This is a genomic window from Alistipes sp. An66 (genome assembly GCF_002161445.1).
In the GTDB taxonomy this organism is placed as follows: domain Bacteria; phylum Bacteroidota; class Bacteroidia; order Bacteroidales; family Rikenellaceae; genus Alistipes; species Alistipes cottocaccae.
In genome coordinates this window covers 1-54,129 of sequence record NZ_NFHT01000019.1, presented here as the reverse complement: position 1 = coordinate 54,129, position 54,129 = coordinate 1, and the positions used below count along the sequence as shown (strand labels likewise).

The window sequence follows — 54,129 nt, the reverse complement described above, 5'->3', positions numbered from 1 at the left end:
GGGGTTGCGGGGTTACAGGCGTTTATTTTCAGCGGTAACCCCGCGAGGGCTTCGCCCTTCGAATCCCTCACTTTCCGCCAGCGCGCAATACATGGGCGCGGGATGACAAACGACGGATCCGAAGATCCGTCGTTTGTCTTACCCCCCCCCACGGTCCCCCGAAATGAATCCCTCCCTAAAAACCTCGGACGGAGCGGAATATGATGCGGTGCGTCGACGGAGCGTTGCACATCAAAACGTCGGTCCGACTCCCTTCGGATCCTGCCCTCTCCGTCCTGAAAACTCAAACGAATGCTGCGGAGTCCTGGCAACGCTCCGCTGCCCCTCTTTGAAAGGTAAAAACCGGATGCCCGAGAATCGGATATAATTTGGTGTGCCAAAAAAAAATTAAACAAATTGTCGTTTTTATTACTGATTATTGAAAAAAATGCGTATATTTGGTTGCGTTCTTTAATTAGAAATCCGGATTTGGTATTTTTTTGAAAATCGACGGCTCCCGATTGATGATATGAAATGCGAACGGCTGTTTGTTTTTTTCATCCGTGATGCGTATCTTTGGGCGTCATTTCGGTGGTTGTACAGATTGATTTTTGCAGGATGGTCGAATATTTCGGATGGTGTGAAGGACTGTTCCCCGCTTCTTCGAGCCGGGATCGTGTATACACCACATCTCAATATATGAAGCCTCTGGCAAGATCAAATCCCTACAATACCTTATATATATAAGATGTTGAATTTTTAATAAATGGATGAATGAATTTCGAGGCGCGGGACTGATGCCCCCGGACCTTCGCCCGGACACCGGATCAGAGTTTACGGAATTTCGCGACAAACCGGATTTATTAAACATACTTTTTATGAATATGAAGAAAATCTACTTTTTGCTTTTGGGTAGTCTTTTGATGTGCGGCGGAGCAATGACCTCCTGCACATCGGACGAATCGGGTGGCGGTTCCACCAGTTTGCCTGAAAACACCTTCTCTGTCGGTGATGCCCAGCACAGCATCGCCTCCGTTGTCTATACGGTCGACAAAGACACGAAGGTCTACACGTTCTACTTCTCGCCGACCGGCGGTCTGATGGATCTGGATGCCATGCTGGTGGCTGACGACTACATCAAAATCGTAACCAAGTCTCCTGCCGGCGATTTGGCCGCCTACGACAAGAACGGCTCCGTCAGCTACAAAGGCGCCGAGGTTTCGGTTTCCGAACTGACCGGATCGTCGAGCCTCTATGTTCTCATGGGGTCGGTTTCGACGGTCAAAATGGATCTCAATGTAACCCTTCCTTCCGGAGAACCGCTCGTCGGAAACTACTACGGCTACTGCGTCTATCACTCCGAGGGCGGCGACAGCGGTGAGGTTGAGCAAATCCTCACCCTCACCACGCAGATCTTCGCCCGTTATAAGGGTACGGCTAAGAATGCCGGAACCAACAACTACTTCGTGGCCGTAACGAATACCACCTTCACCCTCGGTTCGACTGCTGATTCGTTCACCCTGACCGACGAAGGTTATGCCCTGGTTCTCGACTTCTACGGTCCGCAGAGTGATAATTGGAAGGATTTCCCGGTCGGAACCTTCACCGAAAGCGATAAGAAGGGTGACCATACCTGGTACTTCGATTACAGCTATGTCCTTCACCGTGACGCGCAGGGCACCGAAACGAGACTGGCGCTGTGCGATGACGTGACGATCCAGCGCGACGGCTCCTCCGACCAGGTGACGATCACTACCAGGTGCCTCGATGCCGAGTATAATAAGGAGTATGATATTAGCTTTACGGGAGATCTGCGTATGGCTAACGGCACGATCGAATCCTACTTGCCCATGTACGAAGACAATATCGAATTCGAAGGCTATTCTTGCGTGTATGCTTATTATATGGGCGATATCTATTCTACGGGCAGCGGTCTGGTGTCGCTTACGTTCAATGACTTCAAGTGGGATAATCGGGAAAACGGCGGTTACTCTGCCACGATACTCCTTTGCGGCCGGAAATTCAATGACAAGAGAGAAGTTACAATTGTGGAGGGACCCTATACAGCTTCCAGTACTTACTCCCAGCAGGGAACCTGGCGGACGGGATATGACGATTTTAGTCTTAGCTGGTTCGGTTTAGTAATCCCCGGCGGTACCTATGTCTCTTATCGCCCCGATGCGGCGAACAACCAGCATGACCGCTACGCCTATGGCGCATCCGGTGAGATTAATGTTTCCAAAGTTGAAAAGGGGTACCGGATCGAATTCGATCTGATCTCGGCCCCCGGATTCAGCGTCAAGGGATTCTACGAAGGTCCTATCGATCTTGATGACATATCGCAGGACGAACGGGACGACGGCTCGTCGACGCTGGAATCCGACCTGGATCTGAATTTGGAGAAGTTCGATCGTGCTTACTGCTATCCGCAGACCGAAATCTACTTCGGAGACGCAGGTTATAAGACGCTTGACTATATCACGTCGGCAAATCCGGGCGGTGAAGAGAGCGGATTCCAAATTATCGAGATCGGCAATTCCGGCATGTTCCGTCGTTCGAAGCCGGGAACAATTCCCGAGACCGATGTCTTCCAGATTGAACTCCTCGTCAAACCGGGAACCGACGGCCAAATTACGCCGGGAGTTTATCCCATCACCGAAAACCGTTACCCCGTCCGCTTCAAACCGGGTGTCAGCCCGCGCGGATACATGCATACGAACGGTGCATTGGGTACCCGCTGGGAGAAAGTCGTCGAGGCGATCGGAAACCGGTGGGACGACGAAAATAACAATGGGATACAGGATCCCGGTGAAGTTAAGGAAAATGTACCTGTCGGAGAGCCGACGCTCGGAGGATACGCCTGCGTCTATGCCGGCACCGTGACGGTGGAGAAGGTCGAAGGCAAGGGCGACAATTACTTCAAATTCACAATCGACGGCGAGGATGTCTTGCATCACAAGATCCGGGGCTCGTGGGAAGGCCCGGTTTACCAAAAGGTTGATTCGGGTCAAGTCGGTGAAGACGGTAAGCCCATCTATAATGAAGTACCCGTCGTTTCGTCCGGCTATGAGTTCCCTGCCACCACTACGAGTTCGGCTGCCGGACGCCTGTCGGCCCGAAAACTGACGCCCGAACGCCTGTCGGCCATGTCGTCGGCCGAAAGGGATCAGGTCCTTTCGACCCTCGGGGCTCGGCGTATTGACAATGCTTCATTCAGATAATCCAAATCTGTAAATCGTATGGAAAGGCGCGGGGTACATCCCCGTATCCCGCGCCTTTTGTATCTCAATCCAATCATAAAAAACATCACCATGAAACAATTCTATTCTACAGGTCTCCGTCTCTTGTCGTGGACGGCTCTGTGTGCAGGCGTGATTACTTCATCCTGCAAGAAGGACGACAGCAACAATGGCGGTGGCGGTGGCGAACCTACCCCTCCTCCCGTAACGCTGAATGACCAGATTGAATACAATGGAGGCGATCTGATCGACATCAAATCGGCCGTTTATGCGGTCGATGAGGAGAATGCCAACCTCTTCACCTTCTATCTCTCGCCGACCGAAGGCATCAAGACAGTCAAGGAGATGGAGGCTGCCGACGACTATCTGAAAGTCATGGTCGAAGAGCCCGCCGGAACGGTGGATACCAAAAACCAGCTCTTCTCGATCGACTATGAGGATATCTCCGTGTCGAAGACCAGCATGGTCGGCTATGCCAATGTCAACCTTTCGGTCAATCTGCTGGAACAAACCTCGCATCTGGTGCTCTACGTCGATGTGAAGACCGAAAGCGGCAAGACGCTGCTGGCCCGTTACAACAACACCTGCACGCTCTACAAACTGCCGACGCTCAACAACCAGTACGGTATCGACGATCAGGCTACGAAGATCGGCAGCGTGGTGGAATATGTCGATTTCGCAGCCGGAACCACAACCTACTATGTCTATGAGAAGGAGGGTGTGACGGCTCCGTCGGAGGAAACTCCCGCCGGTCTGACGATTCGGCTCGCCTCGGATTTCGATCCCAAGCAGATTGTCAACGGACGTCTCGTTGCCGATTCGAAACTGGAAATCGACTTCTCGACGGACGACATGCAGAAGGTTTCGGTTCAGAGCGGTACGTTCCAGAGCGCACCCGGGATGGCTGGTATGCTCACGTTGCAGAAGGATCGTACCGATATCTCGAAACTCAACGTGAAACTCGATATCAAGGGTGCCGACCAGCGCCTGCGCGCCAACTATAACTATGGCTCGATCAGTGCCGGTTACAAGAGTTCGGACCACCTGAAAGTTTCCGTTACAGATGACGCTGTCATGGACGGAGACTTGACGGAACTTTTCAACTACTTCCAGGGCGGTGTTCACCAGTTTGCATTCGGTATTCCTGCCACCGATCCCGAGGAGCCCAAGGAGGGTGTTGCCGCACTGACGACCGGCCGCTATGCCGTGCAGATCAATGTGGCTGAAGCCAATCTGGGCAAGACGTTCGATCTGGCAACCAATAAGGATCAGCTCGGTCTGTTTGTCTATGATTATGAGACTTATAAAACCTATGATGCTTCGAAGATGGATGTTACGGGTACGGTTCGTGTAATCGATGCCGGATCGAATAACTATTATTTGAGTGTCGACGCCGTATTCCAGGATGGCCCGACGGTCAAGGCCGAGTGGTTCGGTTCCGTGACGGCGGAAAATTCTGCCTTCGCCGAGATTCTTACTCCGGTTGAGCCGTTCCGTCCGAAGATTCAGGTTTGCCGGCCTGATGGCTCGACGATTATAGATTGGACTATTGCTAATGTGCAGGTTCGTCACGAACCTAACTATTCTATTGGAGGAGGTGAGAAGACTTCGGCTTATTTTTTCTATTTTGTCAAAGAAGGTGTGTCTTCTGTTGACTCTCCTATACTTACTCCATTCTTGGCTGTTAATGATGATAATCTGTTGTGTGACATTGCAAATATGAAGGACAAGGCAGATTTGAAGTGGCAGTTTAAGTTTACTTATCAGAGTGGCGAGAAGCTTCTTTATGCAGGAGAATATGGGCATCCAGCACCTTATACGGCGAGAACACCAGATGAAAGTAGTCTTTCGATTCAGAAGGATGGTACGCAGTGGAAGATCACTTTCCAGATGAAGGATTGGGGCGTTTTGCAATATGGTTCTCCGAATCCGACAGGAACGAATAATACATTAGTCATTCAGTGGGAAGGTCCTCTGACCAAGTATTCGGGGTACAAGACGAATGACCTTGAAGACTCCTTCTACGGAAACTGATGCTCTGTCAAGATTTTGAAAATTAAAGATTGATACCCTCCCTGAACCGGGCCCGGATCCTGGAACGATCCGGGCCCGAGTTGGGAGAAAACCCCTTTGCCGTGTAATGCGAGCCTCGACGTGAGGACGCCGGCAATCTACATTTCCGAGCCAAAACTCAAATTTATTGTATGTTGAAAAAATTCCTCTTTACGCTATCGGTCGCTTTGGGACTTTGTCTGGCGGTACTCGCCCAGCAAATCCAGGTGACCGGAACGGTCAAGGACCCTGCCGGAAATCCGGTAGCCGGTGCCACCATCCTGATCGAAGGCACAACTTCCGGTACCACGACCAATGCAGACGGCGGTTATTCCATCTCGGCTTCTCCGAATGCCACGCTCCTCGTCTCATTCATCGGATTCCAATCCCAACAAATCGCCGTCGCCGGGAAAACCCGTATCGACATCTCTCTCAAAGAAGATTCGCAAGCCATCGACGATGTGATCGTCGTCGCCTTCGGTACCGCCAAGAAAGAGGCTTTTACCGGCTCGGCTACCGTCATCAAATCCGATGACATCGCCAAATCACAACAGTCCAACGTCGCACAGGCCCTTGCCGGTAAGGTCGCCGGTGTGCAGTTGACCAATACCTCCGGTCAGCCCGGACAAAGCCCCGATATCCGCATCCGCGGTTTCAGCTCGCTCAACGCCGGCAACGGCCCGCTGTGGATCGTCGACGGCATGCCTTACTCGGGCGACCTGAACAACTTAAACCCCAACGATATAGAGTCCATGACCGTCCTCAAGGACGCCGCGTCGAACGCCTTGTACGGCGCCCGCGGTGCCAACGGAGTCGTCATGATCACCACCAAAAAGGCCAAATCGAAGGATGCCGTCATCTCGTTCGATGCCAAATGGGGTGTCAACTCCCGCGCCGTCAAGGACTACGAATACATCAAGAACCCCGCACACTTCTATGAAGTGCACTACGGCGCCCTGAAACGCTATTACCTCGACTCGGGTATGAGCGAAATCCAGGCCCACTCGCTCGCCAATCAGAACCTCGCCGCCTCGGCCAACGAAGGGGGGCTCGGATATATGATCTACACCCTCCCGGAAGGTCAGGAGTTCATCGGTATCAACGGAAAGGTCAATCCCCTGGCTACCCTCGGACGTCGCGTCGTCTATGAAGGCCAGGAGTATTACATCCAGCCCGACGACTGGACCGATGCCGCGTTCAGACACTCCCTGCGTCAGGAGTACAACATCAGCATCTCCGGATCGACGGAAAAGGCGTCGGTCTACGCTTCGGTGGGCTACCTCGACAACGAAGGTATCGCCTACAACTCCGACATGCAGCGTTTCACCTCCCGTCTGAAAGTCGACTATCAGGCCAAAAAATGGCTGAAAGTCGGTGCCAACGTCAACTACGCCCGGTTCAACTACAACCAGATCGACGACGGCGGTGCCAGCAACAGCTCCGGCAACGTCTTCGCTTACACGACGACCGTCGGCCCGATCTATCCCCTCTATATCCGTGACGGCGAAGGCAACATCCGATATACGGAGGACGGAATCATGATGTACGACTACGGAAGCGGCGATAACGCCGGTCAGGAGCGTTCGGTCTTCACCGACAGCAACGCCCTCTCGGATTCGCGCCTCAATACCTCGCAGGCCGAAGGAAACGCCTTCAACGGTACGGGATTCTTCGACATCACCTTCCTCAAGGATTTCAAGTTCACGTTCAATGCCGGCGTCACGCTCGACGAAACCCGCTCCACGAGCATTCTCAACCCCTATTTCGGCCAGTACAAGGGCGAAGAGGGTCTGATCTCGAAGGGGCATGCCCGTCAGTTCGAGTACAATACGCAGCAGATCCTCAACTATACCAAGCAGATCGGCAACCACAACGTCAACGTCATGGTGGGTCATGAGTACTACAACGCCCGCAGCTATTCGATCTCGGGCAGCAAGAGCCACATGCTTACGCCCGACAACGACGAGCTCTCCGGTGCCATCATCGACAAACAGAGCGCAGGATCGTCGCGCGGCGAGTACAACAACGAAGGTTACTTCGCCCGCGCCATGTACGACTACCAAAGCAAGTACTTCTTCTCCGCGTCGTTCCGTCGCGACGCCTCTTCGCGCTTCCATCCCGACCACCGCTGGGGTAACTTCTGGTCCCTCGGCGGCGCCTGGATCCTGACCCGCGAGAACTTCCTCGCCGGAACCCAGAACTGGCTCGACAACCTCAAATTGAAGGCCTCCATCGGTTCCCAGGGTAACGACAACATCGGAAATTTCCGGTACACGAATACTTATACCATCGAAAACGCGAACGGTGAAGTTTCGACCGTCTTCAACTCGAAGGGCGCCGAAAACATCACCTGGGAGACCAACTCCAACTTCAATGCCGGTGTGGAATTCAGCATCTTCCGCGGCATGCTCTCCGGCGGCGTCGAGTACTTCCTCCGGAAAACCACCGACATGCTGCTCTCGTTCCCCGTACCGCCCTCGCAGGGTTACTCGTCCTACTATGCCAACGTCGGCGACATGCGCAACAGCGGTATCGAAATCGAGCTGAACTACACGCCCATCCGCACCGACAACATCATCTGGGACATCAACCTCAACATGACCCACCTGCGCAACAAGATCACCATGCTGCCCCAGGAGCGCCGCAACAAGGTCGTCGAAGGGTATCAGGGTTATGTCAGCGGTACGACCTTCTTCGGCGAAGGACTCCCGATGTACACCTTCTATTTGAAGAAGTACGCCGGCGTATCGGACGAGGGTAAATCCATGTGGTACATGGACGAGCTCGACGAAAACAACCAGCCCACCGGCCGCCGCGTCACCACGACCGAATATGCCAAGGCTTCGGACTACCTCTGCGGCAACCCGATCCCCGACCTCTACGGCGGTTTCGGCACCTCGCTGAACTTCTACGGCTTCGATCTGAGCGTGGCCTTCACCTATCAGATCGGCGGTCTGGCCTACGACTCCGGTTACGCCGCAGCCATGTACTCCCCGGCCAACAAGTCCACCGGTATGAACTGGCACAAGGATATTCTCAACGCCTGGACGCCCGAAAACTCCTCGTCGAATATCCCCCGATTGCAGTACGAGGATCAGGATCAGAACGCACAGTCCGATCGTTTCCTGCTCGACGCCAGCTACCTGAACTTGCAGAACATCAACTTCGGATATACCGTTCCGTCGAAAATCACCCAGAAGTTCGGCATCGGCAAACTCCGTATTTATCTCGCCTGCGAAAACGTTTATTACTGGTCCAAACGACAGGGCTTCGATCCCCGTTATTCCTACACGGGAGCTACCTCCCAGGCCAACTACTCCCCCGTGCGCACGATCTCGGGCGGTATCAATATCCAGTTCTAAACGCTTAAATATGAACATACTATGAAAAATATCTTGAAAATATCGATCGCAAGCCTTGCCGCGGGTCTTTTCGCTACCGGCTGCATCAAGGATGCGGTTCCTACGGATGTCGCCATCGAAAGCCAGGTGTCGCTCGAAACGACGATCCGGGGAATCCCTGCCGCACTGGTCAAGGCCGGATCGGCCGGGTATGCCGACCAAGGTGCAGCCTGGGACTTCTCGCTGCCGGCCATCCACCTCGCTACGGAATCCATGACCGGCGACCTCGTCGTGACGGGTAATATCAGCTACGACTGGTTCTCGCAGTGGGGAACCAATACCGCTCTCGGCTCCGATTATGCCGTCGGCGCCCTCACCTGGGACAACTACTACACGTGGATCATGATGGCCAACAGCGTGATCAGCCTTATTGATGCCACGGACTTCTCCGCGCTCGATGCGTCGAAACGCTCCTATCTGGGCTTCGCTTACGCCTACCGTGCCATGTTCTACTTCGATCTGGTGCGTCTCTATGAGTTCAAGGAGAATACGGTGACCAAGGCTCCGGAGCTGCTCGGTCTCGGCGTGCCCATCGTCTTGCCCGAAACCACCGAGGCACAGGCCAAGAACAACCCCCGCGCCAAGGTGGACGACATCTACGATCAGATCATCTTCCCCGACCTGGAAAAGGCCGAAACGCTGCTCTCGACCTATACGGCTCCCGACAAGTATTCGCTCAGCCTGGCATTCGTCTACGGTATGAAGGCCCGTGCCTATCTCGAACGCGGTACGGCCAAGAACGATGCCGGAGACACCGGGGCTGCTGCCGAGGCTTACAAGTCCGCAGCGGAGTATGCCCGCAAGGCCATCACCGCGAGCGGTTGCACGCCGCTGACCCAGGAGCAGTGGGAGGATCCCGTCAACGGATTCAACAACGCCGAGTCGAACAATGCCTGGATCTGGGGTCTCGCTCTTCCGAGCGAAAGCGTCTCGCCGCTCTTCTGCTTCACGGCGCACATGAGCTGCGAGAACGACTGGTCCGACTACCAGGCCGGCCGCGGTATCAACCGGAACCTCTACAACAGCATCTATCTTCGGGATTTCCGCCGCCATTCGTGGCTTGATCCCGACCGGAACAGCTATGCCTACAAGAGTGCGCGTCCCGACAGCAAGAAGTATTTCGCCGACGCTCTGGCCGATTACGCCAACATCAAGTTCCGTCCGGCACAGGGCGCCTACAAGGATTACAACGTAGGTGGTGCCGCCGACCATTGCTGCATGCGCGTCGAGGAGATGTACTTCATCGAAGCGGAGGCTACGGCCCAGGCCGGCAACTTGCAGGAGGGTATTCGTCTGTTGAACGACTTCATGACCACCTACCGCATGACCGACGGTGCGAAGTATGACTGCTCGGTTAAGGTGGGGTCGTCGCTCGAAAACTTCGTCAACGAACTCATGCTCCAAAAACGAATCGAGTTCTGGGGCGAAGGTATCGTGATGTTCGACATGAAACGCCTCGACATGTCCAGCAAACGCGGATATGTCGGCACGAACGCTCCCTCGTCGTACCGGATCAACGTCGACGGACGGGCTCCCTACTGGAATATCGTGATCACCCGCGGTGAAACGCAGAACAACCCCGTCATCGCCACGCAGAACAATCCCGACCCCTCGGGTCTGATCGAGTTGTGGAAGTAATAGCCGGACCGATCTACGAATCGCTTATTACCTCTTAATCATAAATTCAGCGAACAGTGAAGACTCTTAAATATCTTTTGTGGACGTTCCTGGCAGCGGCTTTTGCAACCGCCTGCACGGATGATCCGACCTATACCTCCGGCGCCGAAGAGGACCCGAATACCTACGGGGTTTATTTCCCGACGCAGACTTCACCCACGGAGGTGGAAGTCTCCTCGACTCAGACTCCGGAGATCACCTACAAGGTGTGCCGGACCCGGGCTCTCGAAGCCATTTCGGTTCCCATTGTCGTTTCGACGAGCGAGGAGGGCATCTTCGAACTCGATGACCACATCTTCTTCGGTCCCGGCGAAACGGAAACCGAGTTTACCGTCTCCTTTCCCAATGCCGAGAAGGGTGTGGAGTATACGTGCGACATCCGGATCGAGGATCCGCACTATATCTACGTCTACGGGCCCAAAGCCACGTCGCTCTCCTTCTCGGTCATACGGGCCGACTGGGTGCTCGTGACCAGCGAGGACGGTACGGCTACCAAGGGCAAGTGGCGCGATGACCTTATCAGCAACATTTATAGTACGACAGGCTCCGGTTTCAATCCCAACCCGGAGGTCGAGGTGGAGATCTACGAGCGCGACGACAAACCGGGCCTCTATCGCATGAAGGTCTACAATGCAGCCTTCATGACGGCCCTGTCCGGTTCCTCGAACCTCTCCTATCAGTGCCGTGACCTTTATACGACGATCGACGCCACCAACCCGCAGAAGGTCTACATTCCCTACCAGTCCACGGGACTCGGGCTGTTGACCGCCGACGGCGAGATCCGTATCGCCTCGAACGTTTCGGAAAACTTCTCGATGGACGAATCCACGAGCCAGTATGGAACGATGGAGGATGGAGTCATAACGTTCCCGGTTCAGAGCATCATGCTCGAATTGGAGAAACAGGCCGGAGCCTTCTTCTATGGGAATATTTCGGGTCTGTTGCGCATTCAGATGCCGGGAATCAAGGCCCCCGATTACACGGTGAAACTCACGAAGCATGAGCCTGAAAACGGGGTGGTCGACATCGATGCCGAATTCGTTGCGGATGCCAAAGTGATGAAGTACGCCCTTTACGAAGGAGTTGTCGACGACGGCCAGGCCAGCCTGTATGCCCAGGATCTGGATGCCCAGCGGGACAAGCCCGATACCTTCGACGACTCCATCTCGGCAACGGGGACCATCAAGATTGAAGGTCTCAAAACCGGCAAGTATACACTCGTGGGATGCGTTTATGACGATGAGAAGGAAGGCATGAAGTCCTATGCGTTCGTTTCGTTCGGCTATGTCGCTCCGGGTGAGGAGAAAAAGATCGATCTGAACTGGGGACTTGAAAAAACCAATGAATACGCCGGCATGGGCATCTCCTCGGAGAATGCAGCGAGGTTCTATGCCTACGGTTCGGAGATCGAATCCCTGGTCTTCGGAATCTTCCGCTCCGACCGGTTCGACAGCTCGCTGATCGACGATATGCTCAAAGCCCAGGGCGACGCCTTGTCGGCCGAGGAGCTCGCAAATATCAACGACGGCTATTTCAGCATCATGCTTACCGGCCTGAACGGCGGTACCGAGTACACTTTTGTGATGCAGGTCAACAACGGGTACTATACCGAAACGAAGACTGCGAAGTACACGACGGAGGGTACCTTCAATCCGGGCTTGGAGTACTATCTGTATGAGGATTTCTATGAAAACAGCCAGCAGCCGACGGTCGAAGAGCTGACCGGTACGACGTGGAACTATTACGCCACCAACTTGATGGATGATAATGCAAAACGTCGGAAGATCGGCCAGGTTACGATGACCCTGGATCCGGAATTGAGCACCGAATCGGGATCCGTAATGCGGATCAAGGGCCTCTCGGGCATCGAATTCTGGGAAGGCGGCGATCTGCTGGGAACCTACATTCCCCAAAACTCGACCTATTCGGGATATACCGGAGCATTGAGCCTCAGCGCCAACGACACTTATTCGGAGGGCGTTTACAACGGCCAGACGGTTTACCCGGCCTTCCTGCCTTCGGACAATTCGGGTGTCTACTTCGGAGAATGCATGTTCATCGGAGCTGTCGCCGACGGGTATCTCTACTGCATCCCGTCGCCCCGGGCCCAGGATCTGGGGGGCAAGTCGTTCACCTATCTGTTCACGGGTTCGACTTACGATCTTTTCAGCCTGATGACCGAAATGATGCTCGTGGATCCCGAGAAGGATCTCGGCGGAATTTCCGAAACGGCACAGAAGAATATCGCCGCCATGCGCGAAAAGGTGATGAACGGACTCCAACCGCGGAACTTCGTCGAACTGCCCGAATTCGCTGCACAGCCCGCCCTTTCGCAGCGGGAACGGCCGCTGCCGCTCAATGCCGCGACCGGACGCTTCCCGGTTCCGGCTCCGGCTGCAAAGCGTGCGCAGGCGAAATTCTCGACAGGAGCGATCTCGTCTCCTGCTGCCGGTCCGGAAATGACCTTCACAAGAATCGGAAAGAAAGTAGAATAAGAACGGCGAGCTCCGGAACGAGACCGGGATCCCGCATCCGGGCGTCCGGTCCCGTTCCGCCGAGCGAACCTCAACACGACAAATTCATATGCAGAACAGAAAAAAAGTATTGATTCTTGCTTCGATCCTCCTGGCCGCATGCGCTACGGATCCCATTCAAGAAAGTACCGATACGGTCGTAACCCCGGAGGAGACTGTCGCAGCCAAAATCTGCAATACGTCGCAGTCCGCCATCAAGGGAATGATCATCGCCAAGTTCAACGATGAGGTGATTCCCGTCCTCGAACAGGCTGTCGCTCAACAGGCCGCGACCCGCTCGCAGGTGACCCGTTCGGGCATCGAGAGTGTCGACGACATCTTCCAGAATCTGGACGTGACATCGTTCGAGCGCGTGTTCCCCGAGGCCGGGGAGCGTGAGCCCCAGACCCGGGCCGCAGGGCTGCACAAATGGTATGTGATCTATTTCGATGAGGAGCAGGATCTCGACGAGGCGGCCGAGCAGCTGGCTTCGGTGGCCGAGATCTCCCAGATTCAGTTCAGCGCTACCCGCTGCAAGATGTACGACGGCAAGTCCTATCCCTTCACGGGCGGCACCCCCGGTCGGACGCGGGCGCTGGTCACGTCGGATTTCAACGACCCGAACCTCTTCTGGCAGTGGCACTACATCAACAATGCCGATGAGGCCGTCGCCAAGACGGCCCGGGTAGGAGCCGACATCAATGCTGCCGAAGCCTGGAAAATGACGGCCGGATCCCCCGAGGTCATCGTGGCCGTCGTCGACGAGGGCATCAAGTATACCCATCCGGATCTGGCTGCCAATATGTGGACCAATCCCGAACCCTCGCCGGAATACAACAAAGAGGATATCCACGGCTATAATTTCGTGGACGGCGGACCCATTACGTGGGACAAGCGAGAGACTGCGATCAACGGCGAAGAGGTGGGCGATTCGGGCCACGGAACGCACGTTGCGGGTACGGTCGCTGCGGTGAACAACAACGGTATCGGAGTGGCGGGAGTCGCCGGCGGTACGGGGAAAAACGACGGCGTGCGTCTGATGTCGTGCCAGATCTTCTCCGGAAAGAATAGCGCCAACGACGTGATTGTCAGCCGTGCCATCAAGTATGCCGCCGATCACGGAGCCTCGATCCTGCAATGCTCCTACGGATATGAGAATACCGATGTTTCGAACGACCGTATGTATGCGTCGCGTTCGCCGCTGGAATACGAGGCGCTGCGCTTCTTCATGTCGACGAGCAACTGTGCTGCGCTCGACGGAGGTCTGGTCTTCTTCTCGGCCGGCAACGAAGGACTTTCCATGGCAAGCTATCCCGGTGCCTATCGGGAGTGCATCTCGGTGACGTCGATTGCTCCGGACTATCTGCCGGCCTACTACACCTGCTACGGCTACGGCTGCAACGTGGCTGCTCCGGGCGGCGAGACCGTCGGTTTGAGCGGTGGTGAGAAAGCCGGAATTCTTTCGACACTCTGCTCCGAGATCTCCGGAGAGGATTACGGATACATGCAGGGAACCTCAATGTCCTGCCCCCATGCTTCGGGTGTGGCGGCTCTGGGTCTTTCCTATGCGTTGGCCAAAGGCAAACACTACACGCGCGAGGAGTTCATTTCGATGTACCTCACCTCGGTCAACGATTTGGAGTCCTATCTTGAAGGGACGAAGGTCACCGGCGCCAGCCTCAATCTGGAAGATTATCGCGGCAAGATGGGTACCGGTCTGATCGATGCCTACCAGCTGCTGATGCAGATCGAAGGCACGCCTTGCCTGAAAGTCCCGACCGGAGAACTGCAACTCATCACCCTGACGAAGTATTTCGGAGGTTCGGCGCAGAATCTTACCTATCAGGGAGTCGAGATCTCGAAGGAGGATCAGGAGAAACTCGGAATGACAGCCGCGCCGAAGATGTACAACGGCCAGCTCATGATCAAATGCTCGAAACCCGGTGTAGCCCATATCACGGTCAAGGCCGTCGGCGGCGGCACCCGCCCCGGCTCCGAGACTATCGTGGGCGGAATCGAGATTTCCAAGAAATTCGCCATCATCGCCCGGGATTCGGGCGCTCAAAACGGAGGTTGGCTTTAACATGAAATTGCACTGAAACACATGAAAAAATACATCTATTTTCTCATTGCTGTATCGGCATGTCTGTTCGTCGGTTGTTCGGACGATGACGACAATACGGTTACCATTGATTCGAGAGTGGTCGGCGAATGGCAGCTGATCAACTGGAACGGCGACAAGGCGGAGGATTTCGACGTCTATCTCGAACTCCTGTCCGACGGTTCGTTCAACCTCTACCAGCGTGTGGAGTACTCGTATTACGAACATTTCGCAGGGACCTTCTCGGTTGGCGAAAACCTTCTGCAAGGTCGTTACAGCGACGGTAAACCGTGGGCTGGGGAATACGATTATGCCCTTTCCGACGGCGGCTATACGTTGACGCTGACCGATCGGAAGAGCAACGAAGTGAACATATACACCCGTATGCAGCAGATCCCCGAAGATGTGCGGAAGACGAGTGTGACTCGATCCGCTTCGGGACGTAGCCGGTTCCTCTGACGGCTCGCTCCGCAACGAACGACGGATGGCTCCTTATGGGCCATCCGTCTCTTTTTTGAAGAGGCGACGTGCGGAAGAACGGCGTGATGACCTTGTTTTGCGGGTCCGCCCTGCCGCGTTTCAAGTCCGGTGTCGGTGTCGTTAGTGGGTGATTGAACGCCGATTGAAAAAAAAGTGTTATATTTGCCCGAATTTTTAAACCAAAATACGATGGGAAACTTATTGAAAGGAAAGAAGGGTCTGATCTTCGGAGCCCTGAACGAGCAATCCATTGCCTGGAAAGTGGCGGAACGCGCCGTGGAAGAGGGAGCCGAGATCGTACTCACCAATACCGCCGTATCGATCCGCATGGGAACCATCAGCCAGCTGGCTGAAAAATGCAATACGATCGTCGTCCCGGCCGATGCCACCAGCGTCGAGGACCTCGAAAACCTCATCGACAAGACCATGGAGCACTTCGGCGGCAAGTTCGACTTCATGCTCCACTCGATCGGCATGTCGCCCAACGTCCGCAAGGGCCGCACGTACGACGACCTCGACTACGACTACCTGGCCAAGACGCTCGACATCTCGGCCATCTCGTTCCACAAGGCCATCCAGGTGGCCCGCAAGAAGGACGCCATCAACGAGTGGGGTTCGATCGTGGCGCTGTCGTACATCGCCGCACAGCGTACGCTCTACGGCTACAACGACATGGCCGATGCCAAGGCCCTGCTGGAATCCATCGCCCGCAGCTTCGGATACATCTACGGACGCGAGAAGCACGTGCGCATCAACACCGTCTCGCAGTCGCCGACGCAGACCACGGCCGGCAGCGGCGTGCTCGGATTGGGCGACCTGATGGCATTCGCCGAGAGCATGTCGCCGCTGGGCAACGCCACGGCCGAGGATTGCGCCGACTATGTGCTGACGCTCTTCTCCGACTACACGCGCAAGGTCACGATGCAGAACCTCTACCACGACGGCGGATTCTCGTCGATGGGTATGTCGCGCCGCGCGATGCGCACCTACGAGAAGGGCATGCGTTTCGACGACGTACACGAGCATCAGTACCCCTTCGGCGGCGGACCTGCCGAGGAGACGAAATAGCCGGTCGGGCCTTTGCCCGGTATGTTGCGGGAGCGGTGATTTCGGTCGCCGCTCTTTTTTGCTTCTCCGCCGTGCGGGACGCTTCCGCCCGCGGCCCTTTGGGCGATCGTCGGGATGCCGGGCTCGTTTTTCGGCCTCCGCTCTTTTTTGCACCTTCCGGGAGAGCGGCGAGTGGGACATGGATGGAACGAATGGCGAATGCGGAAAGAACGGTGGAGGGCGGAGACCGTCTGGCGGACCTCTTTCGGCTTGAAACGCGGGTTTCCCTGAAAAATTTGCTACTTTTGCACCCGGAAAGGTTGGAATGTTTTTGAGATGAATATGGAAACGAATCCCCGGAAGCGGCCCTCGCCCTGGGTCTCGGCCATCCCGCTGGCCGTCCTGACGCTGCTGCTCTATGCGGTCATCCGCGCCTTCGGCGGAGACGCCATCAACGGCGGCAGCCAGATCGCCCTGCTGTCGGCCACATCGGTCTGCGTGATGCTCTCGATCGGCATCTACCGCTGCCGCTGGGAGGTGCTCGAAGAGGCCATCATCGACAACATCCGCGCTTCGGCATCGGCCATTCTGATCCTGCTGCTCATCGGCGCCATCGCCGGTACGTGGATGGTTTCGGGGGTCGTCCCCACGTTGATCTACTACGGCTTGCAGGTCCTCCATCCGTCGTTTTTCCTCGTTGCGTCGTGTGTCATCTGCGCCGTCGTGTCGCTCATGACCGGCAGTTCGTGGACCACCATCGCCACCATCGGCGTCGCGCTGATGGGTATCGGCCGCGCCATGGGGTTCCCCGAAGGGTGGGTCGCCGGCGCCATCATCTCGGGTGCCTACTTCGGCGACAAGCTCTCGCTGTTGTCCGACACCACGGTCCTCGCCTCGTCGACCGTCGGCGTCAACGTCTTCTCCCACATCCGTTACATGCTCTATACGACCGTGCCGTCGATGCTCATCGCCCTCGGGGTCTTCACCGTCGTCGGACTGACTCTCGACCACGGCTCCGCCACCCACGCCGAAGGCTATGCCGCAGCGTTGGCCGCGACGTTCCGCATCTCGCCCTGGCTGCTCCTGGTGCCGCTGGCCACGGGCGTGTTGATCGCCCGCAAGCTCCCGGCCATCGTGACCCTCTTCTGTGCCGTAGTCTTCGCCTGCGTGGCGATGCTCGCGGCACAACCCGGGCTGGTGGTGCAGGTCGCCGGAGGTGCGGAACTCGATGCCATGACCGCCTTCCGCGGCGTGCTTGCGACCTGCTTCGGCCCCACGGCGATCCCCACCGGAACGCCCCAGTTGGACGAACTCGTCGCCACGCGCGGCATGGCCGGCATGCTCAACACCGTGTGGCTGATCATCTGCGCCATGTGCTTCGGCGGTGTGATGACCGGAAGCGGCATGCTGCGTTCGCTGACCGAGATCTTCCTGCGCTGGGTCCGCCGGACCTTCTCGGCCGTGGCCTCGACCGTCGGGGCCGGGATCTTCTTCAACCTCTGCACCGCCGACCAGTATATCTCGATCATCCTCTCGGGCCGTCTGTTCCGCGATCTCTACGCCGAACGCGGGCTGGAACCGCGCCTGTTGAGCCGCTCGGTCGAGGATTCGGCCACGGTCAGTTCGGTGCTCGTTCCGTGGAACTCCTGCGGCATGACCCAGGCCACGGTCCTCGGTGTCTCGACCTTCGTCTACATGCCTTACTGCATTTTCAATATCGTTTCGCCGCTGATGTCGCTCCTGGTGGCGGCCATCGGCTGGAAGATCAAAAAGGGAAAATGAATACCGAACTCGTCATCTTCGACCTCGACGGCACGCTGCTCGACACGATCGGCGACCTGGCCGTCGCCTGCAACGCCGTGCTGGCCGTGCGGGGGCTCCCGCAGCACTCCTACGAGGAGTATTGCCGCTTCGTCGGGAACGGCATCATGCGTCTCGTCGAACGGGCGCTGCCCGAGCCGCTGCGCACGCCGGAGAACGTCGCCCTCGTGCGGGCCGACTTCGTGGCGTACTACACCGCACACATCGACCGCCATACGAAACCCTATGCGGGGATTCCGGAGGTGGTGGCCGAACTCGCGCGCCGGGGGGTGCGGATGGCCGTGGCCTCGAACAAGTTCCAGGCCGGGACCGAAAAACTCATCCGCCTGTTTTTCCCGGACGCGGCGTTTGCGGCGGTCTTCGGGCAGCGTCCGGGCGTGCCGCTGAAACCCGATCCGGCGGTCGTGGAGGAGATTCTCGCCCGGACCGGGACGCCGAAGGAGCGCGTGCTCTATGTCGGCGACTCGGGCGTGGACATGCAGACGGCCGCCGCGGCCGGAGTCCGCTCCGCGGGGGTTACGTGGGGGTTTCGTGATCGGACCGAACTCGTAGAGTCCGGGGCCCGGCATATCGTCGACCGGCCCGAAGAGCTCCTCGGGCTGTTGTAGGGCGGGGGCGGAGGACCTCCGGCGTTCCTTTCTCCGAACCTGTTCCGCGGCTGGTTCCGCGGCCGTGTCTGCGGCGGATTTCCGCGGCGGGGCATCGGAATCTCTCCGCTCAACAGTAATTCTTTACGTCCTCGGCCGTGATCTCCTCGCCGGAGAGGATCAGCAGCCGCTCGACGACGTTCCGCAACTCGCGGATGTTGCCCGTCCACGGCATCCCCTGCAACAGCGCCATCGCCTCCGGACGGATCGGTTTCGGTTCCCGCCCGTATTCTCCGGCGATCGTGCGGATGAAGTGCTCCACGAGATCCGGAATGTCGTCCGGATGCTCGCGCAGCGTCGGAACCCGTACGACGATCACCGCCAGCCGGTGGTAGAGGTCTTCACGGAAATTCCCGCGGCGGATCTCCTCGCGCAGATCCTTGTTCGTGGCCGCCAGCACCCGCACGTCGACTTCGATCTCCTTGTCGCCGCCCACGCGGCTGATGCGGCTCTCCTGCAACGCCCGCAGCACCTTGGCCTGCGCCGCGAGCGACATGTCGCCGATCTCGTCCATGAAGAGCGTGCCGCCGTCGGCCTGTTCGAATTTCCCCTTGCGCTGCTTCACCGCCGAGGTGAAGGCCCCGCGCTCGTGTCCGAAGAGCTCGCTCTCGATCAGCTCCGAAGGAATCGCCGCACAGTTCACCTCGACGAACGGCCCGCCGGCCCGCCCGCTCTTCGCATGCAGCCAGCGTGCCACGAGCTCCTTGCCCGTGCCGTTCTCCCCGGTGATCAGCACCCGGGCCTCGCACGGCGCCACCTTGTCGATGAGCTGCCGCACGTGTTCGATCTCGGGCGAGAAGCCGATGATCCGCTCCGCCTGCACGGGGTGCGCACGGCGGCTCCGGTGTGCGGAGGAGGGGGCCGTCGGCGACGACTCCTGTGCGGGGGGCTCCAACACCCGGTGCAGGGTCTGCAACAGCCGGTTCATGTCCACCGGTTTGGTCAGGAAATCCTGTGCTCCGTTGCGTACCGCCTCGACCGCCGTGTCGATCGACCGGTCGGACGAAAGCACGATGAAGGGGATCTCCGGATCGGGAATCCGGCACTCCGTGTCGGAGATGATCACGTCGAAGGGAATCTTCCCGCACAGGGTCCCCGCCTCCGTCTCGTCCCCGGCGGTCTCGGCGGAGAATCCTTCGTACTCCAACCGCTCCCGCAACACGTTTCGCACGCTTTTTGATCGGTCCAGAATTAAAACTTTTGCCATAACTTGTTTTTCCTGAAATTTTACTACTTTTGCCGAAGATAAAAACCCCGGATCAGAACCCCGTTTCGTACGGCTTCCGGTCCAAAGGTAGAACTTTCTGCCGCGTAAAACCAATTCCGGAGCGACGCGCCGACAGGCCCGGACTCCGCATGAAAACGTCTTGAATCGGTCCATCGCAAAAAACCGCACGGACGCTCCCGATGCCGGTTTGCTGCATGAGGCGGGACCCCGCACACAATATGAAAAAGAACTATAACTACACACGACGCAAGTTGTATCTGCCCGAATACGGGCGTCATATTCAGGAGATGATCGACTCCCTGTCGCAGATCGAGGACCGTCGCGAACGCAACCGGCAGGCCCGGGCCGTGATCGCCGTCATGGGCAACCTCAACCCGTTGCTGCGCGATACGGCGGATTTTACCCACAAGCTCTGGGACCATCTCTTCATCATGTCTGATTTCCAGCTCGATGTCGACTCGCCCTATCCGCGCCCGACGCGTCAGGAGCTGACCGTGACGCCGAACCGCATGCCCTATACCCAGGGTCGCATCACCTTCAAGCACTACGGCAAGTACGTCGAGCGCATGATCGGCAGTTTGGCGACGGTGGAGAACCCGCGTGCCGTGGCGTCGGCCGTCGACAACCTGGCCCGCTACATGCGTACGAAAAGCTACGAGTACAACCAGGAACACCCCAACAACGAGGTGATCGTAAAGGATATCAAACGCATGTCCGGGGGGAGCATCCAGATCGACGAAGAGGCCCTGAATAATCTCCGAAGCGACTATAAACAGCCCTTTTCGGCGCGTCCCCAGAAGGGCGGCCAGCCGCACCGCACACCCCACCAGCAGCAGCGGCAGCAGAAAAACCGAAACCAGCAGCAACACCGCACCTTCGCAAAAAACAACGGCGCGCATCGCAATTCTTCGAAATAAACGCGGATGTTTGCGGAAAAATCGTTATCTTTATTTTCTCAATTGCGAAAACAATCGCCCATGAACAAGCAAACGCTTTTCGGAATACTCCTCGCTGCGGTGTCGATGTGGGGTTGCCAGTCGTCGAAAGTCAGGATCTCGGGCCGCTTCGTCGGCAACGACGCCCGGGAGGTCTATCTCGAACAACTCGCGCCGCTGGCGCAGACGGTCATCGACTCGACGCGCCTGTCCGAGGACGGCAGTTACCGCTTTCAACTCAAAGACGTCCCCGCGACGCCCGTTCTCTACAACCTCGTCTACAACGGCGAACGCATTCCGCTGCTGCTGGCCGGCGGCGACCGGCTGACGGTGTCGTCCGTGGGCAGCGTCGTGCGCAACTATACGGTCGAGGGCTCCGTCGAGTCGGAGCTGTTGCGGCAGTTCTACCAGGCCTTCGTCAGCGGCGCCCAGCAGCTGGACGACCTTGCGGCCCGCTTTGCCGATCCGGACCTCACGGAGGAGAAACGCCGCACGCTGGCTGCGGAATATACGTCCGAATACTACCGGATCCGCCGCGAACAGCTGCGCTTCATCATCGAGAACAAATCCTCGCTCGCGGCCGTCTATGCACTCTACCAGCGCCTGCCGGGCGACGCCTTCCTCTTCAACGGCGACAGCGACGTGGTCTATTACCGCACGGTGGCCGAGGCCCTCGAAAAGAGTTATCCCGAATCGCCCTACCTGCAATCGCTCCTCGCGGAGATCACCCGCATGGATGCCCGGATGAGTCTCTCGACGCGGATCACCGAGGCGAAATATCCCGATCTGGAACTCATGGACATGTACGGCAAGAAGGTCAGCCTGTCGTCGCTGGCGGGCAAGGTGATCCTGCTGGACTTCTGGTCCGCGGAGCTCGGAACGAGCAATGCGCTGAATGCCGATTTGAAGGAGATCTACCGCAAGTATGCCGACGCACCCGTAGGGTTCGAGGTTTATCAGGTGGCCATCGACACCTCCAAGGCCACGTGGATCACGGCCGTGCAGGAGCAGCAGCTGCCCTGGATCTCGGTGAGCGACCTGCGCGGACGCGGCTCGGCGGCCCTGGGGCTCTACAACGTGCAGAAAATACCCGCCAACTTCCTCATCGACAAGGACGGGGAGATCGTTGCCCGCGACATCCGCGGCAGGGAACTGGATGAAAAACTGCGTGAACTGACCGGATTATGATCTATTTCGCTTCCGACGTGCACCTCGGCGCCGGCGATGAAGCCGCGGCCCGGCGTGTGGAACGACGGTTCGTGGCGTGGCTCGACGCTGCGGCCCGCGATGCGGAGGCGATCTTTCTCGTAGGCGACATCTTCGATTTCTGGTTCGAATACCGGCGGGTGGTCCCCAAAGGGTTTGTCCGCACGCTGGGCAAGCTCGCCGAGCTGACCGACCGCGGCATCCGTGTGGCTTTCTTCACCGGGAACCACGACATGTGGGTCGGCGACTACCTCACCCGGGAGTGCGGGATCGAGGTCTACACCGCGCCGCAGCTGATGACGCTCTCCGGACGTCGGGTCTTCGTGGCCCACGGCGACAACATGAAGATCGACGGCCAGCCGATGCTGAAACTCCTGAACCGCACGTTCCGCTCGCGGACCATGAAACGCCTCTTCTCGTGGGGCGTGCATCCCGATCTGGCGATGAAATTCGGCCACTGGTGGAGCGGAAAATCGCGCAAGAGCCATAACAACAAGGATGAACGGGCCCGCCGGGAGGGTACGGGTGGCGGTTTCGATGCCTCGCTGACCGAACCGCTGATCGAATACGCCCGCGAATATGCGGCGGTGCATGCCGTGGATCACTTTGTTTTCGGACACATGCACTTCGCGCGGGATTTCCGCGAGGGGGCGCTGCATGTGGTGAACCTCGGCTGCTGGGAGAAGAACCCCGCCTACGCCGTGCTGGACGACCGGGGCGAGATGACGTTGAAATACCTGGAACCATGAAACAATACCTCGATCTGCTGCATCGGATCATGACCGAAGGCGTCGTGCGCGGCGACCGCACGGGAACCGGCACCAAAGGGGTCTTCGGGCATCAGATGCGTTTCGACCTGGAAGCCGGATTCCCGCTGCTGACCACCAAACGGGTCTTTCTGAAAGGGGTGATCCATGAGTTGCTGTGGTTTCTGAAAGGCGATACCAACATCCGCTATCTCGTCGAAAACGGCGTCCATATCTGGGACAACGACGCCTTCCGCTACTACAATGAGCTTTGCATCAGGAACGGGGTGCTGCCGCTCGACCGCGAGGCCTTTCTGGCGGCGGCGGGCGAGGAGTCGCCCATCGACGGCTACCGCTTCGGGGATCTGAACCACGTTTACGGTTACCAGTGGCGTTCGTGGCCGCGGCCCGACGGCGGGGTGGTGGACCAGATCGCCGAAGCCGTGGAGCTGATCCGCACGAATCCCGAGTCGCGGCGCATCCTGGTTTCGGCGTGGAACGTCCCGGAGATTGCACAGATGGCCCTGCCGCCGTGCCATGTGCTGTTTCAGTTCTATGTGGCCGAAGGGCGGCTGTCGTGCCAACTCTACCAGCGAAGCGCCGACACGTTCCTCGGCGTGCCGTTCAACATCGCCTCCTATGCGCTGCTCACGATGATGATGGCGCAGACCTGCGGACTGCGGCCCGGAGAGTTCATCCATACGCTGGGCGACACGCACCTCTACCTGAACCATCTGGAACAGGCCGCCGAACAGCTGCGCCGGGAGCCGCGGCCGCTGCCGACGCTGCGGCTGAATCCCGACGTGAAGTCGGTCTTCGACTTCCGCTACGAGGATTTCACGCTCGAAGGCTACGACCCCTGGCCGGCGATCAAGGCCCCGATGTCGTTCTGATCAATGGAGAATTGAGAATTGAAAATTGAGAATTAAGGGGAGTTTCTCGTTCTCTATGGTCATTCTCTGCATGATCGGGGATTCGGAGCACCGGGAATGGCGGCCGGAAGCGATCAAATTATAAACGGACCTATATACGCATTTATGCTTTCGATCATCGTGGCCGTTGCGGAGAACGGCGTCATCGGCGACAGGAACACGCTGCTGTGGCATATCTCCGAGGATCTGAAACACTTCAAGGCTCTGACGACCGGACATCCCGTCGTCATGGGGCGCAAGACCTTCGAATCGCTCGGACGGCCCCTCCCGAACCGCACCAATGTCGTCATCTCGCGGCAGGAGATCGCGCTGCCCGGGTGTCGGGTCGTCCACTCGCTCGACGAGGCGCTGGCGCTCTTTCCCGAGGAAGAGGAGGTCTTCGTCATCGGCGGGGCGCAGATCTATGCCGAAGCCCTGCCCCGTGCCGACCGGTTCTATCTGACGCGCGTCTTCCGCGCCTACGAGGGCGACACGCGCTTCCCGGAGTGGAACGAGAAAGAATGGCGGCTCGTGGAGTCCGAATCCTTCCCCCGCGGGAAGGAGTATCCCTGGCCTTTCGCGTTCGAACGCTGGGAGCGGCGTTAAATTAGGTATTTATACCACCGTGCGGGCCGCGCGGATTGTCTACCTTTGCACTGCAAAGGTTTTTTTGTGTTAGCTGGTATGGGAAAGTATTTCGACATGCTGATGGAGGATGTGCGCATGCGCGAGGGCCTGCACGCCTGCATGAACTGCGGCGTCTGCACGGGCGTCTGCCCCGCGGCCGAGTTCTACAACTACGACCCGCGGCAGATCGTCTCGATCGTCCAGACGCGCGACGACGATGCCATCGAGGCGCTGTTGAAGAGCGATACGATCTGGTATTGCGGCGAGTGCATGTCCTGCCGCCCGCGCTGCCCGCGCGGCAATACGCCGGGATATGTCATCCAGGCGCTGCGCACGCTGTCGCAGAAACTCGGCTTCTTCGTCGAGAGCGAGAAGGGCCGACAGCAGCTCGCCCTGAAACGCATCATCGGCGAGAACATCCTCCGCACGGGCTACTGCATCGTGCCGCGGCTCGTCAAACCCGAGCTGCATCCCGAGCAGGGCACCGTCTGGCAGTGGATCTACGACCATGACAAGGAGGTCTACGGGCAGTTCTCGCCCGTCTACATGCGTCACGGGGCCGGGGCCCTGCGCCGGCTCGACGAGGAGTCGCTCGCCGAGATCAACCGCATCTTCGAGGTGAGCGGCGGCAGCGCGATGTTCGAGACCATCGAGAAACACTCCGACCGCAAGGCCCGCGAAATGGGCTACGAGGAGGGCGCCGATCAGCAGTACATGATGGACGTCTTCTGCAACAACAGCAACGAGCACTATTAGAAAGATGATGAAGCGCAGAAGTTGGCAGGAGTATCAGAAGGAGATCGCCGACGACCGTTTTTACTACGCCCGCAGCTGCATCCGGCAGAACTTCTTCCCGGGCAGCGAGAAGGCCTTTATCGACATTCTGCAAAACGACCTCGGCAAGGACCTGCTCGACGATCCGAAGCATTCGTCCTGCACGGGGATCGGCTACCACTCGGACATCGTGCCGCTGGAAACGATCATGACGGTGGTGGCGCGGCAGTTCTCGCTGATGAACGAGGCGGGCTACGAGAACTTCGTTACCTCGTGCATCACCTCGTTCGGCATCTACTGCGAGATCCTCTCCACCTGGAACGAATTCCCCGAGACCGAGGAGAAGACCCGCGAGAACCTCCTGAAGGCCACGGGCCGCGAGTTCCGCAAACCGGCCAACGTCGCCCATACGTCGGACGTGATGTTCCACTTCCGCGACCAGATCGCCGCACGGGCCAAACACCGGCTGGTCAACGCCGTGACGGGCGAACCCCTGAAAGTCGTCGAGCACATCGGTTGCCACTACGCCAAGATATTCCCGAAATCCGGGATCGGCGGTTCCGAATTCCCCTACGTGCTGGCCGGCATGATCGAGTCGTGGGGCGGCGAGGTGGTCGACTATCCGGAACGGCGCCACTGCTGCGGATTCGGATTCCGCAACTACCTCGTGCAGGCCAACCGCGGCTACTCGATCGCCAACTCGCACAAGAAGCTCGAAAGCATGGCCCCCTACAAGCCGGACTTCATCGTCGCGAACTGCCCGGGGTGCGCGATGTTCCTCGACAAGTGGCAGTACGCCATCGCCGAGATGGAGGGTACGACCTACGGTCAGAACGGCCACGGCATCCCGGTGCTGACCTACGAGGAGATGGCCGGGCTGGTGCTGGGCTACGACCCCTGGGCGCTGGGCATCCAGATGCATCAGGTCGACGTCGAACCGCTGCTGGACAAGATGGGCATCGAATACGATCCCGCGGCCAAGTACCTGGGCCGCAACGGCAAATACATCGGAAAACCCGCGTCGGCGGTGGTCAACTGCTGCCCGACGGACACGATATACGACATCAGAGAGTAATGAAGAAACGCATCATCGTCATAGGCGGCGGCGTGGCGGGCATGCAGACGGCCCTGCGCCTCGCGGAACAGGGCGTCGAGCCCGTGATCGTCGAGAAGGAGCCCGAATTGGGCGGAAAATTGAGGGGTTGGCACGTGCTCTTCCCGTCGTTCACCCCGGCCGAGGAGGTGCTGACGGCCCTGCGCCGGCGCGTCAACGAGAGCGGCATCGAGGTGCTGACCTCTGCGGAGGTTACGGGCGTCGAGCCCCGCAGCGTGCAGCTGGCCGACGGCCGGGTGCTGACGTGCGACTCGGTGGTCGTCTCGACGGGCTTCACGCTCTTCGACGCTTCGATCAAGGAGGAGTACGGTTACGGCATCTACGACAACGTCATCACGTCGGCCGATCTCGAACGCATGTTCAACGAGGGTCGTGTGACGAAGGCCGACGGTACGGCGCCCCGCCGCATCGCCTTCCTGCACTGTGTCGGCTCGCGTGACGAGAAGGTCTGCCAGCAGCACTGCTCGAAGGTGTGCTGCGTCACGGGCGTGAAGCAGGCCATGGAGATGAAGCGGCTCTTCCCCGAGGCCGACGTCTTCAACTTCTACATGGATATCCGCATGTTCGGTCCCGGTTACGAGGAGATGTACCGCGAGGCGCAGCAGAAGTACAACATCCACTTCGTGCGCGGACGGATCTCGGAGGCCAGCCCCACGATCGAGGGGCGCGTGCAGATCAAGGCCGAGGATACGCTGACGGGGCGTCCGCTGCGCATGAGCGTCGACATGCTGGTGCTGCTCGTCGGCATGCGGGCCAACGACGACAACGCCGCACTGGCCGCGGGTGCCGGGCTGAACCGTGCGCCGAGCGGTTTTATGGCTCCGCGCGACCTCTTTCTGGAAAACGTGTGCAGCAACGTCGACGGCATCTTCTATGCCGGGGCGGTGACGGCACCCAAGAATATCGGCGAGACGTTGAACGAAGGGATTGCGGCGGCGGATGCCGCGGCCCGTTACGTGGGGGCATAGCGATGGCGGCGATCAATTTCGGATACACGATCTCGAAGCCCCGGGCCATCGATCTCGACCGCAACAACCTCCGCAAGAGCGACGAGATCCTGCGCGAGATGCCCGAATTGCAGACCTGCATCGGCTGCGGGGCCTGCACGGCAATCTGCACCGCGGGCAACCTCACGGAGTTCAACTTCCGCAAGGTCCACACGCTGGTGCGCCGCGGCGAGTATCAGGGCGCCTACGAGGAGATGAACAAGTGCATGCTGTGCGGCAAATGCCGTCTGGTCTGCCCCCGCGGGATCAATACCCGGGGTGTGGTGATGCTGATCAAACGTAAACTGGGAGATTTCTGACGATGACTTTCTACGCACCCTTCTGTCTGCCGTTCATCCTCGGCGCCGCGCTGATGTTCCTCATCGTGGCGTGGAAGTGGGGGAAATGGCTCTGGCTCCTGCCGCACGAGGACAAGATGCGGATCCTGCGCGGCCTGCCCACGCGCCGCACCGTCGCGGCGATCGGCGAGGTCGTCAGCGAATCGCTGCTGCACCGCCGGATCTTCCGCGTCAACCCCCTGCTGGGATACATGCACATGTCGCTGGCCTTCGGGTGGTTCCTGCTGATCCTGACGGGCTGGATCGAGACGATGGCCTATCTCGGCGTCCGCTGGGTGCCGATTCAGGGGCACATCTTCTTCAAGTACTTCGCCACGGGCCTCGAACACAAACCCGCGTTCGATTTCCTGATGGACCTGCTGCTGCTCTTCATCCTTTCGGGTGTGGCGCTGGCCTGGGGCAAGCGCTTCTGGTCGCGCGCCATGGGCATGCGCCGCACGACGAAACACGTCCTCGGCGACCGGCTGGCCCTTTCGGCCCTGTGGTTCATCTTCCCGGCGCGTCTGGTGGCCGAAAGCGCCACCTGCGCCCTCTATGGCGGCGGGGGATTCCTCACCGGGGGGCTCGGCGGCTGGATGGCCGCACACATCGGCGTCATGCCCCTCATGACGCTCGAATCCGTCGCCTGGTGGTTCTATTCGTCGTGTCTCGGACTCTTTTTCGTGGCGCTGCCCTTCTCGCGCTACATGCACATCCTTACGGAGGTGCCGCTGATCTTCCTGCGCCGCTACGGCGTGCGCTCCGGCGAGAAGGAGTCGTCGTACGACAACTTCCAGGTCGAGGCGTGCTCGCGCTGCGGCATCTGCATCGACCCCTGCCAGTTGCAGAGCGTGCTGGGAATCAACGACGTGCAGTCGGTCTACTTCCTGCGCGACCGCCGCTACGGACATCTGCGGTTGCAGGTGGCCGACAACTGCCTGATGTGCGGGCGCTGCGTCGAGAAATGCCCCGTAAACATCGACCTCAACACGCTGCGGCTCAACGCGCGCGACCGGATGCGCAACGTCCCCGACGAACGCCGCTACGACTATTTCAAGGGGCTGGACCGCTCGTCGGGAACGGGCAAGGTGGGCTATTTCGCCGGATGCATGACGCTGCTGACGCCGCGGACGCTCTCGGCCATGTCGGCGATCTTCGACGCCGCGGGCGAGGAGGTGTGGTGGGCCGACCGTGAGGGCGGGGTCTGCTGCGGGCGTCCGCTGAAACTCGCCGGCGAGACCGATTCGGCGCACAAGATGATGAAATACAACGCCGATCTTTTCCGCAGGCACGGCATTACGACGTTGGTCACGTCGTGCCCGATCTGTTTGAAGGTCTTCCGCGAGGATTACGACCTGCCGGGCGTTGAGGTGCTCCACCATTCGGAGTATATCCTGCGGCTGATCCGTGCGGGGCGCCTGACGCCGGAGCGGGGGACGACGCGCTTCACCTACCATGACCCCTGCGAGCTGGGGCGCGGCAGCGGGATCTACGACGAACCGCGTGCGGTGATCGAGGCGGTGGGCGAACTGTTGGAACCTGCCTCGACGCGCGAGAATGCCCTGTGCTGCGGGTCGTCGGTGGCCAACACGGCGATTTCGGACGGACAGCAGGTGCAGATCGCGCGTGCGGTGGCCGGGGAGCTGGAAGCGACGGGTGCCGAGGTGATCGTGACGGCCTGTCCGCTCTGCAAGAAGGCCATTGGCCGCGGAACGAAGGGTGAAGTGCGCGATCTGGCGGAGATCGTGGCCGGGGCATTGAAATAATTTTCCCGGCGTAAGGGTCTGATAAAAAGGCCGTATGCTTCATCGGCCGGGGGTCTGTGCGGTTTTCGATTTGGAGAAAAGATTTTTTTGACTTATCTTTGCACACGCAAAGGCGATAAAGGGTCCCGATGAGGCCGGCTGTGGAAAAGCGGTCGAGGAGTCCGATAAGGTCGGCGGTTTTGGAAAAATGTCGGCCGGGCTTTGGAAAGACGGTCGGAAGAGGGCACGGAAGATATATCGCGGGATGGAGCAGTTGGCAGCTCGTCGGGCTCATAACCCGAAGGTCGGAGGTTCGAGTCCTCCTCCCGCTACCAAAGCGGACAATTCGAAAGAGTTGTCCGCTTTTTCTTTGTAATGACATTTGTAATCTTCTGATATAGAGTGGAAAATATCAAATACGCTGTTCTCTGCCAAGGTTCGATAACAGCCTTTTTCCTTATCCCAAACAATTCCCAGTGGATGGATTAGTTTTTGTATCTTTTGGCAGACTTCAAAATCCACTTGTTTCCATAATTCTCCTAATTTACAGGAAATTGCAATAGCGGTTGATGTGAACTTTCCCAAGTTCGATAAATCCTCAACTGTTCGGCCCAGCTCATTCTGCAAGGTTTCTTTTTGCTCTTCCAAATCCGCTAATGCTACTTGGAAAGTCTCTTTGTCAATCTCGTCAAAGGCAAATTTCTTACGCAGATTTTTGATCTTGGTCTCTGTGCTTTTGAGGTGTTGCTCCAATTTCAATTTCTCTGAGTAGGATTTCTCATGCTTTTGTTGAAACTTGCGCTGGATCACCTTTTCTAAAATGGGCCTGAGCTCATTTGGAACATAGTATTGTGAAAGCAGAGAAGTGTATTGTTCGTGAAGGATTTCTGCTGCAATATTGGTTCCACACCCTTTGACATTGCATTTGTAGTAGCCTTTCCCATTTTTAGAGGCAATGTATCCTGTGAACGGCTTTCCATGTTCAGCGCACAGCACGTGGCGTTTTAGTGGAAATTCAGGGGTAATTTGGCGCTGTTCGTAGCGGTCGTGGTTTCCTGACAGGTTTTCCTGTACTTTGTTGAATATGGTTTCTGATACCAATTTCTCCTGCTTCCCCTCAATGATTCTGTCCCCAAGAAGTTGATGCTGTATCTTTCCACAGTAAAATACATTGCGAAAAATCTCAGTTAATCTTTGTTTGTGTATTTTCAAGCCTCGAGCCTCCAATCGGCGTACTATCTCTATGTTGGACAAATTCTCATTGGCTTTCCATAGAAAAGCCTCTCTCAGCAGCTTGCCTGTTTCATTGACTGTGATGACATGCGTTTTTCCTTCTTTGTGTGAGTCGTACCCCATGGGTGGCCTGCTGTACCACTCCCCTCGTTCTATACAGGCGCGCATTCCTTCTCCACATTTGTGGCGCCTCATGGCATTGTCAATATTTGCAATGATGATGAGAATATCCTCTATCATGTCTGCTAAGCAATTATCTTGGTCGATGGGTTGGTTGACAGACTTTATGCAAATTCCACTCTTTTTCAATTTAGCTTTTGTGGCAATCCCTTCTGGAGAATTCCTGCTGAATCGGTCAAAGTCATAGACTACAATGCAGTTGATTTCAGGGTCAAGCAGTACCTCTGCTATCATGTTCAAGAAGAGTTCGCCTTCAACTTTGGCACTTTCATTCCTTGCTCCAAACTCTCCTTTGATTTTGATATGGTTTCGTTCGCAAAAGTTTTGACAGGCTTTTCTCTGTGTATCTATTGAACAGTTGTTTTTATACTGCTCCGCAGAGGATACCCGCGTCCAAATTACGGCTACTTGCTCTTTTTGGGCAACTCTTTTTCTTATGATTTCATCTTCATTCAGTTTTTTCTTTTTAATCATGGTTTATACTTTTAATTTTTTTAAGTAGGATTCGTAGCTGATTTCTGCTATTGAATCAAGGTAGTTGAGAATGGTTAACATGCTCTTCTCGTCTGTGATGTTTAACTTGTAGAATTCAGGTTTATATTCATCTAAGTCCTCTTTTTCAAACATGAATAATCTAAAATTCTATCCACAGAGAACTGTGGTTATTCGCTTTCGGCTCCTGCGTCATTCTTGCAGGACTTTTACTTTCGCCATGGGAAGCTTTGACCATTATGCAATAAGCAAAGTGTGCAATATTTTTTATTACATATAATTTTATTTTTTTATTGATTAAGCAATTTCAAAGAGAGATTTGAATAAACATATAGATAATATTTTTAAAAACCAAATTTATATTTAATATTTTAAATAATTTTCTTAATCTTTTGGAGAGTACCTGTGCTGGTCCCTGTAATAGCAGCGACATTGCGCAAGGATAGCCCCTTCCTCAACAACTGAATTTCCTTACCGTATTGTGCGCGCAATTCATCCTCACTTTTGCGGTAGCCAACCTTCCTACCCACTCTACCACCATTCTGCCTATAATGATGATACCCGCTTTCCATGCGAGACCGGATAAGATTGCGTTCCATACTGTTAAACTGCGCTAAAATTCCCAATACCAAGTTGGCTATGGGATTGGGACCGCCATTAGGCAAGAGTGTCTCTAACCCATTCTGATGAATATATACACTAATCCCGTGCTCAGTCAAATACTCTACAACCTGCAAAAAATCAACAGCTCGACGAGATAAACGGCTGCACTCATAGATCAGCACCTTATCAATCTTATTCTCCTCTACATATTTGAGCAGGTCTGCCAAAGCCTCTCGCTCTGCAATCTTCTTTGCTCCGCTAACCTTTTCTGAAAACTTTTTAACAACCTCATATCCCATTCGTGATGCATACTCCCTTAACTCTGATAGCTGGCGCTCATAGTCCTGTCCAGCAGTTGAAACCCTTGCATATATTACTACTCTTGTTTCCATCATTTATCAATCCTTATTCAATACAAATATATTACATCTATACAATATATGCAATATCTTTATCATAATTTACCTTTCCTGCAATAAAAAATCCCGACCTTGAAGCCGGGATTCAAACTCTACAAGTTTGGGTTAAACTCTATTCAATACGCCTGTAATAATCCGCATAAGGCGCAGGAGTAACATCAATGCTCTGACCATGCATAATCAACTCATCAGCAGACAAATCAACTTTGAATGTCACAAACATTAGCGTCAACTCACTCGTCTTGCTATTATAAGAATATTTTGTAGAATATGGACTTTTTTCTCCAAACTGATACTCATAGACTCGCCCATCTGCGGTAAACTCAAGAACATATTCGCCAGGAGCATACTCATCATCCGGATGACTCCCGTCCAACCACACTGTTTTAACTTTCTCCCATTTACCAACAAGAAGACCGTTGTTATTATCTTCATCTTTGGAGCAACTCGCAAAAAGTGCAATTGCAGCAAAAACAAACAAAAGCTTTTTCATTTGCAACGATTAGAAATTATATCCCACAGAAAGAAAGAAATTTCCCGTCTTCAATTTACCCCAGCTACTGAGGGCATCTTCATTGGACTCAGGATTCCCTCCATCCGCAATCTTAGCCACATTAACAAATCCAAATTCGTAGCCAAGACTAAAAACAAATTGTTTCCATTCAGCTGTAGCACTGAACCGCATTCCAAAATCTGAACGTTTCAGACTTCCATTGCTACCATACAAGTCTGACTTTTCCTCCACACCCTCAAACTCATATTTACCCTTGCCCGCAACGCCAAAGGCATAGTAGAAACCGGCACTGGGATACAACGTAATGACATCCTTGATATTGAATTTGTAATTGACCATCACGGGAATTTCAAGATATAAAGGATTCACAGTCTGCTTCCCTCCCAAAAATTCCATCTTGAATCCCTTTTGTGAGATTTGCAAGCCTGTTTCCAAATAAAGCGGCTGCGATTCCATCAACAACCGCTGATAGACACCTGCCACATGGAAGCCCGCCCGAGAATTAGCTGACAGTCCCTGCATGGACATATTCGCCACATTCAATCCTGCTCGAACTCCAAAAATGTTTTTTTCAAAGTTCTGTGCAACAGCACTGCTTGCCATCATGGCAACACCCACAAGGGCAAAGAAAAGTTTTTTCATAACCGTTTGGTTAGTTTAAATTCTCCCCGACTCCCCAAGAGATGATTATAAATAAAAAGAAAGTGTGGAGCCGTTTCGTCTATCAAGTAGGAGGTTGTGGTAAGACCTTGACTGAAATAAACGATGCAATACCCCACACCTGAATAGTATGGGGTATACACATAGAATATGCCCACCTCAAAACTACACAAGGAATGAGTGCTGTTCGTCTATCCTTCAGTCTTGAAACTACCACATTTCCTACTTAGGATAAGTGCGAAAACACTTTCATCAAATATGTCCGCTGATTGCTCAGCACCACAAAGATAGAAAATTATTTTCACATACGAAACAGCACTCTGTATGGGGTATTGCAAAACAAAATAGCGGTTAATACACAGCTATCAAGTTTTCCCACCTGAATGATCTCCAACCCCCGCTTTCCAAATCATAATAAGCCGTTGTCGCAGACTCTTCACGCGATACGCCCCAACCGCAAACCTTATCTGCTATAAAGTCTGGATTCGTGGTACCAAAAGCGATTCTGATGCTTCCATCCTTTTTCAGATAGGCAAACTTTACAATCTGCCCACTTCTCAGCTTCTTTTTCAACTGTTCAACAAGAATTGCCTTTGAAATGCCATCCACCATTCTTGAAGAGGTGCGAACTGCGATAACCTTTGCGCGTACTACCGTGTTGTCATTGAGTAAAATAACCTGAGCCATACTTGTAAGATTTATTATTACACTTATATTAATATTTTTTCTGATACTTGGAAGGATTGAATGCCCAACCCATTAATTCATAAAGGCATTCAACCGCATTGAAATGACTGTAACAGCTCTTTACCTTTCTGCCTGTACAGTCCCATATGCCCCATCCCGAACCACTGCGACTAATATGATATTTTCTTTCAGTAGCCATCATTATCTCTTTCGTTCACAACACAAATATATGACATATATTTCATATATGCAAATATAAACGTGATTTATTTTGAATATTTGTCATATTTTTATAGCTTTGCTTAAAACAGCATAATATGGAAAAGGAGAAAGTAGAACGGACGGTTGTCCATGTTGAACTGTTGTGTGATAACAGCCATCATTATTTTGGTAGCTTGGCTGCCATTTTTGAGAAATTCAATAAAGAACAAATTGGGATTACATATGGCAGCCTGCGTAACTACGGGCTTTCAGCAAATAAGCCCTATAAAAATAAACTCTGCATTATTCGAAAAGGTACGCTCATCACTATCCCCAAACAAGTAAAATAATCTTTTAGATTAGAATGCTACATTATTAAATAGCTCAAAATGTGTTTGAAAAGATTATTTTAATACAAAATTAGATTGCCACAACAGCAAAGAAGATCATGATCTCCAACAAGAGGGATTGAAGTGTTTGCTTGAGCGGAGGAGTTGGTGTATTGTTGATTTTTTTAAGTAGCTCCCTAAAAGGCTTCAAGGTTTGGGAAATATGGGTATTGGGAGAGCTATGCAAACGTAGTTGTGCTTCTACCTTCTTAATATCATAATCGCAGACTTGAAGAAGTGCCCCTCTCAACAGTTCTTTCAAATCATCACACTTTGCAGTAATGTCTGTTGAATCTGCATCAACAAGAATCTGATCAAGGAACTCCCAAATAGGATTGACATTTGCACTCAATACAGAATCGAATGATAAGTCTGTAATGTGTAAGGCCTTTCTAATTTGCTCTTTACTATTCAGATTCATTTCAAATCGGACTTTACCTTCAAAATAATTCAGAAGTTTTTGCTTGTCCGACAACTGAGATAAGAATAGCTTATTTTCAGCACGTCTAATCTCCTTACTTTTATCATAAATCGTTAGACGACACTTATGGCTCTTGGTTATCACATTCTTTTCTATCGTGAAGTTCCCGTTAATGATTCTGGGCAAATACTTACGGAAATTGGAAATATTTGCCTGAATCATTTTAGTCAATTCGCCACAATCGGGATACGGAACATCTTGTGTAACATCGACCTTTACAACCTCTCCATTAATCAAAATATCTTCTACATCTAAAAAACAGAATCCTATTTCATTAATAAATAACAAGCAATTTTTAATATTACTTTGGTTAATCAATGAAGGATAATTATCTCTAAGAATCTTTCCTGTAAATTCAATAATCAATTCTTGATTCTTAATATTAGCCTCAACGTATAATAAGAAAGGTTGCAGCTGTGTAAATTTATAGCTAACTATATCATTTTCTTTATAATGAATATCGAATCTATTTTTATCTATAATTTTTATATAGTCAATTGAAGAAACTATTTTTATTTTATCCAAACTAATCAAATCTATATCATATTTATCTCTTTATTTTTAGATGTTAACTCCTTATAAAACCCAAAACTCAACCTTGATAAATGATTAATCATTATCCTCAGCCCCGATTAAATCGTTCATCGTCGTATGTTCTTCTTTGGGCTTGTGCGGGATTGTTTTCCAATAGTCGTACATTGCTTGGCTGATATGAATTTTGTGTGATACACTCTTGGGCTTACCCTTACTTGAATTGCTGATTTTAGCTTTCGTCTCATCGGACAATTCTCTGTAAATTCTTTTCTTGTTTTCCATAATTTTCATTTTTATAAATAAATAGCAGGAAAGGTAGAAAAGTCAAGCATAGTAGAGAAATATTTTTTTAAAGTGCAGAACGCAATATTCAACAAACTGCATGGCGTTTAATACACCTACCGCTATCACCCAATTGATAAAAGGGGGCTTATGTGGTAGTTGATTGATTGTCAATGGTCTGTATGCGTGGAAGTGTGGTTTAAATGATATTTCGTTGTTATTTTGTAGGTGTCAAAATATTGACTTTTGATATTTTGTTAAATGATTTATAGGCGTATATAATAAAATTGAAATCTTTGATAAATTTGGTCGATAGATTTAGGTGTTTCTCTACCAAAGAGGTTGAATCTGATGATTCAACCTCTTGTTTTTTGTGTGTCCGTTTGTTCTTGTCCGGACGGCCTGTCGATGGCATTGGGGGCTTTTTCCCGTGGCAACGGGCGCCGGCCGCTGGATCGATTCCCGTCCTTCTCTCTCTTCGCACCGGCGGATGCCCCTCCCTTGTTCCGGCGGGAGCCGTTACCGGACGAAGGTCCCCGTGTAGCGGGCCGCATTCCCGCATCCGTCGCGGACCGTGAGTTCGGCCGTATGCCGGCGGCGCGTGGCCGGTGTGCCGAAGGTATGGACCAGCGTCCCCTTCATCGGGAAGCGGTCGCACGGAACCCACTCCCCGTCGATGCGGAGCGTCCAGGTCGTAATCCCCGAGAAATTATCCCCGACGTGGAAACGCAAGGTCGCGGTTTTCGTCAGATCCTCCCCTTCGGTGAAGAGCGGGCGGATCGTCGGCGCCAGCGTGTCGGCAACCACCACCAGGTCGCCCGTCGTGCGCGTGACGGCCGTCACGGCTCCGTTGGAGTAGGTTCCGCCCACGTGGTAGAGTCCGCCTTTCCGGCTGCGTCCGGCCAGTACGGTGCGCAGCCGCAGCTGCCGCGGGACCTGTGCGCGGATCGTCACGAGGGCCGGCTCCCGTAGCGGGGTCGTGGCTTCGAGGAACCGGTAGGCGGGGGAGAGCACGACGACGCCCGGGCTGCCCTGCGGCATGTCGAGACGCTCGGGCCGCACGAAGAGCGGCTCGTAAAGCGATCCCGGCTGGATGCGGATCCGGGCTTCGGGGCCCACGCCGACTACGGTATTTTCACCCGGGAAGAGGGCTGTGGCCGTCGGGTCGGGTACGGCCCGGAAGCTTTCGGCGCGACCCGCTATCGGGAATTCCAGCGACGAGCGGTTGCCGCTGTCATCCTCGGCCTCGATCCGCAGGAGACGCTTCTCGCCTGCTTCGGTACGGACCAGCCCGCGCTCCTCCATCACCGGATAGAACGTGTCGGGCGATCCGGCCAGCTGGGCCAGACGGATCGCCTCGTTGCGCGAGGCGATCTGCAAGGGGTAGCAGCTCACGGCGTCGCAGCAACGCGACAGATCGTGCGTAAAGCCGTCCATGCGGTATTCGAAGTAGGGGCGGCCGTCGATGCTGGCCGTCACGCGCCACACCCCGAAGGTGTTGTAGACGCCGTTGCGGCGGTCCGTGACCTCGGCGATGAAATAGCCCTTGCGTCCAACCTCGACGGGCTCGCTGCGCGTCAGGCGGTAGTGCCCTTCGGATTCGCGCACCACGGCATAGCTTTCCGGCGTGCTCCGCACCGGAACCCCGTCGAGTGTGTCGATCTCGACGTAGTGCACCCGCATGATGCGGGGCGGGAGGTTGTCCTCGGGGCGGATGACCCCTTCGCGGACGAGGTTGTGAAGCCGTTGCGTCGGGGTGTCGCGGATCTCGAAGTGGAGGTGCGGGCCGCCCGACGAGCCGCTGTTGCCCGAGTAGCCGATCACGTCGCCCTGCTTCACGGGCCAGACGCCGGGTTCGAACCAGAGGTTGACGCTGTTCGAGCGGCGGGCAAGGCGTTCCTTGCGGACGTGCTCCTCGATGTCGTCGCGGAAGCGTTGCAGGTGGCCGTAGACGGCCGTCGTGCCGTTGCGCAGCGTGAGGTAGATGGCGCGTCCGTAGCCGCCCGCCGCGACCGACAGCCGCGAAACATAGCCGTCGGCCACCGCCACCAGCGGTTTGCCCTCCACGCCGTCGGTCTTGATGTCCACGCCGGCGTGGAAGTGTCCGGGGCGCAGTTCGCCGAAGTTGGCCGAGCAGAGCCGTGACTCCTGGCGGATGGGGTAGACGTAGTCGTCGGGATCGAGCCGCTGGGCACGGGCATCCTTACAGACCGCGGCCAGCAGAAGAAGGGTCAGAATTCGTCGCATGAATCCGTATCTTTAACCAGTCCCGAGACCGTTTCCAGCACGGTCTCGTAGTCGTATCCGAGCGAAAGCCCGTATCGGACGAGTTTGGTTTTCAATTCGTAGGGGGTTGCGGACTTCACCGTTCGCAGTTTGCGGGCAAGTTGCTGTGCGAGTCGCTCGCCCATGCCCGAACGGTCGGCCTGCGCAAGGGCCGCGTCGATCGTCTCGCGCCGGATGCCCTTGCGTTGGAGCGCCATGCGGATCTTGTACTCGCCCCAGCCGCTCAACCGCAGCTTTTCGCGCACGAACGCCCCGGCATAGCGGGCATCGTCGATGAAGCGTTCGCGCACGAGCCGCGCCAGCACCCCTTCGGCATCCTGTTCCGTGAGCCCCCAGCCGCGCATCAGCCGCCGGGCGTCGCCCTCCGACTTCTCGGCCCGGGCGCACAGCCGCATCAGCGCCGCAAGGGCCTGCTCGGGCGTTTTGGCACGTTTTTCACGCGGGGTGCGTGCATTCATCTCTATTTTCGTCGGCTGCATGTCATCCGCATTTTGTCGAACAGGTCCCGGTATACTTCCGTGTCGGTGTAGCCCTCCCCGGCGAGCATTTCGCACATCGCCTCCGCCGCGTGTTCGTAGATCTCGAACCAGAGCCGCCCGCCGGGCCGCAGCATCCGCCGCCCGGCGCGTGCGATGGCGCGGTAGAAGCACAGGGGGTCGTCGTCCGGGACGAACAGTGCCACGGCCGGTTCGTGGTCGCGGACGTTCGGGTGCATCGCCTTCCGGTCGCTGGCCGGGACATAGGGCGGGTTCGAGACGATGACGTCGAACGTTTCGGGAAATTGCCCGGCCAGATCCGTGAGGGCATCGGCCCGCCGGAGCGTCACGCGGGCTCCCAGCCGCCGGAAATTCTCCTCCGCCACGTCCAGAGCCTCCTCCGCAATCTCCGCGGCGAAGAGCTCCGCTCCGGGAATTTCCAGCGCCAGTGTCGCCGCGATGCAGCCGCTCCCGGTCCCCACGTCCAGGATGCGGATGGCTCCCGGGGCCTCGCCGACCGTCGCTCCCGGACCCCTGCGTTCGCTGCGTACGATCCGGTCGACCAGCTCCTCGGTCTCGGGACGCGGGATCAACACCCCCTCGCGCACCGTGAACCGGCGGCCGTAAAACTCGGCCGATCCGATCACATACTGCACCGGGACACCCCGATCCAACCGGGCGATATCCTCCTCCATCCCTTCGATCCGCAACTCCGCCTCCGGGTCGGTCAGCAGCGCCGAAAACGGGATCCCGGCCCGTTCGCTCACCAGCAGGCGGGCGATGTTGCGGGCTTCGCGCGCGTCGTACAACCCCGTAAGGCGCTCGGCGAGCGCATCGACGGCTTGGCGGCGCGTCGTCGGTCCGGCCGGCGTTCCCGCCGGGTCGTATTTCGGTTCGGAAATCGGTTGCATCGTGTCCGAAGGCGGTTATCGGTTCAGCAGGTCGGCCAGAGCGATGGCCACGGCGGCCTCGACGACCACCGCACCCCGCAGTGCCACACAGGCGTCGTGGCGTCCGCGGATCTCCAACGCCTCGATCCGGTCGGTCGTGAAGTTGTAGGTCTCCTGCGCACGGGCGATGCTCGGCGTGGGCTTCAATGCCGCGCGCACCACCACCTCGTTGCCGTTCGTGATGCCGCCGTTGATCCCTCCGGCATGGTTCGTCGCCGTCGTGCCGTTGCGGTCGATGATCGGGTCGTTGTTCTCCGAACCCCGCAGGCGGCTCCCGGCGAAGCCGCTTCCGAACTCCACCCCCTTGACCGCCGGAACCGAGAAGAGCAGGTGGGCGATGCAGCTCTCGGCCGAGTCGAAGAAGGGCGCGCCAATCCCCGCCGGAACCCCCGAGACACGGCATTCGACCACGCCGCCCACCGAGTCGAGGTCGGCCGCTGCGGCGCGCACCACCTCGTCGAAGCGCTCCGGGTCCGTGCACCCGCCGACCTCTGTCAGACGGGTCGAGAAACGGACCCCCTCCGGGAGTAGTTTCTTGGCCACGACCCCTGCGGCGACCAGCGCCACGGTCAGCCGTGCCGAGAAGTGCCCGCCGCCGCGCGGGTCGTTGTATCCGTCGAATTTCCGGTTGGCCACCCAGTCGGCGTGCGACGGGCGGAAGTGCTGCACGACATTGGCGTAGTCCTGCGAGCGGGTGTTCGTGTTGGTGAACAGAACGGTCAGCGGAGCTCCGGTCGTATGGCCGTTGCAGAGCCCCGAGACGATCGTCGGAAGGTCCGGCTCCCGGCGCGGGGTCGTACCTGCGGCGCCGCCGCGCCGCCGCGCCAGATCGGCCTCGAAATCGGCCTCCGCGAGCGGAATCCCGGCCGGGATGCCGTCCATCGTGATGCCGACCTGCGGCCCGTGCGACTCGCCCCAGATGGCGAGCCGGAAGTTGTTTCCGTATTGATTCATGGCAGGTTCCTTGTTTTATTCCCGGACGTGTTCCAGATCCTCGAAGAACCGCGGGTAGCTCTTGGCGACGCTCTCGGCCCCCTCGATCGTCACCGCGCCGTCCGAACGCAGCGCCGCGACGGCCAGCGACATCGCCATGCGGTGGTCGCCGTGGCTCCGGGTCCGGGCCCCGTGGATCGCACCGCCGCGGATCTTCATCACGTCCTCCTCCGAGAGGTCGACCTCGATGCCCAGCTTGCCGTACTCCTCGCAGATCGCCTCCGCGCGGTTGCACTCCTTGTATTCCAGGCGCGACGTCCCCCGGATGACGCTCACCCCTTCGGCCGCCGCCGCGAGCGCCGCGAGCGCCGGGAAGAGGTCGGGGCAGTTCGTGGCGTCGAATTCGAAGGCGTGCAGCGGACGGTGGACCGCGGTCACCGAGTCCGTTTCGTTGATGACGGCGGCCCCGGCCCGCACGAGGGCCGTGCAGATCGCCGTGTCGGCCTGTTTCGAGAGCATCGAGACGTTGCGGACGGTGATCTCCCCGGCCGTGGCACCCGCCACCAGCAGCATCGCTGCGGCGCTCCAATCGCCTTCGATGCTGAAATAGGTCGTGCCGTAGCGCTGGTTGCCCGGGATGTAGAACTCCTCGTAGTCGCGCTGGCAGATCTCGATGCCGAAACGCTGCGCCGTATCGAGGGTCATGTCCAGATAGGGGGTCGAGACGGCATCGTGCACGTGCAGCGTCGTGTCGTGCCCGGCGCGCGGGAGTGCCAGCAGCAGCCCCGTGATGAACTGCGACGAGACCGACCCGTCGACCTCGACCTCGCCGCCGCGCATCGGGCCGCACACCTCGATGGGCAGGAACCCGCCGTTGTCGCGTACCGTGACGCCCAGCTGCCGCAACGGGTCGAGCATCATCCTCATCGGGCGCGAGAGCAGCGTGCCGCGTCCGACGATCGTCACGGGTGTCGGGCAGAGTGCCGCAATGGGGGTGAACAGCCGGGTCGAGAGTCCCGATTCACCCACGTCGAGACGGTTGCCGCGGGGGTGTAGGCCCCCCTTGATCGACAAGGTTGTGGGATCCACCTGTTCGATCGTCGCACCGAGGGTCTCGATGCAGCGCATCGCCGAACGGGTATCGTCGCAGAATTCCAGATTGCGCAGCACCACGGGCTCTTCCGTGAGCAGGGCTGCTGCCAGGGCACGCTGTGCATAACTCTTCGAACAGGGCGGCGTCAGCGTGCCTTTGACGCGGCCCAACGGAACCGTTTTGTCCATATCGTGTTTGACCTAACCTACTTTCGATCCTCCTCCGCGGCGTGTTGCCGGGCGGCTTCGGCCGCTTTGCGGTTCTTCATCTCCTGGGTCAGCTGGTGGCTCTTTTTCAGTTCGAAATGCTGTCCGAGGTAGACCTTGCGCACCATCGGGTCGGCGGCCAGCTCTTCGGCCGTACCGGTTTTGAGGATCTTGCCTTCGTAGAGCAGGTAGGTACGGTCCGTGATGGCGAGCGTTTCGTCGACGTTGTGGTCGGTGATGATCACGCCGATGTTCTTGTATTTGAGCGTCGCGACGATCGACTGGATATCCTCCACGGCGATGGGGTCCACGCCGGCGAAGGGTTCGTCCAGCAGGATGAAGGCCGGGTTGATGGCCACGGCGCGGGCGATCTCCGTGCGGCGGCGCTCGCCGCCCGAGAGCTGGATGCCGAAGCTCTTGCGTACCTTTTGCAGGCGGAATTCCTCGATCAGCGCCTCGACGCGCTCGGCCTGATACTCTTTCGAGTAGTCGGTCATTTCCAGCACCGCGCGGATGTTGTCCTCGACCGAGAGGCGGCGGAATACCGATGCCTCCTGGGCCAGGTAGCCCACGCCCAGCTGGGCCCGGCGGTAGACCGGCAGGTCGGTCAGTTCGCTGACTTCGTGCTGGTCGTTTTCCAGGAAGATGCGCCCTTCGTTGGGCTTGATCAGTCCGACGATCATGTAGAAGGTCGTGGTTTTGCCGGCTCCGTTGGGGCCGAGCAGACCGACGATCTCCCCCTGGTTCACGTCGATCGAGACGTGGTCGACGACCGTCCGGGACTTGTATTTCTTGACGAGCTCGCTGGTGTAAAGGCGCATGGCGATCCGAATATAAATTTTCACAAAGTTATGCTTTTTTCCGAAAAGTTTTTTATCTTTACATTGAATTTTATTTTTAAGCAGACAGACGGCGAAATGAAACAGTTCGATTCATCCCTGCTGCATGGCAAGCTGAAAGAGTATTTCGGTTTTTCGTCATTCAAAGGGAATCAGGAGGCGGTGATCCGCAATGTGCTGGAAGGCAAGGATACTTTCGTGCTGATGCCTACCGGCGGCGGAAAATCCCTGTGCTATCAGTTGCCTGCGCTCCTGATGGACGGTGTGGCGATCGTCATTTCGCCGCTCATCGCCCTGATGAAGAACCAGGTCGACGCCATGCGCACCTTCTCGGCCGAATCGGGCATCGCGCATTTCCTGAACTCGTCGCTCAACAAAACCGCCGTGGCGCAGGTCCGTCAGGATGTGCTCGACGGAAAGACCAAACTGCTCTATTTCGCTCCCGAGTCGCTCACCAAGGAGGACAACGTCTCCTTCCTGCGTAAAATAAATGTGTCGTTCTATGCCATCGACGAGGCGCACTGCATCTCCGAGTGGGGACACGACTTCCGTCCCGAGTATCGGCGCATCCGCCCGATCATCAACGAAATCGGCCAGGCTCCGCTGATCGCCCTTACGGCTACGGCCACACCCAAGGTGCAGATGGACATCCAGAAGAACCTCGGCATGTCCGATGCCGCGGTCTTCAAGTCGTCGTTCAACCGCCCGAACCTTTACTACGAGATCCGCCCGAAGCACAACGTCGACCACGACATCATCCGCTTCATCAAGCAGAACGAGGGCAAGAGCGGGATCGTCTACTGTTTGAGCCGCAAGAAGGTCGAGGAGCTCACCGAACTGCTCATCGCCAACGGAATCCGTGCCAAGGCCTACCATGCGGGCATGGATGCCGCGACGCGCGCTGCCAATCAGGACGACTTCCTCATGGAGCGCGTCGAGGTGATTGTCGCCACGATCGCCTTCGGCATGGGCATCGACAAGCCCGACGTGCGTTACGTGATCCACTACGACATCCCGAAGTCGCTCGAAGGATACTACCAGGAGACAGGACGCGCCGGACGTGACGGCGGCGAGGGCTACTGCCTGGCCTTTTACAGCTACAAGGATATTCAGAAACTCGAAAAGTTCATGCAGGGCAAACCCGTCGCCGAACAGGAGATCGGGAAACTGCTCTTGCAGGAGACGGTCTCCTATGCCGAGAGTTCGATGTGCCGCCGCAAGACGCTGCTGCACTATTTCGGCGAGGAATATGGCGAGGACAACTGCGGAAACTGCGACAACTGCCGCAATCCCAAACCGAAGGTCGATGCCCGTGCGGCGTTGAAGATGGCCCTCGAAGCCCTGCGCGACATCGGCGACAAGTTCAAGGCCGACTACCTGATCAACGTCCTTGTGGGCAAGAATACGGCGCTCATCAAGAGCTACGGACACAACACTTCGAAATGGTTCGGCGCCGGCGCCGAGCACGATGCCCGCTTCTGGGGCGCCGTGCTGCGGCAGGGGCTGATCCTCGGACTGATCGACAAGAACATCGAGAACTACGGCCTGATCTCGATCAACAAGAAGGGCGAAAACTACATCTCGATGCCCTATCCGGTGACGGTGACCCTCGACCACGACTACGACGAGGAGGAGAAGGAGGCCGAGGCCGTGGCGCCGATGGGCAAGGGCGGAGCGGCCGACGAGGAGCTCTTCGCCATGCTCAAGGATCTCCGCAAGAAGGTCGCCAAGCAGCATGGCCTGCCGCCGTTCGTGATCTTCCAGGACCCCTCGCTCGAAGATATGGCCATGCAGTATCCCGTGACGATCGAGGAGATGCAGAACATTACGGGCGTGGGTGTCGGAAAGGCCCGCAAGTTCGGCGAGGAGTTCATCAAGCTCATCAAGGCCTATGTCGAGGAGAAGGAGATCATCCGTCCGCAGGACATGGTCGTCAAGGGTGTCGCGAGCAAGTCCGGCAACAAGATCTTCATCATCCAGTCCATCGACCGCAAGATGGATTTCGAGGACATTGCGCGTGCCAAGGACCTCGATTTCGACGAGTTGCTGACCGAGATCGAAGCCATCGTCAATGCCGGCACGAAACTCGACATCTCCTACTACTTGAAGGAGTTCATGGACGAGGACAAGATCGAGGACATCTACCTCTATTTCAAGGAGGATGCCGAGAGCGACTCGCTCGATGCCGCCATCGAGGAGCTGGGCGCCGACTATACCGAGGAGGAGATCCGTTTGGTCCGCATCAAGTTCATCTGCGAGCAGGGTAACTGACCCGGGGCCTCCGAGAGGGGCCGAAGGAAGGAACGAACCGATGGGACCGAAGGGGTCGAACCGAGGGGCCGAAGAAGGCGAACCGGGGCCGAAGAGACGAAGGGGACGAGCCGGGGGCGAGGGGAACGAACCGATGGGACCGAAGGGGGCGAACCGAGGGGCCGAAGAACCGGAGGGGGCGAACCGAGGGGCCGAAGAAGGCGAACCGGGACCGGGGACAAGCCGGAGAGCCGAACGGGAGAGCTGAACGGGAGAGCTGAACGGGAGAGAATGCCGGGTCGACACCCGGACCGGAATCCCGAGGGAATCCGGGTGCTGAATAGAATAACCTAAACATCTGCGCCTATGAACAAAAAGACTTTTACCCTTGCTGTAATTTTTTTGGTGTTGACGTTGGTGTGGCTCGGGCTTAATGTCTATTGGAAGGTTACACACTCCAATTGTGTGCATGTCATTGATTTCATCATCGGCATTATGTTCGTGTCCGCGGCTGCCGGAATGGTCTACAACGAATTCCACAAAAAGAAACGCAGGCATCTCGACGAGGTGGACAAACATAAAATTCCGTGACGATGCGTACGATTGATCGTGTGATGGCCGTTTTGGCCGTGGTATTCTTTTTTGCAGCCGTGATTTCGGGCTGGCGGGTATCCGTAGCCGAAGGGCAGAACCTGTGGTATCTACCTTTGTTGCTGGCGTTGGCTTCGGGGGCGATGACCTTCGGAGCTTTGCACCATCGTATCCGTAAAACCGCTGAAAAGGAGAAGTGATTATGAAAATCAGTTTCATGCAGGTGGTGCGTCTGGTCGGCATGGTGCTGGCCATCGCCGGAATCATCTATGCACTGGAATTCATGGAGCGCGGCATTGCCGTCTGGTTCTGGGTGCTGTTGTTGGGGATCGGATTCGTGGGACTGCTCTGGACGTTCCGCCTCACGCAGCGGCGCCTGGCCGTCGAGAAGCGCGCCCGGGAACGCAGTGAGAAGAAAAAACGCGGACGCCGCCCGAAGAGATGACGGAAGTTCGAGCCAAAAAAGCCCTGGGGCAACACTTCCTGACCGACCTGAATATCGCGCGCAAGATTGCCGACGCCCTCTCGGGCGGTACGGACGCGGCGCCTGCGGAGGTTCTGGAGGTGGGGTGCGGGATGGGTGTGCTGACGCAGTTCCTGCTGCGGCGCGGCGACATGGTGACCTGGGGAGCCGAGATCGACGCCGAGAGCGTCGAATACCTCCATGCCCACTACCCGGAGTTCACGCCCCGGCTGATCGAGGGCGATTTTCTGAAACTGGATTTGCGGGAACGCTTCCCCGAGGGGGTGCGCATCATCGGTAATTTCCCCTACAACATCTCGTCGCAAATCTTCTTCAAGGTGCTGGAAAACCGCGACCTTGTCCCCGAATGCGTGGGGATGATCCAGCGGGAGGTGGCCCTGCGGATTGCCGAGCCGCCCGGATCGAAGGAGTACGGCATCCTGTCGGTGCTGTTGCAGGCGTGGTACGACATCGAGTATCTCTTCACGGTGAACGAGACGGTCTTCAACCCGCCCCCGAAGGTCAAGAGCGCCGTGATCCGCCTGCGGCGGAATGCCACGCGGCAGCTGGCGTGCGACGAAGCGCTGTTCATCAAGGTGGTGAAGGCTTCGTTCGGACAGCGGCGCAAGATGCTGCGCAATTCGTTGAAGGCGGTCTTCGGGGATTTCGGCGGTGAGGAGCATCCCTTCTTCACGCGGCGGGCCGAGACGCTTTCGGTTGCGGAGTTCGTCGAACTGACCCGCTGGGTCGCGGGCTTAAAAAGCCCGTTTTAGGGGCGATGGTATGTCGAAAGGTCCGGATTCGGTTCCGTGCTTCGACCGTCAAGGCGCGGAACCGGATCGGAAACCCTGCGCTTGCTCCATCGCCCCTAAAACCCCTTTCTTAAAGGGGGCGCTGAACCGGATCGGAAACACTCCACTCGCTCCATCGCCCACGAAAACCCCTTTCTTAAAGGGGGCGCTGAACCGGATCGGAAACACTCCACTCGCTCCATCGCCCACGAAAACCCCTTTCTTAAAGGGGGGCGCTGAACCGGATCGGAAACACTCCACTCGCTCCATCGCCCACGAAAACCCCCTTTCTTAAAGGGGGCGCTGAACCGGATCGGAAACCCTGCGCTTGCTCCATCGCCCCTAAAACCCCTTTCTTAAAGGGGTAAACCGGCGGTGACTGTTACGAGATCTTCGCGCGCCAGGTATTTCCGGGCCAGGCGCTGCACGTCGGCGGGCGTCATCTGCCGGATGCGTCGCAGGTTCTCGCCGATGACCGAGTTGTCGAAGCCGCAGAGGATGTTCTCGATCGTTACGTCGGCGATGCCGAACGGCCCGTCCAACACGCGCATCATCTCGCCCGACATCATATTCTTTACCAATTCCAACTCTTCGGCGGGCATCGGCTCCGTGCGCAGGCGTTCGATCTCGCGGTAGATCTCCTGCAAGGCGGCCTGCGTGACGTCGGTGCCGACCTGCGTGGCCACTGCGAAGTAGCCCGCGCGTTCGAAGTTGACCATGGCGGCCACCACGCCGTAGGTGAATCCGTTGCGTTCGCGGAGGTTCTGCATCAGCCGCGACCCGAAGTAGCCGCCGAGTGCCGTGGCCACGACCTGCATCCCCACGAAGTCGGGGTGCTGGCGCGGGAAGAGCAGGCGTCCCAACCGCAATGCCGACTGCACGGCCCCGGGGTGTGGAACGAACGCCTCGTGGACGGTTTCGGGGGGCGGGAATGCGGTGACGGCTTCGGAGGAACCGTGGGGAAGCTGCTCCGCAAGCGTCCCGACGGCCTGCAATTCATGCGCGCCGATGCGTCCGCTGCACACCACGAAGCAGTTTTCGGCGGTGTAGAACCGTCGGTAGAAGGACGCGACATCCTCTCGTGTCAGCGAGTCGTAGAGGCTTTCGTCGGACGAGATGCCGTAGGGGTGCCGGGGGCCGAAGAGGGCCCGGGCAAAGGCTTCGCGGGCCTGGACGTCGACCTTCGTGCGGTCGATGGCCAGCCGCTGTTTGCGTTTGGCGGCGTAGGTCCGCAGCTCCGTCTCGGGGAAGGCCGGGCGGAGCAGGATCTCCGCGGCGACGTCGAGCGTTCGGTCGAAGAATTTCGAGAGCGTGGCGAAGTTGATGTAGGCGTAGTCGCGGTCGATGTTCACGTCGTACCACGAGCCGTAGTAGTCGAGTTGTTCGGCGATCTGTTGGGCGCTCCGGCGGTCGGAGCCTTCGGCCAGCAGATTCGCGGCTGCCGAGGCCGAGAAGGGCGCCGTCTGCACGGCCGAGCCGGCACGGAAGACGAACGAGATGCGCAGCACCTCGAAATCCGAAGACGGGAGCGTGTAGAGGGCGACGCCGTTGCGGAGGATCCGTTTTTCGGCCTGCCGGACGTCGATTTCCGAAGGGGTGATGCGGGGAGGTGTCATTTTTTTGCGCGGTAGATGAGCGTGGAACTGTTTTCGGGGCGCAGGATGCGGCCGCAGAACGAGCGGATCGCGTCGGGCGTGACCGCCCGGTAGAGGTCGACCTCGCGGTTGATGAGCCCCGGGTCGCCCAGCATTTCGTAGAAGCCGAGGTTCATGGCCTTGTTCATGACGTTCAGTTCGCCGAAGAGCGTGTTGGCTTCGAACTTGTTCTTGACCTTTTCGATCTCATACTCCGTGGCGGCGTCGCGTTGCAGGGCCTCGATCTCCTCGCGGAAGGCCGCTTCGGCCGCTTCGGGCGTCGTGCCGGGGAGCAGCTGCCCCGTGAAGACGAACAACCCCGGATCGACGTCGCCCGAGACGTAGGCGTTGACGCTCGACAGCAGGTTGCGCTCCTTGACCAGGTGGGTGTAGAGACGCCCCGAATCGCCGCCCGCCAGCAGGTCCGAGATCAGGTCGGCCGTCTGGAAATCGGGCTCCGTGCGGGCGCACATGTGGTAGGCCACCGAGACGGTCGTTGCCGGGACGTCGCGTTCGACCTCCTCGCGCCGCGCCTCCGTCTGGGGCGGCTCCTGCGGGATGGGCGCCGCGGGCGTCGGGGTGTCGGCGAGTCCCCCGAACCACTTTTCGGCCAGGTCGAGCATCCGCTCCTCGTCGAGGTCGGCCGAGATCGAGAGTATGGCGTTCGACGGGTGGTAATAGCGTCGGTAGAAGGCTTCGACGTCGGCCAGCGTCGCCCGGGCGATGTGGTCGGGCGTCAGCCCGATCGTAGCCCAGCGGTAGGGGTGGGTGCGGTAGGCCAGCGCCCGCAGCAGCATCGTCTGGTCGCCGTAGGGCTGGTTGAGGTAGCGCTGGCGGAACTCCTCGATCACCACGCGCTTCTCGGTTTCGAGCTTTTCGGGCGTGATGTCGAGCCCCTCCATGCGGTCGCTTTCGAGCCACAGCGCCGTTTCGAGGTTGTCCTTCGGGAGGGTGATGTAGAAATCCGTGTAGTCGTTGTTCGTGAAGGCGTTGTTGTCGCCCGAGGCCATCTGCACCGGGAGGTCGAAGTTCGGAACGGTGCGCGTTCCGCGGAACATGAGGTGTTCGAACAGATGGGCGAACCCCGTGCGTGCGGGGTTCTCGTTGCGCGCTCCGACCCGGTAGAGGAGGTTCACGGCGGCGAGTTTCGAAGCCCGGTCGCGGTTGACCGCGACGACGAGTCCGTTGGACAGAATTTTTCGCGTATAGGGAATCATGCGGGCAAAGATACGAAAAAAGCACGGGTCCGTCAACCCGCTCACCGCCGGGCCATCCGCCGTCTCCCGGCGGCGTGTCTCCGGTCGCCGTCCGGCGGAATCGGGACCTCCTCTCCGGCTAATGCGCTATTGGTTAACCAGTTTTGCAACCCGGTGATTTCCCGTCCGTTCGGTGTTACTGGAATAACAGTCTGCTGTTATTCGATTCACACCGGAATCGACAAAATTTTACATGTTTTTGAACAAAAATAGGCTTCGTTTTTCGTCCGAAATTCGTATCTTTGCAACGCCCGTCCGATCGGGCCCGCATGGAAGAGAAAACACGAACACACATATCATCTAAAATCTTAACTGAAATGGCAGAAAAGAAATTTATCACCTGTGATGGTAACTACGCTGCGGCTCATGTGGCATACATGTTCTCGGAGGTTGCAGCCATTTATCCCATCACGCCGTCGTCGACGATGGCCGAACTCGTGGACGAGTGGGCCGCCCAGGGACGGAAGAACATCTTCGGTGAGACCGTGAAGGTCGTCGAAATGCAGTCCGAGGCCGGTGCCGCAGGCGCCGTACACGGATCGTTGCAGAGCGGCGCCCTGACCTCGACGTTCACCGCCTCGCAGGGTCTGCTGCTGATGATCCCCAACATGTACAAGATCTCGGGCGAGCTGCTCCCGGGCGTCTTCCATGTTTCGGCCCGCGCGCTGGCCGCACAGTCGCTGTCGATCTTCGGCGACCATCAGGACGTGATGGCCGCACGCCAGACCGGCTTCGCCATGCTCGCCACCTCGTCCGTACAGGAGGTGATGGACCTGGCCGGCGTCGCTCACATCGTGGCGCTGAAAGCCCGCGTGCCGTTCCTGCACTTCTTCGACGGTTTCCGCACCTCGCACGAGATCCAGAAGATCGAGCTCATCGACGAGGCGTCGCTCACGGCCCTGCTCGACCGCGACGCCCTGAAAGCCTTCCGCGCCCGTGCGCTGAACCCCGAACACCCCGTGACGCGCGGTACGGCGCAGAACCCCGACATCTACTTCCAGACGCGCGAGGCTGCCAACAAGTTCTATGACGCCGTGCCCGACATGGTGGCCGACACCATGAAGGAGATCTCGAAGATCACCGGCCGCGAGTACAAGCCGTTCGTCTACTACGGCGCCGAGGATGCCGAGAACATCATCATCGCCATGGGCTCCGTCACCGAGACCATCAAGGAGACGGTCGACTACCTGCGCGCCCAGGGCGAGAAGGTCGGTGTGATCACCGTGCACCTCTACCGCCCGTTCGCCGTGAAGTACCTCCTCGAGGTGCTGCCCGCGAGCGTGAAACGCATCTGCGTGCTCGACCGCACGAAGGAGCCCGGCGCCAACGGCGATCCGCTCTACATGGATGTCGTCGAGGCCTTCACCACGCACCGTCATGCGCTGCCGTGCGGCGAGATGCCGCTGATCATCGGCGGCCGCTACGGCCTCTCGTCGAAGGACACCACGCCGGCCCAGATGCTGGCCGTCTTCGAGAACCTGAAAATGGCCGAACCCAAGAACCAGTTCACCGTCGGCATCGTCGACGACGTGACGTTCCGTTCGCTGCCCGTCGGCGAGGAGATCTCGCTGGCCAAGCCCGGCACGTTCGAGGCCCTCTTCTTCGGACTGGGCGCCGACGGTACGGTGGGTGCCAACAAGAACTCGATCAAGATCATCGGCGGCACGACGAACAAGTACTGCCAGGCCTACTTCTCCTACGACTCGAAGAAGTCGGGCGGCTACACGTCGTCGCACCTGCGCTTCGGCGACCTGCCCATCACGTCGCCCTATCTGGTGACGACGCCCGACTTCGTGGCCTGCCACGTTCCGTCGTATGTCGACAAGTACGACGTGCTCAAAGGCCTGAAAGCCGGCGGCTCGTTCCTGCTCAACTCGGTGCATGACGCCGAGACGACCTGCGCCACGCTGCCCGACCACATGAAGGCTTACATGGCCAAGAACAGGATCAACTTCTACATCATCAACGCCACGAAGATCGCCGCCGAACTCGGCCTCGGATCGCGCACGAACACCATCATGCAGTCGGCCTTCTTCAAGATCGCCAACGTCATTCCGTTCGAGAAGGCCGTCGATGAGATGAAGCACGCCATCCTGAAATCCTACGGAAAGAAGGGTGAGGATATCGTCAACATGAACTATGCGGCAGTCGATGCCGGCGGCAAGGAGGTCGTGAAGGTCGAGATCCCGGCCGAGTGGGCCCAGATCGAGGACAAGGGCTTCGTGACCCCGTCGCATGCGGATTATCCGGAGTTCGTGCGCAGCATCGTCGAGCCGATCAACGGCCTGAAAGGCGATGACCTGCCGGTTTCGGCCTTCAACGGCCGCGAGGACGGTACGTGGGAGAACGGTACGGCCGCCTATGAGAAGCGCGGTATCGCCGTGAACGTGCCGGAGTGGAAGATCGCCAACTGTATCCAGTGCAACCAGTGCGCCTATGTCTGCCCGCACGCTGCCATCCGTCCGTTCCTGGCTACGGAGGCCGAGGCTGCGGCTTCGGGCGCCGAGTGGAAGCAGGGCCTCGGTGAGACCAAGGAGTACAAGTTCCGCATCCAGGTGTCGCCGCTCGACTGTACGGGTTGCGGCAACTGCGTGGACATCTGCCCCGCCAAGGAGAAGGCGCTCGTCATGCGTCCGCTGGAAGAGCAGATGCCGCAGCAGAAGAACTGGGACTACATCACCAAGCACGTCGGTTACAAACCGGTGGTCGACAAGACCAAGTCGGTGAAGAACCTGCAATTCGCACAGCCGCTCTTCGAGTTCTCGGGCGCCTGCGCCGGTTGCGGCGAGACGCCCTACATCAAGGCCCTCTCGCAGCTGTTCGGTGACAAGATGATGGTGGCCAACGCGACGGGTTGTACGTCGATCTACTCGGGTTCGGCACCCTCGACCCCGTATTGCAAGGATGCCGCAGGCCGCGGTCCCGCGTGGGCGAACTCGCTCTTCGAGGACAACGCCGAGTTCGGTCTGGGTATGCACCTCGGCGTCGAGAAGCTCCGCGACCGGATCCAGCTGACCATGGAGGAGGCGATCGCCAACTGCACGAAGTGCTCCGATGAGCTGAAAGGCGTGATGAAGGAGTGGATCGAGAACCGCGGTTCGTCGTCGAAGTCGGCCGAGGTGACGGCACGCCTGCTCCCGCTGATGGAGGCTTGCGGCTGCGACTACTGCCAGAAGATCCTCGAACACAAGGATTGGCTCGTGAAGAAGTCGCAGTGGATCATCGGCGGCGACGGCTGGGGCTACGACATCGGTTACGGCGGCGTGGACCACGTGCTGGCATCGGGTCAGGACGTGAACATCCTGGTGGTCGACACGGAGGTCTACTCGAACACGGGCGGACAGTCGTCGAAGTCGACGCCGGTGGGCGCCGTTGCGAAGTTCGCATCGAGCGGCAAGCGCATCCGCAAGAAGGACCTCGGCGCCATGGCCATGACCTACGGTTATGTCTATGTGGCGCAGGTTTCGATCGGCGGCTCGCAGCAGCAGCTGTTCAACGTGCTGAAAGAGGCCGAGGCTTATCCGGGCCCGTCGCTGGTGATCGCCTACGCACCGTGTATCAACCACGGTATCAAGGGCGGCATGACGCGCACGCAGACCGTGGGCAAGGAGGCCGTAGCATGCGGATACTGGCACCTGTGGCATTACAACCCGCAGTTGGAGGAGCAGGGCAAGAATCCGTTCGTGCTGGATTCGAAGGAGCCCGACTGGACGAAGTTCCGCGACTTCCTGATGAAGGAGGTACGTTACACGTCGTTGCAGAAGGCCTTCCCGGCCGAAGCCGAGGAGTTGTTCAAGGCAGCCGAGGAGAACGCCAAGTGGCGTTACAACGGCTACGTCCGCCTCTCGAAGATGGAGTACTGATCGTCTGAAAAGACACAATAGCGAGGCCGCCCTTCCTTTCGGAGGGGCGGCCTTTTTTGATGAAGTTCGACGATCCCCGCCTTTTTCTTGTTTTTCTCCTTGTTCTGCTTGCCGGAATCGTTGTGGGTTGGTTTACGCAACTGGATAAAAAGTCCCTGAAAACGGGCCGAAACCAGGCACAAAAAAAGGTTGCCATGCGCATGACAACCTCCCTAAACGCAAGAAAGAGAGCCTTTTGGACTCTCCTTCCTTGTGA

General features: G+C 57.4%; 44 protein-coding genes and 1 tRNA gene. 29 read left to right on the top strand and 16 right to left on the bottom strand.

All coding sequences use genetic code 11. The features are described 5' to 3' along the window. Positions 1–857 precede the first annotated feature (857 nt). From B5G16_RS11060 to B5G16_RS11015, 10 genes are all read left to right on the top strand, one after another. Positions 858–3,200 (top strand): hypothetical protein, encoded by a 2,343-nt coding sequence (locus tag B5G16_RS11060; RefSeq protein WP_162612064.1) that lies wholly within the window; start codon positions 858–860, stop codon positions 3,198–3,200. A gap of 90 nt (positions 3,201–3,290) precedes the next feature. Then, complete coding sequence (locus B5G16_RS11055) at positions 3,291–5,252, top strand: hypothetical protein (protein ID WP_143260877.1); 1,962 nt, start codon at positions 3,291–3,293, stop codon at positions 5,250–5,252. Between the two features lie 170 nt (positions 5,253–5,422). After that, positions 5,423–8,632 carry a SusC/RagA family TonB-linked outer membrane protein gene (locus B5G16_RS11050; RefSeq protein WP_087263797.1) on the top strand — a complete coding sequence of 1,070 codons (3,210 nt, stop codon included), beginning with the start codon at positions 5,423–5,425 and terminating at the stop codon, positions 8,630–8,632. A 21-nt stretch (positions 8,633–8,653) separates the two neighbouring features. Next, positions 8,654–10,309, top strand: coding sequence for a RagB/SusD family nutrient uptake outer membrane protein (locus B5G16_RS11045; protein ID WP_087263796.1), 1,656 nt, complete (start codon positions 8,654–8,656; stop codon positions 10,307–10,309). Between the two features lie 56 nt (positions 10,310–10,365). Next, on the top strand, positions 10,366–12,843 hold the full coding sequence (locus B5G16_RS11040; RefSeq protein WP_143260876.1) for a hypothetical protein: 2,478 nt from the start codon (positions 10,366–10,368) through the stop codon (positions 12,841–12,843). Positions 12,844–12,931: 88 nt separating this feature from the next. Continuing rightward, positions 12,932–14,944, top strand: coding sequence for a S8 family peptidase (locus tag B5G16_RS11035; protein ID WP_087263794.1), 2,013 nt, complete (start codon positions 12,932–12,934; stop codon positions 14,942–14,944). Between the two features lie 21 nt (positions 14,945–14,965). Beyond that, positions 14,966–15,421 carry a hypothetical protein gene (locus tag B5G16_RS11030; RefSeq protein ID WP_087263793.1) on the top strand — a complete coding sequence of 152 codons (456 nt, stop codon included), beginning with the start codon at positions 14,966–14,968 and terminating at the stop codon, positions 15,419–15,421. A 210-nt stretch (positions 15,422–15,631) separates the two neighbouring features. After that, entirely contained in the window at positions 15,632–16,510 is an 879-nt protein-coding gene (locus B5G16_RS11025; RefSeq protein ID WP_087263813.1) for an enoyl-ACP reductase FabI, read from the top strand. A 321-nt stretch (positions 16,511–16,831) separates the two neighbouring features. Further along, positions 16,832–18,271, top strand: coding sequence for a Na+/H+ antiporter NhaC family protein (locus B5G16_RS11020; protein WP_087263811.1), 1,440 nt, complete (start codon positions 16,832–16,834; stop codon positions 18,269–18,271). Continuing rightward, on the top strand, positions 18,268–18,918 hold the full coding sequence (locus B5G16_RS11015) for an HAD family hydrolase (protein WP_087263792.1): 651 nt from the start codon (positions 18,268–18,270) through the stop codon (positions 18,916–18,918). Before B5G16_RS11020 ends, B5G16_RS11015 begins: the two co-directional genes overlap by 4 nt. Positions 18,919–19,027: 109 nt before the next feature. Here the strand turns inward: B5G16_RS11015 and B5G16_RS11010 are convergent, their stop codons facing one another. Continuing rightward, entirely contained in the window at positions 19,028–20,164 is a 1,137-nt protein-coding gene (locus B5G16_RS11010) for a sigma-54-dependent transcriptional regulator (protein ID WP_087263791.1), read from the bottom strand. A gap of 239 nt (positions 20,165–20,403) precedes the next feature. Between B5G16_RS11010 and B5G16_RS11005 the strand changes: the two genes are divergently transcribed. From B5G16_RS11005 to B5G16_RS10955, 11 genes are all read left to right on the top strand, one after another. Then, on the top strand, positions 20,404–21,102 hold the full coding sequence (locus B5G16_RS11005; protein ID WP_087263809.1) for a DUF4290 domain-containing protein: 699 nt from the start codon (positions 20,404–20,406) through the stop codon (positions 21,100–21,102). A gap of 60 nt (positions 21,103–21,162) precedes the next feature. Further along, positions 21,163–22,308 carry a TlpA disulfide reductase family protein gene (locus tag B5G16_RS11000; RefSeq protein ID WP_087263790.1) on the top strand — a complete coding sequence of 382 codons (1,146 nt, stop codon included), beginning with the start codon at positions 21,163–21,165 and terminating at the stop codon, positions 22,306–22,308. After that, positions 22,305–23,075, top strand: a complete 771-nt coding sequence (locus B5G16_RS10995) for a UDP-2,3-diacylglucosamine diphosphatase (RefSeq protein ID WP_087263789.1) — start codon at positions 22,305–22,307, stop codon at positions 23,073–23,075. The genes B5G16_RS11000 and B5G16_RS10995 overlap by 4 nt, the downstream gene beginning before the upstream one ends. Next, positions 23,072–23,965: a thymidylate synthase gene (thyA, locus tag B5G16_RS10990; protein WP_087263788.1), complete on the top strand. Its 894-nt coding sequence runs from the start codon at positions 23,072–23,074 to the stop codon at positions 23,963–23,965. Before B5G16_RS10995 ends, thyA begins: the two co-directional genes overlap by 4 nt. A 144-nt stretch (positions 23,966–24,109) precedes the next feature. Beyond that, positions 24,110–24,589 carry a dihydrofolate reductase gene (locus tag B5G16_RS10985; RefSeq protein ID WP_087263787.1) on the top strand — a complete coding sequence of 160 codons (480 nt, stop codon included), beginning with the start codon at positions 24,110–24,112 and terminating at the stop codon, positions 24,587–24,589. A gap of 78 nt (positions 24,590–24,667) precedes the next feature. After that, a complete protein-coding gene (locus B5G16_RS10980; RefSeq protein WP_087263786.1) occupies positions 24,668–25,366 on the top strand; it encodes a 4Fe-4S dicluster domain-containing protein in 699 nt (232 codons plus the stop codon). Between the two features lie 4 nt (positions 25,367–25,370). Continuing rightward, positions 25,371–26,459 carry a CoB--CoM heterodisulfide reductase iron-sulfur subunit B family protein gene (locus B5G16_RS10975; RefSeq protein WP_087263785.1) on the top strand — a complete coding sequence of 363 codons (1,089 nt, stop codon included), beginning with the start codon at positions 25,371–25,373 and terminating at the stop codon, positions 26,457–26,459. Beyond that, complete coding sequence (locus tag B5G16_RS10970; RefSeq protein WP_087263784.1) at positions 26,459–27,466, top strand: FAD-dependent oxidoreductase; 1,008 nt, start codon at positions 26,459–26,461, stop codon at positions 27,464–27,466. Before B5G16_RS10975 ends, B5G16_RS10970 begins: the two co-directional genes overlap by 1 nt. A gap of 2 nt (positions 27,467–27,468) precedes the next feature. Beyond that, entirely contained in the window at positions 27,469–27,804 is a 336-nt protein-coding gene (locus B5G16_RS10965) for a 4Fe-4S dicluster domain-containing protein (protein ID WP_087263783.1), read from the top strand. Between the two features lie 2 nt (positions 27,805–27,806). Then, positions 27,807–29,588, top strand: a complete 1,782-nt coding sequence (locus B5G16_RS10960; protein WP_087263782.1) for a (Fe-S)-binding protein — start codon at positions 27,807–27,809, stop codon at positions 29,586–29,588. 238 nt (positions 29,589–29,826) lie between these two features. Beyond that, positions 29,827–29,902 (top strand) — tRNA-Met (locus tag B5G16_RS10955). On the opposite strand, the gene B5G16_RS13035 is transcribed toward B5G16_RS10955, so the two are convergent. The 5 genes from B5G16_RS13035 to B5G16_RS10925 form a co-directional block, all read right to left on the bottom strand. Then, entirely contained in the window at positions 29,859–31,454 is a 1,596-nt protein-coding gene (locus B5G16_RS13035; RefSeq protein ID WP_442856546.1) for a recombinase family protein, read from the bottom strand. The two genes, B5G16_RS10955 and B5G16_RS13035, sit on opposite strands and share 44 nt — an antisense overlap. A gap of 389 nt (positions 31,455–31,843) precedes the next feature. After that, a complete protein-coding gene (locus B5G16_RS10940) occupies positions 31,844–32,470 on the bottom strand; it encodes a recombinase family protein (protein WP_239406087.1) in 627 nt (208 codons plus the stop codon). A 136-nt stretch (positions 32,471–32,606) separates the two neighbouring features. Beyond that, a complete protein-coding gene (locus tag B5G16_RS10935) occupies positions 32,607–32,987 on the bottom strand; it encodes a hypothetical protein (protein WP_143260875.1) in 381 nt (126 codons plus the stop codon). 9 nt (positions 32,988–32,996) lie between these two features. Next, positions 32,997–33,650, bottom strand: coding sequence for a porin family protein (locus tag B5G16_RS10930; RefSeq protein ID WP_087263779.1), 654 nt, complete (start codon positions 33,648–33,650; stop codon positions 32,997–32,999). 369 nt (positions 33,651–34,019) lie between these two features. Next, positions 34,020–34,355, bottom strand: coding sequence for an SH3 beta-barrel fold-containing protein (locus tag B5G16_RS10925; protein ID WP_087263778.1), 336 nt, complete (start codon positions 34,353–34,355; stop codon positions 34,020–34,022). A 317-nt stretch (positions 34,356–34,672) separates the two neighbouring features. Here B5G16_RS10925 and B5G16_RS10920 point away from each other — a divergent pair, with 317 nt between their 5' ends. Continuing rightward, entirely contained in the window at positions 34,673–34,906 is a 234-nt protein-coding gene (locus B5G16_RS10920) for a hypothetical protein (RefSeq protein ID WP_087263777.1), read from the top strand. Positions 34,907–34,976: 70 nt separating this feature from the next. Here B5G16_RS10920 and B5G16_RS10915 read toward each other — a convergent pair whose 3' ends face one another. The 8 genes from B5G16_RS10915 to lptB all read right to left on the bottom strand — a co-directional run bounded on the left by B5G16_RS10915 (position 34,977) and on the right by lptB (position 43,007). Continuing rightward, positions 34,977–35,960, bottom strand: coding sequence for a phage/plasmid replication domain-containing protein (locus tag B5G16_RS10915; RefSeq protein WP_087263776.1), 984 nt, complete (start codon positions 35,958–35,960; stop codon positions 34,977–34,979). A gap of 75 nt (positions 35,961–36,035) precedes the next feature. Beyond that, on the bottom strand, positions 36,036–36,242 hold the full coding sequence (locus tag B5G16_RS10910) for an NUMOD3 domain-containing DNA-binding protein (RefSeq protein WP_087263775.1): 207 nt from the start codon (positions 36,240–36,242) through the stop codon (positions 36,036–36,038). Positions 36,243–36,761: 519 nt separating this feature from the next. After that, positions 36,762–38,489 (bottom strand): M23 family metallopeptidase, encoded by a 1,728-nt coding sequence (locus B5G16_RS10905; RefSeq protein ID WP_087263774.1) that lies wholly within the window; start codon positions 38,487–38,489, stop codon positions 36,762–36,764. Then, positions 38,474–39,007, bottom strand: coding sequence for a regulatory protein RecX (locus B5G16_RS10900; RefSeq protein WP_087263773.1), 534 nt, complete (start codon positions 39,005–39,007; stop codon positions 38,474–38,476). Before B5G16_RS10900 ends, B5G16_RS10905 begins: the two co-directional genes overlap by 16 nt. Then, entirely contained in the window at positions 38,989–39,915 is a 927-nt protein-coding gene (prmC, locus tag B5G16_RS10895) for a peptide chain release factor N(5)-glutamine methyltransferase (RefSeq protein WP_087263772.1), read from the bottom strand. Before prmC ends, B5G16_RS10900 begins: the two co-directional genes overlap by 19 nt. 15 nt (positions 39,916–39,930) lie before the next feature. Further along, on the bottom strand, positions 39,931–40,908 hold the full coding sequence (locus tag B5G16_RS10890; protein WP_087263771.1) for a chorismate synthase: 978 nt from the start codon (positions 40,906–40,908) through the stop codon (positions 39,931–39,933). 15 nt (positions 40,909–40,923) lie between these two features. Then, positions 40,924–42,168 (bottom strand): 3-phosphoshikimate 1-carboxyvinyltransferase, encoded by a 1,245-nt coding sequence (gene aroA, locus B5G16_RS10885; RefSeq protein ID WP_087263770.1) that lies wholly within the window; start codon positions 42,166–42,168, stop codon positions 40,924–40,926. A 17-nt stretch (positions 42,169–42,185) separates the two neighbouring features. Next, a complete protein-coding gene (gene lptB / locus B5G16_RS10880; protein WP_087263769.1) occupies positions 42,186–43,007 on the bottom strand; it encodes an LPS export ABC transporter ATP-binding protein in 822 nt (273 codons plus the stop codon). A gap of 96 nt (positions 43,008–43,103) precedes the next feature. On the opposite strand from lptB, the gene recQ reads away from it, so the two are divergent. The 5 genes from recQ (at position 43,104) to rsmA (ending at position 47,102) form a co-directional block, all read left to right on the top strand. Beyond that, positions 43,104–45,296 carry a DNA helicase RecQ gene (recQ, locus tag B5G16_RS10875; RefSeq protein WP_087263802.1) on the top strand — a complete coding sequence of 731 codons (2,193 nt, stop codon included), beginning with the start codon at positions 43,104–43,106 and terminating at the stop codon, positions 45,294–45,296. A gap of 345 nt (positions 45,297–45,641) precedes the next feature. Continuing rightward, positions 45,642–45,866 (top strand): hypothetical protein, encoded by a 225-nt coding sequence (locus B5G16_RS10870; RefSeq protein WP_087263768.1) that lies wholly within the window; start codon positions 45,642–45,644, stop codon positions 45,864–45,866. Positions 45,867–45,868: 2 nt separating this feature from the next. Beyond that, positions 45,869–46,066: a hypothetical protein gene (locus B5G16_RS10865; protein ID WP_087263767.1), complete on the top strand. Its 198-nt coding sequence runs from the start codon at positions 45,869–45,871 to the stop codon at positions 46,064–46,066. A 2-nt stretch (positions 46,067–46,068) separates the two neighbouring features. After that, positions 46,069–46,311, top strand: coding sequence for a hypothetical protein (locus tag B5G16_RS10860; protein WP_087263766.1), 243 nt, complete (start codon positions 46,069–46,071; stop codon positions 46,309–46,311). Continuing rightward, the gene (gene rsmA, locus B5G16_RS10855) at positions 46,308–47,102 is read left to right on the top strand and encodes a 16S rRNA (adenine(1518)-N(6)/adenine(1519)-N(6))-dimethyltransferase RsmA (RefSeq protein WP_087263765.1); all 795 of its coding nucleotides are present in this window, start codon (positions 46,308–46,310) and stop codon (positions 47,100–47,102) included. Before B5G16_RS10860 ends, rsmA begins: the two co-directional genes overlap by 4 nt. 374 nt (positions 47,103–47,476) lie before the next feature. Here rsmA and B5G16_RS10845 read toward each other — a convergent pair whose 3' ends face one another. Beyond that, the gene (locus tag B5G16_RS10845) at positions 47,477–48,736 is read right to left on the bottom strand and encodes a M16 family metallopeptidase (RefSeq protein WP_087263763.1); all 1,260 of its coding nucleotides are present in this window, start codon (positions 48,734–48,736) and stop codon (positions 47,477–47,479) included. Next, positions 48,733–49,971 carry a M16 family metallopeptidase gene (locus B5G16_RS10840; protein WP_087263762.1) on the bottom strand — a complete coding sequence of 413 codons (1,239 nt, stop codon included), beginning with the start codon at positions 49,969–49,971 and terminating at the stop codon, positions 48,733–48,735. Before B5G16_RS10840 ends, B5G16_RS10845 begins: the two co-directional genes overlap by 4 nt. 356 nt (positions 49,972–50,327) lie before the next feature. On the opposite strand from B5G16_RS10840, the gene nifJ reads away from it, so the two are divergent. Together nifJ and B5G16_RS12785 are read left to right on the top strand one after the other, a co-directional pair. Further along, positions 50,328–53,873 carry a pyruvate:ferredoxin (flavodoxin) oxidoreductase gene (gene nifJ, locus B5G16_RS10835; protein ID WP_087263761.1) on the top strand — a complete coding sequence of 1,182 codons (3,546 nt, stop codon included), beginning with the start codon at positions 50,328–50,330 and terminating at the stop codon, positions 53,871–53,873. A 59-nt stretch (positions 53,874–53,932) separates the two neighbouring features. Next, positions 53,933–54,129, top strand: a 197-nt coding sequence (locus tag B5G16_RS12785; RefSeq protein ID WP_204228087.1) for a hypothetical protein, incomplete at its 3' end; no start/stop codon positions are given.

Bases quoted from the DNA above. Each gene is read 5' to 3' on its own strand.
- B5G16_RS10980 (WP_087263786.1), top strand. From the start codon at position 24,668: ATGGGAAAGTATTTCGACATGCTGATGGAGGATGTGCGCATGCGCGAG.
- B5G16_RS10840 (WP_087263762.1), bottom strand. From the start codon at position 49,971: ATGATTCCCTATACGCGAAAAATTCTGTCCAACGGACTCGTCGTCGCG.
- rsmA (WP_087263765.1), top strand. From the start codon at position 46,308: ATGACGGAAGTTCGAGCCAAAAAAGCCCTGGGGCAACACTTCCTGACC.
- B5G16_RS10870 (WP_087263768.1), top strand. From the start codon at position 45,642: ATGAACAAAAAGACTTTTACCCTTGCTGTAATTTTTTTGGTGTTGACG.
- B5G16_RS10860 (WP_087263766.1), top strand. From the start codon at position 46,069: ATGAAAATCAGTTTCATGCAGGTGGTGCGTCTGGTCGGCATGGTGCTG.
- aroA (WP_087263770.1), bottom strand. From the start codon at position 42,168: ATGGACAAAACGGTTCCGTTGGGCCGCGTCAAAGGCACGCTGACGCCG.
- B5G16_RS11060 (WP_162612064.1), top strand. From the start codon at position 858: ATGAATATGAAGAAAATCTACTTTTTGCTTTTGGGTAGTCTTTTGATG.
- B5G16_RS10935 (WP_143260875.1), bottom strand. From the start codon at position 32,987: ATGAAAAAGCTTTTGTTTGTTTTTGCTGCAATTGCACTTTTTGCGAGT.
- prmC (WP_087263772.1), bottom strand. From the start codon at position 39,915: ATGCAACCGATTTCCGAACCGAAATACGACCCGGCGGGAACGCCGGCC.
- recQ (WP_087263802.1), top strand. From the start codon at position 43,104: ATGAAACAGTTCGATTCATCCCTGCTGCATGGCAAGCTGAAAGAGTAT.
- B5G16_RS10940 (WP_239406087.1), bottom strand. From the start codon at position 32,470: ATGATGGAAACAAGAGTAGTAATATATGCAAGGGTTTCAACTGCTGGA.
- B5G16_RS10845 (WP_087263763.1), bottom strand. From the start codon at position 48,736: ATGACACCTCCCCGCATCACCCCTTCGGAAATCGACGTCCGGCAGGCC.
- nifJ (WP_087263761.1), top strand. From the start codon at position 50,328: ATGGCAGAAAAGAAATTTATCACCTGTGATGGTAACTACGCTGCGGCT.
- B5G16_RS11015 (WP_087263792.1), top strand. From the start codon at position 18,268: ATGAATACCGAACTCGTCATCTTCGACCTCGACGGCACGCTGCTCGAC.
- B5G16_RS11025 (WP_087263813.1), top strand. From the start codon at position 15,632: ATGGGAAACTTATTGAAAGGAAAGAAGGGTCTGATCTTCGGAGCCCTG.
- B5G16_RS10965 (WP_087263783.1), top strand. From the start codon at position 27,469: ATGGCGGCGATCAATTTCGGATACACGATCTCGAAGCCCCGGGCCATC.
- lptB (WP_087263769.1), bottom strand. From the start codon at position 43,007: ATGCGCCTTTACACCAGCGAGCTCGTCAAGAAATACAAGTCCCGGACG.
- B5G16_RS11005 (WP_087263809.1), top strand. From the start codon at position 20,404: ATGAAAAAGAACTATAACTACACACGACGCAAGTTGTATCTGCCCGAA.
- B5G16_RS10925 (WP_087263778.1), bottom strand. From the start codon at position 34,355: ATGGCTCAGGTTATTTTACTCAATGACAACACGGTAGTACGCGCAAAG.
- B5G16_RS10920 (WP_087263777.1), top strand. From the start codon at position 34,673: ATGGAAAAGGAGAAAGTAGAACGGACGGTTGTCCATGTTGAACTGTTG.
- B5G16_RS11035 (WP_087263794.1), top strand. From the start codon at position 12,932: ATGCAGAACAGAAAAAAAGTATTGATTCTTGCTTCGATCCTCCTGGCC.
- B5G16_RS10970 (WP_087263784.1), top strand. From the start codon at position 26,459: ATGAAGAAACGCATCATCGTCATAGGCGGCGGCGTGGCGGGCATGCAG.
- B5G16_RS11045 (WP_087263796.1), top strand. From the start codon at position 8,654: ATGAAAAATATCTTGAAAATATCGATCGCAAGCCTTGCCGCGGGTCTT.
- B5G16_RS11010 (WP_087263791.1), bottom strand. From the start codon at position 20,164: ATGGCAAAAGTTTTAATTCTGGACCGATCAAAAAGCGTGCGAAACGTG.
- B5G16_RS10910 (WP_087263775.1), bottom strand. From the start codon at position 36,242: ATGGAAAACAAGAAAAGAATTTACAGAGAATTGTCCGATGAGACGAAA.
- B5G16_RS10995 (WP_087263789.1), top strand. From the start codon at position 22,305: ATGATCTATTTCGCTTCCGACGTGCACCTCGGCGCCGGCGATGAAGCC.
- B5G16_RS10905 (WP_087263774.1), bottom strand. From the start codon at position 38,489: ATGCGACGAATTCTGACCCTTCTTCTGCTGGCCGCGGTCTGTAAGGAT.
- B5G16_RS11030 (WP_087263793.1), top strand. From the start codon at position 14,966: ATGAAAAAATACATCTATTTTCTCATTGCTGTATCGGCATGTCTGTTC.
- B5G16_RS10960 (WP_087263782.1), top strand. From the start codon at position 27,807: ATGACTTTCTACGCACCCTTCTGTCTGCCGTTCATCCTCGGCGCCGCG.
- thyA (WP_087263788.1), top strand. From the start codon at position 23,072: ATGAAACAATACCTCGATCTGCTGCATCGGATCATGACCGAAGGCGTC.
- B5G16_RS13035 (WP_442856546.1), bottom strand. From the start codon at position 31,454: ATGATTAAAAAGAAAAAACTGAATGAAGATGAAATCATAAGAAAAAGA.
- B5G16_RS11055 (WP_143260877.1), top strand. From the start codon at position 3,291: ATGAAACAATTCTATTCTACAGGTCTCCGTCTCTTGTCGTGGACGGCT.
- B5G16_RS10975 (WP_087263785.1), top strand. From the start codon at position 25,371: ATGATGAAGCGCAGAAGTTGGCAGGAGTATCAGAAGGAGATCGCCGAC.
- B5G16_RS10930 (WP_087263779.1), bottom strand. From the start codon at position 33,650: ATGAAAAAACTTTTCTTTGCCCTTGTGGGTGTTGCCATGATGGCAAGC.
- B5G16_RS11000 (WP_087263790.1), top strand. From the start codon at position 21,163: ATGAACAAGCAAACGCTTTTCGGAATACTCCTCGCTGCGGTGTCGATG.
- B5G16_RS10985 (WP_087263787.1), top strand. From the start codon at position 24,110: ATGCTTTCGATCATCGTGGCCGTTGCGGAGAACGGCGTCATCGGCGAC.
- B5G16_RS10900 (WP_087263773.1), bottom strand. From the start codon at position 39,007: ATGCAGCCGACGAAAATAGAGATGAATGCACGCACCCCGCGTGAAAAA.
- B5G16_RS11020 (WP_087263811.1), top strand. From the start codon at position 16,832: ATGGAAACGAATCCCCGGAAGCGGCCCTCGCCCTGGGTCTCGGCCATC.
- B5G16_RS10890 (WP_087263771.1), bottom strand. From the start codon at position 40,908: ATGAATCAATACGGAAACAACTTCCGGCTCGCCATCTGGGGCGAGTCG.
- B5G16_RS11050 (WP_087263797.1), top strand. From the start codon at position 5,423: ATGTTGAAAAAATTCCTCTTTACGCTATCGGTCGCTTTGGGACTTTGT.
- B5G16_RS10865 (WP_087263767.1), top strand. From the start codon at position 45,869: ATGCGTACGATTGATCGTGTGATGGCCGTTTTGGCCGTGGTATTCTTT.